This window comes from Streptomyces muensis (assembly GCF_021474425.1).
GTDB classification, from domain to species: domain Bacteria; phylum Actinomycetota; class Actinomycetes; order Streptomycetales; family Streptomycetaceae; genus Streptomyces; species Streptomyces muensis.
Map to the genome: position 1 here is coordinate 1 of NZ_JAKEIP010000023.1, position 57,671 is coordinate 57,671.

Genomic DNA, 57,671 nt, shown 5'->3' on the forward strand with positions numbered 1-57,671 from the left:
GGCGGGGCCGCGGGGAGCGCGGGGATCGACCTGCTCGGGCTCGACGAACCGGCCTGGATGCTCTACACGTCCGGCACCACCCACCGGCCCAAGGGTGTGCTGTCCACGCAGCGGGCCGCGCTGTGGTCCGTGGCCGCCTGCTACGCCCCGATCCTCGGCCTCTCGCCCGACGACCGGCTGCTCTGGCCGCTTCCGCTGTTCCACAGCTTCAGCCACTCGCTGGCCATCCTGGGTGTGACGGCCGTCGGCGCGAGCGCCCGCATCGCCGGTGACCTGCTGCCGCCCGGCGGTCTGCGCCAGGAACTGGCCACGGCGTACGAGGAGCTCGGCGGGCCGTTCACCCTGCTGGGCGGCGTGCCCACGACGTATCACCGGCTGCTCGACTCGCCCGGTGGGTCCTCACCGGCCCTGCGGATGTGCGTGGTGGCGGGTGCGCCGAGCGGTCCCGCGCTGCGCGCGGCCGTGGCGGACACGCTGGGCGCGCCGCTGCTCGACGCGTACGGCAGCACCGAGACCTGCGGAGTGATCGCGGTCAGTCCGCCCGAAGGACCCGGGGTCGACGGTTCCTGCGGACCGCCCATACCCGGCGTGGACATACGTGTCGTCGATCCGGGCAGCGGCGAGGACGTCCAGGACGGCGCCGAGGGCGAGGTCTGGGTGCGCTCTCCGGGTCTGATGACCGGGTACCACCGGCAACCCGAGGCGACGGCCGCCGCGCTGCGGGACGGCTGGTACCGCACCGGCGACCTGGGCCGCCGCGTGGAGCACGGCCATCTCCGGCTCACCGGCCGGGTCAGCGAACTGATCATCCGCGGCGGCGAGAACATCCACCCGGCGGAGATCGAGCAGGTCCTGGCCCGGTGTCCGGGCGTGGCCGACGCCGTGGTCGTGGGTGTGCCGCACGACGTGCTCGGCGAGGTCCCGGTCGCGTTCGTCGTGCCGGGCCCGGAGGGGATCGACGCGCGGCGGGTGCTCGCCGAGTGCCGTACTCGGCTGGCCGACTACAAGGTGCCGGCCGAGATACGCGAGATCGCCGCCGTCCCGCGCACCGCGTCCGGCAAGATCGTCCGGCACGAGGTGGTCGTCCCGGCTGCTCCGGTCGCCCCGGCCACTCCCGAGGCCGCCGGCCTGCGCGAGCGGCTCCTCGCCCTCTCGGTCGACGACCAGGAGCGCGCGCTGCGCGTGACGGTGCTGGCCGAGACGGCCGACGCCTGCCGGCCCACGGCGGGCGAACCGCCCGACGCGCAGAGCCCGTTCACCGATCTCGGCCTGACCTCCGTCGGCGCGGTCGAACTGGTCGACCGGCTCGGCGCGCTGACCGGCCTGACCCTGCCGGCGACGCTGGTCTTCGACCATCCGACACCGGCCGCGGTGGCCCGCCACCTGCGCGCCGCGCTCTTCGAGAGCGAGCCCGGGACACGCCCTCGGACGTACGGCGGACCGGACCGGTCGTCCGACGACGACGATCCGGTCGTCATCGTCGCCATGGGCTGCCGCTACCCGGGTGGCGTCAACTCCCCGGAAGACCTCTGGGAGTTGGTGGCGCAGGGCCGCGACGCCATCACGGAGTTCCCGACCGACCGGGGCTGGGACCTGGATGCCCTGTACGACCCCGATCCCGACCGGATCGGCACCACGTACACACGACACGGCGGATTCCTGCACCGGGCCGCGGAGTTCGACGCCGGACTGTTCGGGATCTCGCCGCGCGAGGCGCTCGCGATGGACCCGCAGCAGCGGCTGCTCCTGGAGACCTCCTGGGAGGTGTGGGAGCGGGCCGGGATCGACCAGGCGTCGCTGCGCGAGAGCGACACCGGTGTCTTCGTCGGCGTGATGTACGACGACTACGCCACCCGCCTGACCCGGCCCCACGAGCTGGAGGCGCATCTGGGCCTGGGCTCGACGGGCAGCGTGGCCTCCGGGCGGATCTCCTATGCGTACGGCCTGCGCGGCCCCGCCATCACGGTCGACACCGCCTGCTCGTCCTCGCTGGTGGCGCTGCACTGGGCGGCGCGGGCGCTGCGCTCGGGCGAGTGCTCGCTGGCGCTGGCCGGCGGGGTCACCGTGATGGCGACACCCCAGTCGTTCCTCGCCTTCAGCCGGCAGCGCGGGCTGTCGGCGGACGGGCGCTGCAAGTCCTTCTCGGCGGCGGCCGACGGCACGGCCTGGGGCGAGGGCGTGGGACTCGTCCTGCTGGAGCGGTTGTCCGACGCGCGGCGCGGCGGCCACCCGGTGCTGGCCGTGCTGCGCGGCTCGGCCGTCAACTCCGACGGCGCCTCCAACGGGCTCACCGCGCCCCATGGACCGGCCCAGCAGCGGCTCATCACCCAGGCGCTGGCGGACGCCGGGCTGCGCGCCGGTGACGTGGACGTGGTGGAGGCGCACGGCACCGGAACCCGGCTGGGCGACCCCGTGGAGGCGCAGGCCCTCCTGGCCACGTACGGGCAGGACCGGGCGGAGCCGCTCTGGCTCGGGTCGGTCAAGTCCAACCTCGGGCACACACAGGCGGCGGCCGGAGTCGCCGGCGTCATCAAGACCGTGCAGGCCATGCGGCACGGCGCCCTGCCCCGGACCCTGCACGCCGATCCGCCCACACCGCACGTCGACTGGTCCTCCGGCCGGGTGGAACTGCTGACCGAGCCCCGGCCCTGGCCGGCCACGGACCGTCCGCGGCGTGCGGGCGTCTCGGCCTTCGGGATAGGCGGGACCAACGCGCATGTGATCCTGGAGGAGGCGCCGAGGGCCGACACCGCGGTCGCGCCCCCGGACACGACCGCGACGCCGCCCGTTCCGTGGCTGCTCTCCGCCGCCGACGAGACCGCCCTGCGCGCCCAGGCCCGACGCCTCGCCGCCGAAGTGGCGCACGGGCAGGCCCTGTCGACGGCGTCGACCGCCGACATCGCCTGCGCGCTCGCGGTGTCGCGCTCCGCCCTCTCCCACCGGGCGAGCGTGCCGAGCGGTGACCGGACCCGGATGGCTGCCGCGCTGACCGCGCTCGCGCAGGGCAGCGACGCACCGGGCGTCGTCCGAGGGCTGGCGGACCCGGCGATCCGTACGGCCTTCCTGTTCACCGGACAAGGTGCCCAACGCCCCAGGATGGGCGCCGAACTGCGCTCCGCCTTCCCCGTCTTCGCCGAAGCGTTCGACGAAGTCTGCGGGCATCTGGACGACCGTCTGCCCCAGCCGCTGAGCGCGGTGCTGGCCGCCGAACCGGGCTCACCGGAAGCGGCCCTCCTGGACCGTACGGACTTCACGCAGGCCGGGCTGTGCGCCTTCGAGGTCGCGCTCTTCCGGCTGCTGGAGTCATGGGGAGTGCGAGCCGACCGCCTCGTGGGCCACTCCGTCGGCGAACTGGCCGCCGCGCAGGTCGCCGGCGTACTCGATCTCCCCGACGCGGCCACGCTCGTCGCCGCGCGCGGCAGGCTGATGCGGGCCCTGCCCGACGGCGGCGCGATGGCGTCGCTGGACGCGACCGAGGCCGAAGTCGTCACCGCACTCAAGGAGTTCGAGGGGCGAGTGGCCGTCGCCGCCGTCAACGGGCCGCGTTCTGTGGTGATCTCGGGCGAGCGGGACGCGGTGCTCGCGGTCGCCGCCGGCTTCGAGGAGCGTGGCCGAAGGGCCGTACGACTACGGGTGAGCCACGCCTTCCACTCGCCGCTGATGGACCCGATGCTCGACGAACTCCTGGGGGTTGCCCGGCAGTTGACGTTCCGGCCGCCGCGCATCCCCATCGTCTCCACCGTGACGGGCAGCCTCGCCGAGCCCGCCGAGCTGTGCAAGCCCGAGTACTGGACGCGGCACGCCCGGCAGCCCGTGCGCTTCGCCGACGCCGTGCGGCACCTCGCGGACGACGGGGTGTCCGCCTGCCTGGAACTCGGCCCCGGGCCCGCCCTCACCGCCGCGGCCACCGAGTGCCTGACCGGGCCGTCCACGAGCGGCGTCGTGCTCGCGGTGTCCACGCGAGGCGGCGCGTACGAACCGGAGACACTCCTGTCGGCCGTGGCCCGGCTGCATGTGGCCGGGGCCGCCGTCGACTGGCCGGCCGTGTACGCCGGGTCCGGCGCGCGGCGCGTGGATCTGCCGACGTACGCCTTCCAGCGGCAGCGGTACTGGCTGGACGCACCGGCCCCGGTGGCCGCGGACGCCGGTCCGCTGCTGGGCCCCGCGTTCCCGGTGCCGGACACCGAACGGACCGTGCTGACCGGGGTGTTGTCCCTCGCGGCGCACCCGTGGCTCGCCGACCACGTCGTCGCCGGGAGGGTGGTCGTACCGGCGACGGTGTTCGTGGAGATGGCCGTGCGGGCGGGCGACGAGGTGGGGTGCGGTGCGGTCGACGACCTCGTGATGCTGACGCCGCTGGCCCTGCACGGTTCCGCGAGCGTGCGGGTGCAGGTCTTGGTGGGTACGCGGGACGACGACTCGGGCCGACGGCCGGTCGACATCTACTCCCGGCCGGAGGAGGCCGACGAGGACACGCCGTGGACCCGCAACGTCACCGGTCGACTGGGGCTCGGGCGGGTGGCGGCGGAGAGCGAGCCGGAGCCGTGGCCGCCGCGGGACGCCGAGGCGGTGGACCTCACGGACGCGTACGCCGCGCTCGCCGATGCCGGGCTCGCCTACGGGCCCGCCTTCCAAGGGGTCGGCGCGCTCTGGCGGCGCGGCGACGACGTCTTCGCGGAGGTCCGGCTGCCCGCGTCGCACACCTCGCAGGCGGCCCGCTTCGGCCTCCACCCGGCGCTGTTCGACGCCGCGTCGCACGCGCCGCTCCTCGCGGGACCCGCTGACCCGAGCTCGCTGCGGGTGCCGTTCGAGTGGAGCGGTGTGAGCCTGTACGCCTCGGGTGCCACGGAGTTGCGGGTCAAGGTGACGCCGACGAGCGCGGACACGGTCTCACTGACGATGTCCGACCCGACCGGCCGGCTCGTGGCACGCGTGGACTCGCTGGCCACGCGGGAACTCCCGGCCGGTCGGACCGATGGGGCCGGCACAGGCGATATGGCCGGCAGCGCGACGGACGACATCGTACGAAGGGCGCTGCTGCGCCCTGACTGGATTGCTCTCGAACTTCCGGGAGGTGCCGATGACCGGGGCTGGGCGGTGCGCGGGCCGGACGAGCTGAACCTCGCCGGATTCCTGCCCGAGGCCGCGAACCCCGAATTCGTCGTGGTCACAGCTGTCACCGACGCTTCTGCCGCCACCGGCTCCGATCCGCTGTCCGCCGTGCACGAGCTGACCGGCAGTGTCCTCAGACTGCTCCAGGACTGGCAGGACGATCCGGGCACTGCGGGCGCACGGCTGGTCGTGGTGACACGGGACGCCACCGGGCCGGTGCCGGATCTGGCGGGTGCGGCGGTCTGGGGGCTGGTGCGTACGGCGCAGTCGGAGCTGCCCGGCCGGGTCGTCCTGGTGGATGTGGACGGGCGGCCCGAGTCGTCGCGGGTTCTTGCGTCGGCCGTCGCCACCGGTGAGCAGCAACTGCGGATACGGGACGGGCGGGTGACGGTCCCGCGACTGAGGCCGGTCGGCGACACGCCGGTCACCGGCGCCGCCTTCGCCGCGGAGAGCACGGTTCTGATCACCGGAGGCACCGGGGCGCTGGGCGCGGAACTGGCCCGTCACCTCGTCGTCGAACACGGCGTCCGGCATCTGCTGCTGACCGGCCGCCGCGGGCCGCAGGCGCCCGGGGCCCTGGAACTGCGCGGTGAGCTGGAGGAGTTGGGCGCTCGGGTCGGCATCGTGGCCTGTGACGCGGCCGACCGAGCCGCGCTGGCCGAGGTCGTCCGGGGCTGCGAGCCCCCGCTGGGCGCCGTGGTGCACGCCGCCGGAGTGCTCGACGACGGCGTGCTGGACTCGCTGACCCCCGAGCGGCTGGCGGCCGTGCTGCGGCCGAAGGCCGACGCGGCGTGGCATCTGCACGAACTGACCCGTGACATGGGCCTTACGGCGTTCGTCGTGTTCTCGTCCGTCTCGGGGCTGCTGGGCCGGGCGGGCCAGGGCAACTACGCGGCAGCGAACTCCTTCCTCGACGCCCTCGCCCACCGCCGCGCCGCCGAAGGACTGACCGTCCTGTCCCTGGCGTGGGGCCCGTGGGAGCACGTCGGCGGCATGGCGGCGGGACAGAACCAACAGCGCTCGCGGTCAGGGGAGTTGTTCGTGCCCCTGTCCACTCGGCAGGGGCTTGCCCTGTTCGACGCGGCGCTGCGTTCGACGACGCCGGTCGTGGCGCCGATCCGGCTGGACCGCGCCGCGTTGCGTTCCGGTGCCGGGCACCTGCCGGCGCCGTTGCGCGGGCTCGTCCGTCCCGGCCGGCCGACAGCCGCGGCGACGGCCTCCGGCTCCATGGGGTCTCCGGGGCGGACGACCGAGCCGGGGGAGTGGCGCGAGAGACTGGCCCGGACAGTGTCGGGTCAGCGGGAGGCGGCGCTCGTGGCGCTGCTGCGGGCCGACGTGGCCGCCGTGCTCGGCTACCCGGACGCCGACGCGCTCCCCGCCGGCAAGAGCCTCGCCGACCTGGGGTTCGACTCCCTCACCGCCGTACAGATCCGCAATCAGCTGAGTACGGGGCTGGGGCTGCGGCTGTCGGCGGCAGTCGTGTTCGAGCACCGCACGGCCGAGGAACTGGCCCGCCATCTGCTCGGCCTGCTGGACGACGAACCGGCCACCGCGGACGCCCCCGAATCCACCACGGAGGCGGAGCGGCCGACGTACACCCTCTCCTCGCTGTTCCGGACCGTCAGTGCCTCCGGGCAACCGGTGGCGGCGATGCACCTCCTCGTCACCGCGTCCTGGGCGCTGCCCACCTTCCCGGCCGCCCGGGGCCATGAGCACGCCCTGCCCCCGATCCGCCGCTCCCACGGCCGGCCCGGCGCCGGACGCCCGACGATCGTCTACTTCCCGGCCTACCACCCTTCGCTCACCTCGGACGGCGGAGAGTTCCCACAGTTCCACCGCGCCTTCCGGCACGACCCGGACGTCCTGGAAGTCCTGGAGTTCCCGCACCCGGGCATCGGTGCCGGCGCCGCCGTACCTGAGGACCGTGCCGCCTTGGCGCGCACCCAGGCCGAGAACGTGCTCCGGCACGTCGGGGGCGGGCCCTTCGTGGTCGTAGGACGGTCGGCGGGCGGCAATGTGGCGCATCTCGTGGCCCACGCGTTGGAGGGTATGGGTCGGGCGCCGACGGGCCTGGTGCTGCTGGACAGCTACCACATCACGCCCGACAACAGCGGCAAGGACTGGCTGTTGTCCCTGGCGGCCCCGCCGCCGCAGGACACCGGACGGCCCGTTCTCACCGGGGACGACGACACCGCCCTGGCCGCGATCGGCGCCTACAACCGGATCTTCCTGGACTGGCAGCCCGAGCCGCTCCGCACGCCCACCCTCCTGGTGCGCGCCATGCTGCCCACGCCCGCGATGGCGGCCGCCGCGGACGCCGACGACTGGCGGACGACCTGGCCGACGGAACACGACCTCGTGGACGTCCCCGGCGACCATCTGACGATGATGCGGGAACACGCGAAGACCACGGCGTCGGCGATCCGCACCTGGATCGGGACGCTCACGGAGGAGGTCTCGTGAGCCGCGCACGCCCTGATTAATCGGTTGCCGCCGTGACTCCGGCCCTGCTGCACTGCACAGGACCCGCCGTCACGCGAAGAGGAGCAGCAATGCGCACTGCGTCCATGTCCCTCCCGGAAGGAACGACCCCCCTCACCCAAGGACATGACGCTTCGTGCACGTGCTCAACCTCGGAATCCTCGCCCATGTGGACGCCGGCAAGACCAGCCTGACCGAACGCCTGCTGCACTCGGCAGGCGTGATCGACGAGGTCGGCAGCGTCGACGCCGGGAACACCCGGACCGACACCCTCGCGCTGGAGCGGCAGCGGGGCATCACCATCAAGTCCGCCGTCGTCTCCTTCGCCCTCGACGACGTGACGGTCAACCTCATCGACACCCCCGGCCACCCCGACTTCATCGCCGAGGTGGAACGGGTGCTCGGTGTGCTCGACGGGGCCGTGCTGGTCGTGTCGGCCGTCGAGGGCGTGCAGCCCCAGACGCGCGTCCTGATGCGCACACTGCAACGGCTGCGCATTCCCACGCTGGTCTTCGTCAACAAGATCGACCGACGCGGAGCGCGCCATGATGCCGTCCTGCGGGCCGTGTCCGAGCGGCTGACGGCGGCCGTCGTACCGATGGGGACGGCCGACGCCCTCGGCACCCGCGACGCGCGCTTCGTCCCCGGCCTCCCGCCGTCGGCACTCGACGTCCTCGCCGACCACGACGACGAACTGCTGACGGCCTACGTCGAGGACACCGTCTCCTACGACCGCCTCCGCGCCGCCCTCGCCGACCAGACCCGGCGGGCGCTGGTCCATCCCGTGTACTTCGGCTCCGCCGTCACGGGCGCCGGCGTCGACGCGCTGATCGGCGGCATCAGGGAACTGCTGCCCGCCGCGGCCGGCGACCCCGACGGGCCGGTCTCGGGCACCGTCTTCAAGGTGGAGCGGGGCCCGGCGGGGGAGAAGGTCGCGTACGCGCGGCTGTTCTCCGGGACACTGCGCGTCCGTGACCGGATCCCCTTCGGGGACGCCAAGCAGGCCGAGGCGGATCCGCCGCGGTTCGGCGGCGCCCCGCTGGGGCGCGGGGCCGTACCGACCGCGGCTCCGCCGCGTGGGCGCGAACAGCCACGAGGGCGCCGCACCCAACCGACTGCCCAACCCGGCCCCGCGGCGGAGCCGCATGCCGACACGGTCGGCGCAGCACCCGGCACCGAGGCGAGGATCACCGGGATCAGCGTGTTCGACCACGGCACGGACACCCGCGCCGACGCGCTCCCCGCGGGCCGGATCGCCAAGCTGTGGGGCCTGGCCGACATCAGGATCGGCGACGCGATCGGCGAACCCCGCAAGGCCCACGGGCACCACTTCGCCCCGCCCACCCTCGAAACCGTCGTCGTGCGGGCCGACGGCGCGGACCGGCGGGGCCTGCACCGCGCCCTCACCCTGCTCGCCGAACAGGACCCGCTGATCGGCCTGCGCCACGACGAGGTACGGCAGGAGACCTTCGTCTCCCTCTACGGCGAGGTGCAGAAGGAGGTCATCCAGGCCACCCTCGCCGACGAGTTCGGCCTGGATGCCACCTTCCGCGAGACGACACCGCTGTGCGTCGAACGCCCGGTCGGCTCGGGCGCGGCGGTCGAGTTCAAGGGGAAGGACGACAACCCCTTCCTCGCGACCGTCGGTCTGCGTGTCGACCCGGCGCCGGTCGGCTCCGGCGTGGACTTCCGCCTGGAGGTCGAGCTGGGCTCCATGCCGTACGCCTTCTTCAAGGCCGTCGAGGACACCGTCCGCGAGACCCTCGGCCAGGGCCTGCACGGCTGGCAGGTCCCCGACTGCACGGTCACCATGACCCACTCCGGCTACTCGCCCCGGCAGAGCCATGCCCACCAGGGCTTCGACAAGAGCATGTCCAGCACCGGCTACGACTTCCGCGGTCTGACCCCGCTGGTCCTGACCGAGGCCCTGCGCAGGGCGGGCACCGAGGTGCACGAGCCCATGCACCGCTTCCGTGTCGAGGCGCCGACCGACACCCTGGCCGCCTTGCTGCCGGTGCTGTCCCGGCTGCGCGCGGTGCCGCAGACCACGGAGACCCGCGGCGCGTCCTGCGTGCTGGAGGGCTCGGTGCCCGCGGCCCATGTGCACGAACTGGAGCAGCAGCTACCGGGGCTGACGCGCGGCGAGGGCGAGCTGGAGAGCGCCTTCGACCACTACGCGCCCGCCCCGCGCGGCACGGTCCCGGAGCGTCGGCGTACCGACCTCAATCCGCTGAACCGGAAGGAATACCTGTTGAACCTGACGCGCAGAGTGGGCAACTGAACTGGTTGAGAACGAACTTACTGATGAGTCAGGGGTGTTGACTGTGTCCTGATATCACCGGACTGTAGTGGACATGCCGAACATTCGGGCGCGTCTACTGGTTGCCCTGGTCGTCCTCTTCGGATCCCTGTCGGTGGCGGGCCCCACTCCCGCCACCGCCGCCACCCTCCCCGACTCCCTCTGGTTCGACGAAACGCCGCTCACCGTGCAGAACGGCCGCTTCGTCGACGGCAACGGCCGCGAGGTCGTACTGCGCGGCTACAACGTCTCCGGCGAGACGAAACTGAAGGAGAACAACGGTCTGCCCTTCGCGTCGACCGCCGACGCGAAGAAGTCCGCGACCGCCCTGCGCGCCCTCGGCGGCGGCAACTCGGTGCGGTTCCTGCTCTCCTGGGCCTACGCGGAACCCGTACGCGGCCAGGTCGACACCGCCTACCTCACGAAGGCCACCGACCAGATACGCGCCTTCCTGGACGCCGGGATCCGCGTGTACCCCGACTTCCACCAGGACCTCTACTCCCGCTGGCTGTTCGACCCCGACAGCTGGTACACCGGCGACGGCGCCCCCAAGTGGGCGGTCGACCTCGGGAACTACCCCGACGAATACTGCGGGATCTGCCCCTTCTGGGGCCAGAACATCACCTCCAACGAGGCCGTGAAGCAGTCCACGTACGACTTCTGGCACAACGAGTACGGCCTCCAGGACGCCTTCCTCGACACCGCCCAGAAGACGATGACGCACCTGAGGCAGAACCTCACCAGCGCCCAGTTCGCGGGCGTCGTCGGCTTCGACCCGTGGAACGAACCGCACGCCGGCACCTACGACTCCGGCCAGACCAGCCGGTCGTGGGAGAAGGACGTGCTGTGGCCCTTCTACGTCAAGTTCCGCGCCCGCATGGACGCGGCGGGCTGGCAGAGCAAGCCGGCCTTCGTCGAGCCCAACCTCTTCTGGAACGCCAACCTCGACTTCCAGAAGGAGGAGGGCGGACTCCTGGACGCGGGCACGCTCGGTCCGCGCTACGTCTTCAACACCCACTTCTACGACCAGAAGGCCATCTCCGGCGTCTTCATGTGGGGCAAGGCGGAGGACGGGCAGTACGTCGGCGACTTCGGGACCGTCCGCGACCGCGCCTCCGCCACCGGGACGGCCGCGATCATCAGCGAGTTCGGGCATCCGCTCGCCGGAAACGTCTCCGACAAGGCGCCGACGGTCTACAAGGCGATGTACCAGGCCCTCGACTCCCGGGTGAAGGGCGCGAGTTGGTGGTCGAACCCGAAGGGATCCGGCCCCGTCCTCTCCGGCTCCCAGTGGCAGTGGGACATCTACCACGGCCGCCACCACGAGCTGATGAACGACAACCCGGACAAGGTGCAGACCGACGGCGACGCCTGGAACGGCGAGGACCTGTCCGCCGTACGCCTCGACGACTCCGGTACGGCGACGCTGCGCCAGGACGCCCGGCTGCTGGACCGGATCTACCCGAGCGCCACCTCCGGTTCGACGGTCGCCTTCACCTACGAGGACCGCTCCCGGGACGGCTCGACGACCCTGACCTGGAACCCGGTGCCCAGCTCCCTGCCGAACGTGGCGCAGCTGGTCGGATCGGGCCAGTACGGGCTGCTGCTGTGGCGCTCGGGCAGCGGAACGGCACCGACCGAACTGCACCTCCCGGCCTCCTTCCCGACCGGCTCCACGACGGTCGTCTCCGACCTGGGCACGGCATACGCGCCACCGTCGTACACCTCGACCACCCCGGTCGGTGTCGCCGCCGAACCGGGCGGCACGGGCAGCCGCCGCCTGCTGCTCACCGACACCGACTCCGGGGTCCTGCACTACGCGCTGGTGACCAACCGGGCGAGCGCCCCCTCGGCCGCCCTGCTGAACGCGGCCAAGTCCGAACTCGCCGCGTGGGCCGCGCAGAACGCCGGATAGGCACCGCCGTTTGACCCTCCCCTTACGTCAGGCCGCACGCTGTACCCCGACGAAAGGGCAGGTGAATGAGCTACTCCGTGGGGCAGGTCTCGTCCTTCGCCGGGGTGACCGTGCGCACGCTGCACCACTACGACCGGGCGGGACTGCTCTCGCCCAGCGGTCGCAGCGGCGCCGGTTACCGGCTGTACGACGACACCGACCTGGCCCGGCTCCAGCAGATCCTCTTCTACCGCGAACTCGGCTTCTCCCTCGACGAGATCGCCGAGATCCTCAAGGACCCGCAGGCGAACGCCCTGGACCATCTCCAGGCCCGCCTGCGGCAGTTGAGCGAGGAGATCGGCCGACTCCAGCGGCTGGCCGAGGTGGCCGAGCAGGCGATCGAGGTCCGGCAGACGGGCGTCGAGCTGACACCCGAGGAGCGCTTCGAGGTCTTCGGCGAGATCACCTTCGACCTCTCCTACGCCACCGAGGCACAGCTCAAGTGGCAGGACTCACCGGGGCAGAAGGAGTCCATGGCGCGGGCCGCCGCCCACACCAAGGAGGACTGGCGCCGGCTCATGGGCGAGGCCGCCGCCTGGCGCGTGGAACTGCTCGCGGCCTTCGACGAGGGCGAGCCGGCCGACGGCGAGCGGGCGACGGACCTCGCCGAGGAACACCGGCTGCACATCGCCCGCTGGTTCACCACCTGCCCGCCCGACATGCACCGGCGCATCGCGGACGACTTCGCCACCGACCCACGCGCCTTCGCGCTCGTCGTCCCGCCCTCGCAGCAACGGCCCGGCCTCGCCGCCTATCTGCGCGAAGCCGTCCACGCGAACGCGGCCCGCCGGGCACAGCCTGAGGAGGACGGATGAGAATCCTGATCGCTGCCGCCGGATCACGCGGCGACGTCGCACCGTACACCGGCCTGGGGGCGGGCCTGCGCGAGGCCGGACACGATGTCACCCTCGCCACGACGGACGCCTTCGCGCCCCTCGTCCGCGAGGCGGGCCTGGAGTTCCGGAGCCTGCCCACGCGCCCGCAGGCTCCGGGGGCGGTCGAGAGCCGACGCGAACTGATGCGCACGGCGTCCGCGTTCGTCACCCAGCTCGGCCGGGGCTTCGCCGACGCGGTCGACCCGGGCACGGAACTGCTCCTGCTGTCCACGACCACCGCACCGCTCGGCCGGCACCTCGCCGAGGCCATGGGCATCCCGGCGATCGGCCTCTACCTCCAGCCCACCGCCCCGACCGGCGACTTCCCGCCCAACCTCATGGGCACCCGCTCCCTCGGCCGCCTCGGCAACCGCGCCGCCGGCCGCTTCGCGCTGCGGATGGCCGACCGCGTCTACACCGAGGCTGTCACCGACCTGCGACGGCGCCTCGACCTGCCCGCGTTGACCCCCGCCGAGATGCGCCGGCGACAGGAGCGCGCGAACCGGCCCGTCCTGCACGGCTTCAGCACGGCACTGGTGCCGCGCCCGTCGGATTGGCGTGAGGGACTCGACGTCGTCGGCACCTGGTGGCCGTACCTCGCCCCGGACCGTCGACTCCCCACCGAAGTGGAGGACTTCCTCGCGGCCGGGCCGCGCCCGGTGTTCATCGGCTTCGGCAGCATGGCCGCCGGGCACGGCGAGCGGCTCAGCGAGATCGCCGTCGGGGCGCTGCGCCGGGCCGGGTTGCGCGGCATCGTGCAGGCGGGGAGCGCCGGGCTCGCGGCCGATGGCGACGACGTCCTGACCACCGGTGACGTACCGCATGCGCTGCTCTTCCCGAGGGTGGCCGCGGTGGTGCACCACGCCGGGGCCGGCACCGCGGCAGCCGCTCTGCGCGCCGGGGCGCCCGCGATTCCGGTGCCGGTGACGGCGGACCAGCCGTTCTGGGCGGCACGGCTGGCGTCGATCGGGGCCGCGACCGCACCGATCCCCTTCGCGTCCCTCACCGCCGAGCGGCTCGCCGACGCGCTGGGTCGGGTCGTACGGCAGCAGGGGTACGCTCGCGCCGCCTCGGTCGCGGCGCGGCACATGGCGACCGAGGACGGCGTGGGGGCGGTACTGAAGGCGCTGGGCTGATCAAAGGGGTTGATCAGCCGTTCGACGGGCTGGTCCAGCCGGCCTCCACATGGCCCAGCCGGACCCGCTGCGGGTGGTCGCCGACCGGGACGGACACCTGCTTGCGGCCGGTGGCGAAGTCGATGGCCGTGACCTGGTCGGTGCCGCTCTCGGAGACCACGCAGGACTTGCCGTCACCGCTGACCGTGGCCCAGTAGGGCTTGGAGGCGGTGACGAGCGGGCCCTCCTGGAGGGTGGTGCGGTTGACGACGGTCGCGTAGTCGTCCATCGTGCCCGCGACACACAGCTTGCTGCCGTCGGGGCTCATCGAAAGGCCGTGGTGGCGCGAGTCGTTGACGAAGCTGGTGCGGTCGTCGCTGGTCGCCGGGTTCTTCGGCAGGGTCTTCGTGCGGGTGATCTTGTCGGTGGCGAGGTCGTACTCGAAGAAGCCGTTGAAGAACGACACCTGGAAGTACAGCTTCGACTCGTCCGGCGAGAACACGGCCGGCCGCACCGCGTCCGAGTAGTCCGACAGCCCGAGCGCGTCCAGCTTCGGGCGCATGTCGATGACCTTGACCTGCTGGTACGTGGTCGCGTCGACGACGGTGATGCGCCGGTCGCCCTTCGTCCAGTCCAGCCAGGGGGCGTCGGTCTGGGTGTTCACGTCGCCGATCGCCATGTTGTAGATGTACTTGCCGTCCTGCGTGAAGATGTTCTCGTGCGGCTTGTCGCCGGTCGTGAACTTCCCCAGTTCCTTGCCCGTCTCGATGTCCAGTACGTGCACGGTGTTCGAGGTCGACGCCGACACCGCGACCCGCTTGCCGTCGGGGGAGACCGCCATGTGGTCGGCGCGGTAACCGGACACCGGGAAGCGCCAGTTGACCTCGCCGGTGGCCAGGTCGAGGGACACCACGTCGGCGAAGCTCGGGCGCGAGACGACCACGGACTTCCCGTCCGGCGTGGAGTACATGTCGTCGACGAACTGGTCGTGGCCCTCACCGACGCTGTTGCGGATCGCCATGAAGTAGATCCACTTGATCGGATCGGCGTTGATCTCCGCCATCCGCTGGTCCTTGTCGGGGATGACATTGATCCGGCCGATCTTCCCGAAGTCCCCGGAGGACTTGATGACATCGGCGGTGCCGTCCCAGTTGTTGCCGACGAACATCACCTCGCGCAGCGCCGCCGCGGAGGCGTCGGCTGCGGTGGCGGTGGTCGCGGGGGCGGCGACGGTCAGGGCGAGGGCGGCGGCCACGGAGCACAGGTGCCTGGGACTGATGGCAGGCATGACTGCTCTCTTCCTCTGAGATGGGAGGGGGAGATCTGAACACGAGTGCTTTCAGAATCAACTTACTGAAAAGTAAGGAGGGGGTGCCCTTCTCCACAAGACTGCGTACACGACAAAATTGGCCGTCGGGTCGGCAAGGTGCTGGGAGGACAGCGTGACGGGCAGGATCAAGGCGCCCACCGGCCGCTACGGCGGCAAGTCGGCCGAGGAGCGACAGGCCGAGCGGCGGCGACGCTTCCTGGACGCCGCCCTCCAGCTCTTCGGCGACAGCCCCGGCTACCGGGGCACGACCGTCGCGGCACTGAGCGAGGCCGCGGGCCTGTCGACCCGTCAGTTCTACGAGGAGTTCCGCGCCCTGGAGGACGTCCTGGCGGCCCTCCACCTGGAGGTCAACGCGTGGGCCGAGGAAGCCGCCCTGACCGCCGTGGCCGAGGCGCAGCACCTCCCGCTCGCCGAACGGGCCACCGCGATCTTCCGCGCCTACGCCGCGAACGTCACCGCCGACCCGCGCCGCATCCGCATCACCTTCGTCGAGATCATCGGCGTGAGCCCACGGCTGGAGGAGCAGCGGCTCGCGCGCCGGGCCCGCTGGGTCGACCTCGTCTGTGCCGAGGTGGCGTCCGCCGTGGCGCGCGGGGAGGCGGCGCCGCGCGACTACCGGCTCGCCGTGACCGCGTTCATCGGCAGCGTCAACGGGCTGCTGCACGACTGGAGCGCCGGGTGGGTGGACGCCACCCTCGACGAGGTCGTCGACGAACTGGTCCGCATCCTCCTCGGCATCCTCCAGCCGACGGACGCCCGGCTCGCCGGCTCCTGACGCCGATCAGCCGGTGACGTCGCCGGCTCCCGCGGTTCAGCCGGCGAGCCGGTTCACCACGTCGAGGACGGGCGCGACCCCGTCCTCGGCCCGCAGTCCGTCGGCGATGTCGCGGGCGCGGCGGCCGTAGGACGGGTCGGTGGTCGCCCGCCGGACGGCGTCCGCCAGCGCGTAGGCCGTCAACTTCCGCAGCGGCACCGCGCGGGGCGCCACGCCGAGGGCGACCAGACGGTCGGCCCAGAAGCCCTCGTCGAACTGGATCGGCACGGGCACGGCCGGCACCCCGGCGCGCAGCCCGGCCGCCGTCGTGCCCGCGCCGCAGTGATGGATCACGGCGGCCATCCGCGGGAAGAGCACGGAGTGCGGCACCTCGTCGATGGTCAGTACGTCGTCCCCGGCGGCCTCCAGACCGCCCCAGCCCCGCTGGATCACCGTGCGCAGCCCGGCCCGGCGCAGGGCGCGCACGACCTCGCCGCTCAGCCGCGCGGGATCGGGCACGGTCGCGCTGCCCAGGCCCACGAAGACCGGCGGCGGGCCCGCGTCGAGGAACTCCCGCAGCTGAGACGGGAGTTGGGCCTCGCCGTCGTACGGCCACCAGTAACCCGTCACCTCCAGGTGCGGCGGCCAGTCGCGTGGCCTGGGCACCACCAGGGAGCTGTAACCGTGCAGCGCGCGGCGCTCGCGTGGGCTGCGGGACGTGCGCGGCAGCCCGAGGCGGGCCCGTGCGTCCGGTACCGCCGCCGAGAAGACCCGGTCGATGGCGAGGCGCACCACATGCCCCGCGGCCCGGTTGCCCACAGCGCCCCAGGAGCCACCCCCGAGCATCGGCGGCCCGAACTCGCGGGTGGGTGCGAGCGGTTGGAGAGGGACGTCGAGGCTCGGCAGTGACAGACCCTCGGCGATGGTGTGCCCCAGCGGGGCGGTGGAAGCCGCCAGGAGCAGCAGGTCGCTGTCCCGCGCCGCGGCCAGCATGTCGTCCGTCAGCTGTCCGGCCAGGGCCCGCGCCAGCCCCACCACGCGCACCAGCTTGCCCAGTCCGCTCGCACTGCGGTGCAGGCTCCGGCCGCGCGCGGACTCCAGTTCCGCCCGTGGGTCCAACGGCAGCGGATGGAAGCGGACACCGGATCCCGCGACCAGTCGCTCGAAGCAGCCGTGCGTGACCAGGGTGACCTCGTGACCGGCCCGGGACAGGGCGTGGCCGAGTCCGGTGTAGGGGGCGACATCGCCCCGGGAGCCCGCCGTCATGATCGCTACGCGCACGTCCGTCAGTATGGCGGCGCACGACGCGCCAAGGGAACGGCGCACGACGCGGAAGGAGAACGGCGCGCGCGACGGGGAAGGAGAACGGCGCGTGAGCGCGGGCGATTTCAACTCCGTCCCATCCGTTGACTTCCCCCTCTCGTGGCCCTACTTTCAGCGCCACCACGTTCGACCTTCCGACTGCCGTCCGAGATGTCGAACCTGCTGGGTGTCTCTCCCGCACTAAGACGCCGTTTCTGATGGTGAGTCTGTGTCGTTACTGGGGCATGGCAGGACTTGTAGAACGGCTGGTGCCGGAGGAGATGTGGGATCTGTTTCGACGGGTGGTGCCACCGACTGAGGTCGTCCGCCCGCAGGATGGAGGAAAGAGGCGAGCCGACGATCGCGAGGTCCTGGCCGGGATCATCTTCGTCGCTACCTCCGGCTGCACATGGCGGCAACTGCCACCGGTGTTCGGGCCGTGCTGGCAGACGGTCTACCGGCGCTTCGCCCAGTGGAGCCGCGCACGGGTCTGGGGCCGCCTCCACCGCGTGATCCTGGACGAGTTGGGAGCGCGTGGTGAGTTGGACTGGTCCCGCTGCGCGATCGACTCGGTGAGCATTCGCGCCGCAAAGGGGGGCTCCTGACGGGACCGAATCCGACCGATCGCGGCAAGAACGGATCGAAGATCCACCTGATCACGGACCGGAACGGACTACCGCTGTCCCTGGGTATCTCGGCCGCCAACCTTCACGACAGCCAGGCTCTGAAGCCACTGATCTGCGGTATTCCTCCGGTCCGCTCCCGCCGCGGCCCACGGCGACGCAAGCCCGACAAGCTCCACGCCGACAAGGGGTATGACTACGCCCACCTGCGGCGATGGCTTCGAGAGCGCAACATCACCCCTCGCATCGCCCGCAAAGGCACCGAATCGTCGAACCGGCTCGGCCGTCACCGCTGGGTGGTAGAGAGAACCGTGTCCTGGCTCGCCGGCTGTCGACGCCTGCACCGCCGCTACGAGCGCAAGCCCGAGCACTTCCTGGCTTTTGTGGGCGTCGCAGCAGCCCTCATCAGCCATCGCCGCCTGACACACTGAGGGGCGAGGTCAGTCAGCTGACGCAGTCAGAGGGTCCGGTCGGGACAACGTCTCGGACAACGGGAGCCCGTCCCTTGCGGCAACGATCCGACGCACCCGCAGTTCGGCTCTTGTCCGCGGGCGGTACTTGGGCTCCTTGCCACACCCGCAGGCCGATCGCCCCTCGTAGCGCAGCCCTTCCCCCAACACCGCAGCCGCCACAGACCACCCGCGAACATCACGCCTGGGCGGAGGGGCGAAGTCATGACCAGCGCAAATGAGGGGTCGAGCGCAGTTTGGGCACAGGTGCTCCCGCTGCGGATAGCCATGCCGCTTGAAGCTGACACGGCACGAGACGCACGCGTAGTGCAGCTTGTAGTAGGTCATGGCGTAGAAGCACACCGAGCCACCGTACCGAGCGGCCCCTCAGGCAGACCACCCGTTTCGAGTGGCCAACGGTCCACCATCAGAAACGGCGTCTAAGGAGCCGCATGTACCCCCCGCCCCGAACCCCACTCGTCCGCCGCTGCAGATCCGCCGTGGTGCGCCTCCTCGCTCTGGCGCTCACCGCCACGGCCGCGCTCCTGTTCGCCGGGGCCACCCCGGCGCAGGCAGTGACCAGCCGTCAGATAGCAGTGCCCACCGCCCCCATGGGCTGGGCGTCCTGGAACGCCTTCGCCGCGAAGGTCGACCACAACGTCATCAAGCGGCAGGTCGACGCGTTCGTGGCGGCGGGGATGCCCGAGGCGGGCTACGAGTACATCAACATCGACGAGGGCTGGTGGCAGGGCACCCGGGACGGCGCCGGCAACATCACCGTCGACGAGGCGGAGTGGCCGGGCGGCATGAAGGCCATCGCCGACTACATCCACAGCAAGGGACTCAAGGCCGGCATCTACACCGACGCCGGCAGGGACGGCTGCGGCTACTACTTCCCGACCGGCCGCCCCGCCGCACCGGGTTCGGGCAGCGAGGGCCACTACGAGCAGGACATGACGCAGTTCTCGAAGTGGGGCTTCGACTTCGTCAAGGTCGACTGGTGCGGCGGTGACGCCGAGGGCCTCGACCCGAAGACGACCTACCAGGCGATCAGCGAAGCCGTGGCCGCCGCGACCGCGACCACCGGTCGCCCGCTCGCCCTCTCCCTGTGCAACTGGGGCTACTCCAACCCCTGGAACTGGGCCCCGGGCATGGGCCCGATGTGGCGCACGAACACCGACATCTTCTTCCACGGCGGCACACCGTCCTACGGCAACGTCCTGACCGCCTTCGACCGCAACATCCACCCCACGGCCCAGCACACCGGCTCCTACAACGACCCCGACATGATGGTCGTCGGCATGAACGGCCTGACCGCCGCCCAGAGCCGCTCCCACATGAACCTGTGGGCGATCTCAGGCGCCCCGCTGCTCGCCGGCCTCGACCTGACCACCCTCACCCCGGAGACGACGAGCATCCTCACCAACCCCGAGGTCATCGCCGTCGACCAGGACCCGCGCGGCCTCCAGGGCGTCGAGGTCGCCGAGGACACCACCGGCCTCCAGGTGTACGGCAAGGTCCTGTCCGGCAGCGGCAACCGCGCCGTCGTCCTGCTGAACCGCACGTCGAGCACGCAGAACATGACCGTCCGCTGGTCCGACCTCGGCCTGACGAACGCCCCGGCGACCGTCCGTGACCTGTGGGCCCGCCAGAACGTCGCCACCACCGGCACCAGTTACACCACCGGCGTCCCGGCGAACGGCTCGGTGATCCTCACGGTCACCGGCGGCACCGAACAGTCCGCGAGCACCTACAGCGGCACGTCGAACTTCTCCGGCGTGGCCGCCGCGAGCGCCGGTCTGAAGACGGTCGAGGTCTCCTACACCAACAACACCTCCGCGGCCCGGACCGCCACCCTCACCGTCAACGGCCAGACCTCCACCAAGGTCTCCTTCCCGCCGACCGGTTCGAGCGCGGGCAACATCTCCGTCAACGTCTCCCTCGCCAAGGGCAGCACCAACACGATCGCCTTCTCCGGCGCCCCGACCCTCGACGGCATCGTCGTACGGCCGCTGCCCGGCAAGAACGGCACGCTGATCACCGGTACCGGATCCGGCCGTTGCGCCGACATCAACGACAACACCATCGCCAACGGCACCGACGCCCAGCTGTGGGACTGCACCGCTGGTCAGAACCAGGTCTGGCAGTACGACAGCACCCGCAAGGAACTCGTCGTCTACGGCAACAAGTGCCTCGACGCCTACAACCGTGGCACCACCAACGGCACCCGCGTCGTCATCTGGGACTGCAACGGCCAGAACAACCAGAAGTGGAACATCAACAGCGACGGCACCCTCACCAACGTCAACGCCGGGCTCTGCCTCGACGCATACGGCGCGGCCACGGCCAACGGCACGAAACTGGTGCTCTGGACGTGCAACGGCCAGAACAACCAGAAGTGGACGGTGAGCTAGCCCGGCCCTGGGCGAGACAAAGGACTCCGCCTCGAACCCCTTCGACGTCGTTCAGGAATTGGTCCGTGATGCTCACCGCGACGTCAACTCCCTTTCGGGCATTGGAGTGTGGTGCAGGTCGAATGCCGGGGACTCGGAGCGGATCCGGGGCAGGGTGAGGAAGTTGTGACGCGGGGGAGGGCAAGAGGTCGCCCATTCCAGGGAACGGCCGTATCCCCACGGGTCGTCGACCTCGACCTTCTTGCCGTATTTCGCGGTCTTCCAGACGTTGTAGGAGAACGGCAGGAGCGAGGCGCCGAGTACGAACGAGAAGACGGTCGAGAGGGTGTTGAGCGTCGTGAGTCCTTCCACGGCCAGATAGTCGGGAATGCGGCGCTGCATACCGTTCACACCCAGCCAGTGCTGGACCAGGAAGGTGCCGTGGAAGCCGACGAACAGCGTCCAGAACGTCATCTTGCCCAGGCGCTCGTCCAGCATCCTGCCCGTGAACTTCGGCCACCAGAAGTGGAATCCGGAGAACATCGCGAACACCACCGTGCCGAAGATGACGTAATGGAAGTGGGCCACCACGAAATAGGAATCGGAGACGTGGAAGTCCAGCGGCGGTGAGGCGAGCATGACTCCCGTGAGGCCGCCGAAGACGAAGGTGACGAGGAATCCCAGGGCCCAGAGCATCGGTGTCTCGAAGGACAACGAGCCCTTCCACATCGTTCCGATCCAGTTGAAGAACTTCACGCCCGTCGGCACGGCGATGAGGAACGTCATGAAGGCGAAGAACGGCAACAGCACACCGCCGGTGACATACATGTGGTGCGCCCACACCGTCACGGACAGACCCGCGATGGCGATGGTCGCCGCGATCAGACCCATGTAGCCGAACATCGGCTTGCGGGAGAAGACCGGGATGACCTCACTGATGATGCCGAAGAACGGCAGCGCGATGATGTACACCTCCGGATGGCCGAAGAACCAGAAGAGGTGCTGCCACAGCAGCGCCCCGCCGTTCGCCGCGTCGAAGATCTGCGCGCCGAACTTCCGGTCCGCCTCCAGCGCGAACAGCGCCGCCGCGAGGACCGGGAAGGCCAGCAGCACCAGCACACCGGTCAGCAGCACGTTCCAGGTGAAGATCGGCATGCGGAACATGGTCATGCCGGGCGCGCGCATGCAGATGATCGTGGTGATGAAGTTGACCGAACCGAGAATCGTGCCGAAGCCGGAGAACGCCAAGCCCATGATCCACATGTCGGCGCCCGCCCCGGGGCTGCGGACGGCATCGGACAGCGGGGCGTAGGCGAACCAGCCGAAGTCGGCCGCGCCGTCCGGGGTGAGGAAGCCGCCGACCGCGATGAGCGAGCCGAACAGGTAGAGCCAGTAGGCGAACATGTTCAGCCGGGGGAACGCCACGTCCGGCGCGCCGATCTGCAGCGGCATGATCCAGTTCGCGAAGCCGGCGAACAGCGGCGTCGCGAACATCAGCAGCATGATCGTGCCGTGCATCGTGAACGCCTGGTTGAACTGCTCGTTCGACATGATCTGCAGACCCGGCCGGGCGAGCTCGGCGCGCATGAACAGCGCCATCACGCCACCGAGGCAGAAGAACGCGAACGACGTGACCAAGTAGAGCGTTCCGATCGTCTTGTGATCCGTGGTGGTCAGCCACTGAACGGCTCGGGCGCCCCTGATGTCTCTGATCCTCTTCACGCCCCGCCTGTGTCCGCGGCCCACCCGGACGTCACACTCAAGAGACGCGACAAGAATCACGGAAACGGGTGTGACGATCCGGCGGGTGCCGGACACGAACGGAACATGAGCAACGACGAGATCTTCGCCGCTGCCTATCGCGAGCACTACTGGGCGGTCAGCCGCTATGTCGCGCGGCGACTGGACGGGCGCACGAGTGAGGTCGAGGAAGTGGTGGCGGAGGTGTTCACCGTCGCCTGGCGACGCCGTGCGGACCTGCCGACCGCCCCGCTGCCCTGGCTGTACGGCGTGGCACGCAACTGCCTGGCGAACGCGGTACGCGGCTACGGGCGCCGCCGGCGGCTGGTCGACCGGCTCGGCCACGACGAGAGCGCGCACGGCCGGCACATCGTGGACAGCCCGGACACCGAGGCGCCGGGCGCCTGGGTGCACGAGGCGCTGAACCGGCTGTCCCCGGCCGACCAGGAGGTACTGCGGCTGACGGCATGGGAGGAACTGGCCGTTGAGGAGGTCGCCGTGGCCCTCGGCTGCGGCAGGCGGGCCGCGGCCATGCGGCTGCACCGGGCCCGGCGCCGGCTCAGAGCCGAGATCGACCGTATGTGCCCGCCGACCGTGTCCAAGGAACGAAGCCATGGCTGACGAACTCGAACTGCTGCGCCACGCCAACCCCGTCCCGGTCGACGGCCCCCACTTCGGCGAAGGCCCCCTCGACCACCGAGCCGAACGGCACCTCGACCGCCTCCTGCGCGAACGCCCCACCGCGTCCGCGTCCACCGCGTCCAGCACATCCGAGCCCGCCCTGACCGCGTCCACCACGTCCGCGCCCTCCCCGCCGCGCCGCCGTACCCGGTCGGCCTGGGGCCTCGCGGCCACCGCCGTCGTCGCCGCGCTCGTGTCGGCGCTGCTGTTCACCGACCAGACGACCGCCCCCGCGGTCGCCGCACCCCGCCCGCTGCTCGTGCGGGCCGACTCCACCCCCGTACCCCTGAGCACCCTGGCCGAGCGGGCCCGGGCGGCCGCGGCCGGCGGGACGCCGAAGCTGCGCAAAGGCACGCACGTGCAGTCGTGGAGCCTGGGCATGAGCGACGACGAGCCGCCGATCACGCTTCCCGAGGAGCGCGTCGTGCGCTGGCACGCCGACGACAGCCACACGGAGATCGTCGTGGCGACCGACCCCCGTCACCCGGACCGACCGGTCCTCGGCGGCGAAGGGAAACTCGTCGAGGACGGCCACGTCCTCAGCAGGCAGACCTACCCGCCCAGTTGGAGCGACGCCCCGCCGCAGTCGCCGCCACCCACCGACGTCGCAGGTCTGCGCGCCTACCTCCAGGAGGCCGCGTACAGCAGGACGGCGCTGAACACCGGCGAACTCCTCGACACCGTCGCGACGCTGCTCGACACCTGGACCCTCGGCGCCCGCGAGTCGGCCACGCTCGCGCGGCTCCTCGCGGGCACCGAGGGGCTCAGGCCGCTCGGGCAGGTGACGGACCGGCTCGGACGGCGTGGACAGGCGTATGTGTACGAGGGGTCCGGCTCCCGCCGGATGCTGATCATGGACCTGGTCACCGGGGCCGTACTCGGGCTGGAGACCACCTTCAGGACGGCGGAGCCGGAGTACGGCGTCAAGGCCGGCGACGTGATGTCGTACAGGGCGTGGATGCGCTGACCCGGCGGCGTCACACGAGAAGCTCCGTGGGCGGCCCGCCGTCATCGCTCTCGCAGGCGTCGCCGGTCCTGTTCGTCCCAGGCGCGGGTGTCGCGCGGTGTCGCATAGGGCTCGTCGTCGGGCGGGTGGCCGCCGGCGATGGCGCGCTGGCGCACGGCCTCCGCGTCGAACTCCAGGCCGAGCAGGATGGCCAGGTTGCCGACCCACAGCCAGACCAGGAAGACGATCACGCCCGCCATGGTGCCGTAGGTCTTGTTGTAGGAGGCGAAGTTGGCGACGTAGAACGCGAAGCCGGCGGAGGCCACCAGCCAGATCACCAGGGCGAGGAAGCTGCCCGGAGTGATCCAGCGGAAGCCGCGCACCTTGGCGTTCGGGGTCGCCCAGTACAGGATCGCGATCATGGTGGTCACGAGCACGGCCAGGACCGGCCACTTGGCGATGCCCCAGACCGTCAGGGCCGTGTCGCCGATGCCCAGGGTGGAGCCGACCTGCCGGGCCAGGGAGCCGGTGAAGACGACGATCAGCGCGCTGAGCACGGCCAGCACCATGAGGGCGACGGTCACGCCGAGCCGGATCGGGAGGATCTTCCACGCCGGGCGTCCCTCCGGCATGTCGTAGACGGCGTTCGAGGTGCGGATGAAGGCCGCGACATAGCCGGAGGCCGACCACAGAGCGAGGACCAGGCCGACGACGGCCATGACGGAGCCCAACCCGTCGTTGCCCTGCAACTGCTCCACCGCGCGCGTGAGGATGTCGCGGGCCGAGCCGGGCGCGAGCTCGTTGATGTTCTCCAGGACCTTGTCGGTGGCCGACCTGCCGGCCAGACCGATCAGGGACACCAGCACCAGCAGCGCCGGGAACAGCGACAGCACGCTGTAGTAGGTCAGCGCCGCCGCGCGGTCGGTCAGCTCGTCGTCCTTGAACACCCGCAGGGTGCCCTTCAGCGCCGCGCCCCACGACCGCTTCGGCAACTCGGTCGGTGAGTCCGGCGCCCGCTGCTCCACCTGCGGATCCGGGCCGTAGCTCCGGGGCTCCGGATCGTGCGGCGTCTGCTGATCCCTGTGCCTGGATCTGAGTAGTCGGGTCATGGCCCCCGGGTATCCGGCCCTGCCCCGCTCAAGCGCGATCCGCGCGTGCGTCCGGGGCGGGCAGTGGAAAATCCGGCGACGGTTCCGATGCGGACTGTTACCGTCGAGCTCATGAAGGTCATCAGGCACAGTCACACCGCAGCCGCGCGAGCGCCCCGCTCCACGGCTGCCGACGCCTGACCCCACCCCTCCCGGCGGCCGGAAACGGACCGCCGGTGTACGTGCGCCTTCTCCCTCCCTCGCACCCCGTGCCGCGGCTCTTTCCGGTCCCCACGACCGAAGGAACCCCGATGGACACGACGCCGACCATGAAGAGCACGACGAGTACGACGAGCTCGATGGACACCGACCGGATCGTCCGCACCTTCACCGACTACTTCCGTGAGCGCGGACACGAACTCCTCACCGGCGACACCCTCCTGCCGCCACCCGCCGACCCCGTGCTCTTCACCACCTCGGGCATGCACCCCCTCACGCCCTACCTCGAAGGCCGCCCGCATCCACGGGGACGACGCCTGGCCGGCGTCCAGCGCTGTCTGCGCACCACCGACCTCGACGAGGTCGGCGACCGCACCCATCTGACCGTGTTCGAGATGCTCGGCTCCTGGTCCCTGGGCGACTACGGCCATACCCGGAGCCTGCGTTGGGGACATGAGCTGCTGCGCGACGGATTCGGCGTCCCACCGGAGCGGATGTACGCCACCGTCTTCGGCGGCGACGACCAGGTCGGCCCCGACGACGAGTCGTCGGACACCTGGCGCGAGTTGGGCGTGCCCGTGGAGCCGACCGGCGACGACAACTGGTGGTCCCACGCCCCCGTGGGCCTGTGCGGCCCCGACTCGGAGATCTTCGTATGGACCGGCGACCCCGGCACCCCGCCCCAGGGCAGCCCGACCACCGACCCACGCTGGGTGGAGGTGTGGAACCACGTGAGCATGCGCTACCGCCGCCTCGAGGACGGCAGCCTCCAGCCCCTCCGACAGCCCAACGTCGACACGGGCATGGGACTCGAACGCCTCGCCACGATCCTCCAGGGCCACGACTCCGTCTACGACAGCGACCTCTTCGAACCCTGGATGCGGCTCGTGCCACCGCTGTGGAACCTGGACGAGCCGTCGCTGCGCCTGGTCTGCGACCACCTGCGCTCCGCCGTCGCCGTGATCGGGGACGGCGTACGGCCGTCCAACACCGGACGCGGCTACGTCCTGCGCCGGCTGACCCGCCGCGCCCTCACCACGCTCTGGCGCGACGATCCCTCACGCACCCTGTCCGACCTGCCGGCCGAACTCCTCGGGCACACCCTGGACCGCTTCCGGCAACCCGGTGGGGCGGACCTGGTGCGCGAGGTGCTGCTGGACGAGGAGCGGCGGTTCGGCGGGCTCCTGGAGCGGGGGCGTCGCGTCCTGGGCAGGTCGCGGTTCGAGGGTCCGCTGAGCGAGGAGGACTACCGGTACCTCCATGACACCCATGGACTGCCCCGCGACCTCGTCATGACGCTCCGCACGCCCTGACGTCGGGAAGGTCCAGGTCGGCCACCCGCTGACCTGGACCTTCGCTGATTCCTACTCGTCCCACGCCTCGATCATGATCTGCCGGGAGATCTTGCCGTCGCGCAGCGTGATCATCGACTCGGACATGACGCGCACCCCGTCCGCGTACTCGCAGGACTCGCTGTAGGCCGCGCGGTCACCCTGGACCACGCATCCCTCCAGCTTGTGCGTCATGTCGCGGTTGTAGACGTCGGTGAGCATGTCGGCGATCTCGTCCCGGCCGTGCAGCACCTTCGGGTGGCTGGGCTGGGCGTTGCGGTTGACGACGCGTATCTCCGCGTCGTCCGTGTACAGCGACAGAAGTGTCTCGGGGGTGCGTCCTTCCACGGCCCGGCGCAGTGTGTCGGTGTCGAACGACGGGCGTGCAGCAGTGCCCATGGTGACCTCCTCCGAGGCCCGCGGCATGGACAGGGGGCGGCCGCGAGGGCCTCACCTTCGAGCGTCCTCCGCCGCGCCGGGGCAGGCAAGCGCAGCGCGAGCGCTGGGCCTGGTGGGTGAGTGCCGCCGGGCAGCCGTGTCCGGTGGCGGACGCCCGCGTTGCTGAGGACATGATCTCAACACGACGTATCGTCGCGGCCGTTGGTCTCGCCGCCGGTCTCACCGGCCTCACCGCGCCCGTGGCGCAGGCCGCCGAAGTGGACGCCCCGATCGCCGGCCGGATCGATCCGGTCGGCACGCTCGACACGCTCGCCGCGAGCGGCATCCCCGAGCGGCACAAGCACCGGGTCCCCCCGGTCTCCCAGCACCTGAGCCACCTCGACCAGGTCAAGGGCCTGAGTCGGCTCGGCTAGGTCGCTTCCCTCACTCCCTTGACCGTTTCCCTCCTCCAAGGGGCCGTCGGATCGATCCGGCGGCCCCTTGAACGTGTGCCGAGAGTGACGTGCCGTCTACCCGGCGCTGTGCAGGAAGTGGAAGCCGGGCCGGGGGTGCATCAGGAAGTCGTGGTGCGAGATGTTCCACGCGTACGCCCCCGCCAGCGCGAACAGCACCCGGTCCCCGGCCCTCAGCCCGGGCGCCGGGACCCGCCGGGCCAGGACGTCCTTCGGGGTGCACAGCTGCCCGGCCAGCGTGACCCGGTCACTCTCCGCGGCCGGGCGTGGCCAGGGGTGCGGCCAGGCGTCCACCGGCAGGACGGAACACGGCTGGTCGTGCCCCTTGGTCGCCGGGGTCCGCAGATGGTGCGTGCCGCCCCGTACGACGGCGAACTCCTCGCCGTGGCTGTGCTTCACATCCAGCACCTCGGTGGCGTACCAGCCGCAGTACGCCGTGAGCGCCCGCCCCGGTTCGATGCGCAGGGTCAGCTCCGGGTGCCGCTCGGTGAGCCGGGCGAGTCCCTCGCCGTAGGCCTTCCAGTCGAAGCGGCGCTCCGGGTCGCCGTAGTCGACGTGCATACCGCCGCCGACGTTCACCTCGCCGAGCCGGACCCCGAGGCCCGTCGCCCAGGCCACGACGGACTCGGCGACCGCCACCTGCGCCGGTGCTTCCAGTCCGCTGGCCAAGTGGGCGTGCACACCGCGCAGTTCGAGCTGCGGATACGTGCCGTCCGTCAGCGCCGCGATCACCGGCGCGGCCTGCTCCGGATCCATGCCGAACGGGGTCGGCCGGCCGCCCATCGCGAGCGAGCTGCCCGCCAACGAACCGTCGGCCACCGGCAGGTTGACGCGCGGCAGCACCGCAACCCGCCGCCCGGGCGCCACGCGCCGCGCCAGCTCGGCCAGCATCCGCAGCTCGTACCCGCTCTCCACGTGAAAACGCTCGGTGCCCGCTGCCAGCGCTGCCGTCACCTCCTCGGGCGTCTTGCCCGGACCGCCGAAAGCCAGCGGGCGTCCCGGCACCGCCCCGGCGACATGGGCGAGTTCGCCACCCGAGGAGACTTCGTAGCCGTCGACGTACGGGCCGAGCGCGGCGAGGATCTCCGGCTCCGGGTTGGCCTTGGCGGCGTAGTACAGCTCGACCCGCTCGGGCAGGGCGTCCCGGACGGCGGACGCGTGGTCGCGCAATGCGGCCAAGTCGTAGACGTACGCGGGCAGTTCGGTGGACGGCAGGGACCGGACCCGGTCGTGGACAGCGGGCGTCGGTCGGGTCATCGGGTGCCTCCGGTCGTGTCGCGCTGGATGTCCTCGGCGAGCGGTGACGGCAGCCGGACGTAGCCCGCCTCCCGGTCGGCCTTGCGCTCCCAGCGGGTGAGGAGGTTGGCCTTGGCGGGCAGCGGCACCCCGGCGAGCAGGGCGGCCAGCCGGGGCGGGCAGCCGAACCGCTCGGAGTACGCCCGCAGCGTGTCGCGGACCCGGCCCCACAGCGCGGCCTCCGCCCGCGGGTGCAGGTCGGCCAGCGCGGCCAGCATCTCGGCGACATGGTTGACCAGCAGGCAGTACACGACGCGGTCCCAGCCGCGCTGCGCGTCGTACGTCATGGGCCCCGCGACCTCGGGCGGCAGCGCGCCGAGGGTGTCCTGGTGGTGGTCGGGGACCAGCTTGGTGCCCTCCAGGTCGCGGAAGAGGACCTGGGCGGGCCGGCCGTCGCCGTCGACGCAGATCAGGACGTTCTGGAGGTGGGGTTCCAGGACCAGTCCGTGGTCGAAGTAGGCGGCCAGCACGGGCGGGAGCAGCAGGTCCAGATAGGCCGACCACCAGTCGAGGGCCGTCTGTTCGTCCGCCCCGGCGAGGAGATGGGAGAGGTGGGCGGGGCCGGTCGGGTACTCGTCGGCGACGGCCGCCGCCAGCAGGGGAGTGGTGCCCGGTGCCAGTCGCCGGGGGAGTCCCTCGCGGACGATGACGCCGAAGCCCTCCAGCAGCGCGCGGTCCGGTGTGCCGTCGGCGCCGGGGAGGGCGAGCGTGCGGTAGGCGGGCTCGCGGAGCATGTCGTTGCCGGGGAAGCGCTCGGCCAGGTCGGCGAGTGCCGGGGCCAGGACGCGGGTGAGGGCGACGGCGCCGGACAGCTCGTAACTGCTGTTCTTGCGCAGGCAGTTGGTGATCCGCACGTTCAGGCTGAACTTCAGGAACGTCTCCCCGTCGTACAGCGTGCGCACCGACGCGGTGGCGGAGAACGGCCGTCCGCCCGGCCCCAGGTCCAGGACGTCGCCGCGCTCCAGCGCGGCAGCGAGCAGCGGGTGCTCGCGGAGCGTCTCGTACTGCCAGGGGTGCGCGGGCAGCAGGCGGTAGCCGTCCGGGACGTCCGTGCGCTGCCGGTCCAGCGCGGCGACGGCCGCCGGGTCGGCGTACTCCTCGGCGATCAGCTCGGCGCGGACGGCGAGATGCCGCAGCGGGAAGGAGGCGGCGGACTCCGGGGCGTACGCGGACCAGGCGCGCGGGTCGCCCGTGCGGGCCTTCGGCGTGGGATGGAAGCGGTGGCCGAAGACAAGGGACTGCTCGGACCTCATGTAGGCGGACAGACGGTCGTCCGTGGGGCCGGCCGGCCGTGGGCCGGCGAGGGCCGTGTCGACGGCCTCGTGGCTGGAGGCGATCTGCTCCAGGAACTCCTCGTTGCGCACGCCGGTCCGCAGTGCCAGCTCGTCGTGGGTGTACTCGGCGAGGCGCCGCCAGTCCGCCGCGTGCCACGCGCCGTCCCGCTGTTCCTCCACCGGCCCGGTGAACCGGTGCGCGCCGAGCAGCGAGGTGCGGCGCAGCGCGACCCGCAGCAGGACCCCGCGGCGGGGCAGCCGCAGCAGCAGCCGGCCGTCCGTGACGACGGACTGGTGCTCGGGCGCCGACACCTCGCGCAGCAGACAGTTCAGGAGGGTGTGGGCCACCGCCTCGTCGGCGGTGGGCAGACCGGCGCGGGCGACGGGGGTACGGCCCTGCTCGTGGAGCGAGTCGGTCAGGGAGGGCATCAGTGGCTCCAGCGGGTGCGCAAGTGCAGTGTGGGGAGGAGGGCGGCGGTGACGGCGGCGGCCGCACCGCCGATCAGCACGGGTGCGGTCGGCCCGTAGCGGACGCTGCCTGCCGCCGCGGTCACGCCGGCGGCGACCGCGCCGGCCTTGGAGAAGAGCTCCAGGGACCCGAACATCCGGCCCGGCGAGCGGCCTTTGGCGCAGTCGGCGGCCAGCACCGACAGACAGACCAGGCCGAGCGTGAGACCCGCACCCAGCAGCAGCCGTACGGCGACCAGCGCGGGCAGCGAGTCGGCGATCCCGTGACCGGCGAGTCCGAGCGCGATACAGGCGAAGCCGAGCGCGAGCCCGGCCCGCGGACGGTCCCGGAAGACGGAGTGCACCGTCAGCGCGGACACCAGGTAGCACAGATGGGGCAGGGCGAAGAGGACGCCGGTCACGGTCGGCGAGGTCCCGGGGAGCCGGTCGTCGACCAGTTCGATCAGATACGGAAAGGAGATGACCGTGGAGAACACGAAGGTGAACTCCAGCGCGTACAGGCCTCTGAGCGACACCCGCGCAGGCGCCTCGGTCACGGCGGTCTCGGGCTCGCGCCGCGGCTGCCCGGCCGGCTGTCCGGCCGGAGTCGGTTCCGGCAGCGCGGCCAGCAGCAGGGCCGCCGTCAGCGGCAGTACGGCGAGCAGGGCGTACTGCCGGTGCGGCGACAGCCAGCCCGACAGCGAACCCACCACGATCGGCGCGGCGACCAGCGCGGCCCGTGCGCTGCCCTGCATCAGGGTGAGCGCCCTGGACAGGGCCGGACCCTCCAGGGCCGCGCCCAGATAGCCGTTGGACGCGGCGAACGTACCGCCGAGGATGCCCTGGAGGACCAGCGCCACCGTGAACGTGGCCAGCGAGTCGGCCCAGCCCGCCAGCAGGAAGGACACGGCCAGCCCCAACTGGGCGCGCAGCAGCAGCCGTTTACGGCCGAAGCGGTCCGCGAGCCGCCCCCACAGCGGTGCCCCGAGCGCACCGAACACCGTCGGCACGACATAGAGCACACCGGCCCACCGAGCCTCCCGGTCGCCCAGCCCCGGCAGGATCTCGGTGAGATACGGCGGCAGCCCGAGCGCGGCGAACGACGCCACGAAGTAGCAGCCCGCCACCGCGTGCACCTGCCCGCGCCCGAACCCCGACCTCGGGATCCGCAGTGCCTGCGCGCTCATGCCGAACTCCCCGGAGAAAGCAGATAGTTGGGTCCGCACGTGTAGTGCTTGTTGATGTCGGCGGCGCCCGACCGCTCCTTGGACAGCAGCGTCCCGGCCGACACCATCGCCTTCACCGGCAGCTCCGCCGCGTCCAGCACACGGGCGCGCAGCACGTCCGCCGCGTCGCCGCCGAGCCGGTCGACGGCCTGCGTCAGCCGGACCCGGACGAGATCCAGCAGCGCCCGCCGGTACCGGGGCAGCCCGAACGCGTAGGCGCCCGCACACAGATGCACGGTGATGGTGGTGAACACATCGGCGACCGGACCGTCGTCCGTACCGAGGATCCGCGTGTCGTCGAAGGCCCACGGCCCCGGCAGCCGGGCGTCCAGCCGCGCGGTGTTGACGCGCGGCCCGTCGTTGTCCTTGAACAGCAGCCGCAGACTGCCCGGCCGCAGTACCAGCGAGACGTTCTGCTGGTGCGACTCCAGGGCGATGCCATAGCCGAACAGGGTGGTCTGCCAGTCGAACAGCAGGGTGAGGGCCGCGTCCAGCAGGGCGAGCGGATCGCCGCCGTAGAAACGGTCGGCGAGCGTGTCGATCACCAGACGCCCGTCAGGCGCCTCGGCCGTCAGCGCCGCCAGCGGCACCACCGTGCAGTCCTCCAGCCCGGCCGGGTAGCGCCGGCACAGCACGGCCAGCAGCTCGTGCCCGGCATGGGCATAGGTCGTCTCGTCGGCGTGCAGGACCGTCTCCCGGAAGCGGGGCTCGCGGGCGATCACCGCTTCCAGCAGCCGCTGGCCCACGGCTCCGTCGACGAGCGTGCCGGGCTTGATGGTCCGCTTGTTGCGCAGCCCCAACGTCGCGGTGGCCAGCGGGAGTTTGAGGTGCACGGAAGGATCGGCGACGGTGGCCACGGTCCGCATGGACAGCGTCGGTACGACGTTCAGGCAGGCCCGGTCGGCCAGTACGGCCCCGCCGGGCAGGGCGTCGACGGTGAGCGGATGCACGGGCAGCGTCACATGCGTGTCCCGCAGACCGGTCAGGCCCAGCACGTCGGGTGTCGGCCAGAACTCCGGCAGCTTGCCCGCCAGGACGACCTCGTCCCGGGGCGCGGCGAGCCAGCGCAGCGCGAAGCGCTGGCCGAACTCCGGGGCGTACGCGCGCAGTTGATCCTCTTTCAGTCCCGAACGGCCACGTGCCGTCGGGTACACGGGGTGGTCGTGGCGGGCGGCGAGCGTGTCGTACGCCAGGCTGCCGCCGAGGCCGGGCTCGTCCGTGAGCCGGGCCATGACCTCCGCCTTGGTCGCCGCGTGCAGCCGCAGGGTCTCCAGCGTCTGACGGCACTCCTCGGCGAACGCGTCGAAGCCGCCCCGGTCCTCGGGATCGGCGAGCTCGCGCAGCGCGCCCAGCACACTCTCGTACGAGGTCAGCTCCGCGCCGTCCGACTCGCGTACGAGGACGGGCCGCCGGGCGGCGTACACGCACTGGAAGCCGTCCTCGGTGACCGGGAGCAGCAGGGCGTCCTCTCCCGTGGAGAGCCGCAGCCACGGACCGTCCTGCTCATGGACGGCAGTGCTCCGGGTGCGCAGGCCGACCACGTCCTCGCGCAGGAGGGCGCTCAGCACACGGGTGAGGAGTTCCGCCTCCGAGGTGTCCGTCGCGGTCACGGCTGGATCTCCCAGCGCCGTTCGGCGAGGAAGTCGGCCACCGCGCGGTCCACGGCCGGCTGGTCGGTGCCGGTGGCCCGCAGGACGCCGAGGTAGTCCCGGTTGGTGCGGTACAGCTCGTGCCGCTCACCCACCGCACGCAGCGGACGGTACGTGAGATGGACGCCGTCGACGTCCACTTCGGTGGCCGCGGGGGCGCCGACCAGGACGCCCGCGCGGTCGGCGCACGGGTACTCCAGACGGGCCGCGCCGTCCCTGCGGGCGCCCAGGTCGGCCGGGAGCGGCTCGCCGAGGTGGGTGCGCAGGATGTGCTCGAAGAGCGGGATCCGAAGCAGCCGGGCCAGCAGCAGGTCGCACTGGTCGCCGATGGCACGGTAGTTGACCTCGATGATCCGCGCCCGCCCCTCGTGCACCACGAACTCGGTGTGACACGCCCCGAACCCGACGCCCAGCGCGTCCAGCTGCTCCAGGACCTGCGCGACGACCGGCTCGGGGTGGGCGGGGACGAAGGTGAGGCGTTCCTCGATGAAGTACGGCGGCGGCGACAGCTCGGTGTGGAAGCCGCCCAGGACATGCCGGACCTGCCCGTCGCCGAGGGTCTCCAGGGTGAACAGGTCGCCTGGCAGGTACTCCTCGACGACCAGGACGGCGCCCGGACGGCGGCCCAGGATCTCCTTGGTGTGGGTCACCAGCTCCTCCGGGTCGTGCACGAGGACGACGTCCTCGCTGGCCACGCCCTCGCGCGGTTTGACGACACACGGGTACGGGGCATCGCCCGGCGCGACCGGTTCGGTCAGCTCGGCCGACCACACGGTGTCCACGCCGGCCGCGGCGAGCCGGCGCCGCATCTCGGCCTTGTCCTTGCAGCGCAGGGTGGCCCGCCAGTCCTTGCCGGGGAGTCCGAAGTAGGCGGCGGCCAGGGCGGCCTGGGTCTGGAGGTGGTCGCTGTTGGTGAAGACGGCGTCGGGCTCGTGGTGCGTCGAGACGCGGGTGATCACGGCCCGGAAGTCACGGACGTCGCACTCCAGGATCTCGACGTCAGGGTGGAAGCGGCGGTGGGCGTCGGGCTGGTCGGTGAGGACGGTGACGTCCACGCCCAGCCGGGCCGCCGCGGGCAGGAAGCCCTCGGTCACGGCGTCGGTCGGGTTGAGGGCGAGCAGGTACAGGCGCATGCCGGATGAGCAACTTCCGCTAGCGGGTGGGGGGGTTGAGGGGCGGACCGGGCCGGTCGAGCACGGCCCGCCCCTGAAGGGGAAGCGGCGGTTACTTCGCCGGGAGCTCCACGCCGGTGGCCTTCGCCACGTCCTTGAGCATCTCCTCGGCGGCCTGGACACCGATGCCGGACATCCACGTCTCGTCCGGGACCTCGAAGACCTTGCCGTCCTTCACGGCCGGGAGGTCCTTCCACACCGGGTTGGAGACGACCTGCTTCTTCTGGGTCTTGTCCTCGGCGTCGGCGGCGGTGACGAAGATCAGGTCGGCGTCGGCCTGGTCGATCTCCTCCGGGCTGACGTCCTTCATCGTGACCTCGGGGTCGTTCGAGATCTGCGACTTGGGCCGCTGGAAGCCGATGTCGTTCAGGACGACACCGCTGTAGGAGTTGGTCTGGTACAGACGGGTCGGACCGGCGATGAAGCGGACCACGGACACGGTCGGCATGGTGCCGCCGTCCTTCTTCTTGATCGCCTCACCGAGCGCCTTGGCCTGCGTCTCGTACTCCTTCAGCTTGTCCGCGGCCTCCTTCTCCAGACCCAGCGCCTCGGCGTGGACCTTCAGGTTCTCCTTCCAGACACCGCCGGTGGTCTCGGTGAAGACGGTCGGGGCGATGGCGCTGAGCTTGTCGTAGACCTTCTCGTGCCGGACCTTGGAGGACAGGATCAGATCGGGCTTGAGCGAGGCGATCTTCTCCAGGTTCGGCTCCAGCAGCGGACCGACGTCGACGGTGTCCTTCAACTCGCCGTCCAGGTACGTCGGGAAGCCGCCCGACGTCTTGAAGTGCGGGGCGACCGCGCCGACCGGGTCGATGCCGAGCAGGGTGACGTCGTCCAGCTCACCGGTGTCGAGCACGACGACCCGCTTCGGCTGGGACGGGATCTTCACGTCGCCCATCACGGTCTTCAGCGTCCGCGGGAAGGCGGAGCTGTCGCCGGCGGCCTTGGCCGTGTCGCTCTCGGTGGAGGAGGAGTCCTCGCTGCCGCAGGCGGCCAGGACGGCCGTACCGAGCACGACGGCGAGCAGCACGGCGATCAGCCGGCCGATTCCGCGCAGGGGAGATCGGTTGAACATGAGGGGTCTTTCTGTGAGTGGGGACGGATCAGGCGGTCGCGGCGGGAGTCCGCCGCACCGCGCTGCTCTTGGGGACGACCAGCGGGGTGCCGGTCTCCGGGTCGGGGATCACCCGGCAGTCCACGTCGAACACGGACTTCACCAGCTCCGCGTCGAGGATGTCGGCCGGGGCGCCGGCGGCGGCGAGACCGCCGTCCTTGAGGACCACCATGTGGTCCGCGTACCGGGCGGCCTGCCCGAGGTCGTGCAGCACCATCACCACGGTGCGGCCCGCCTCGGCGTGCAGCGCGGCCACCAGGTCGAGTACGTCGAGCTGGTGCCGCAGGTCGAGGAAGGTCGTGGGCTCGTCGAGCAGCAGCAGCTCGGTGTCCTGCGCCAACGCCAGTGCGATCCAGGCGCGTTGCCGCTGACCTCCGGAGAGCTGGTCGACCGGGTGGTCGCGCAGGGCAGCGGTACCGGTGCGCTCCAGGGCCTCGTCGACGGCCTTCTGGTCGGCGGTCGACCAGGGACTCAGCAGCCGCTGGTGCGGATACCGGCCCAGCCGCACCAGCGCCTCGACGGTGATCGCCTCCGGTGTCACCGGCTGCTGCGGCAGCAGACCCATCCGCAGCGCCAGCGCCCGCGCCGACATGCGGTGGATGTCGGCACCGTCGAGGGTGACACTGCCCGCGGCCGGCGCGAGCAGCCGGCTCAGGCCCCGCAACAGGGTCGACTTCCCACAGGCGTTGGGCCCGACGATCGCGGTGACGACCCCACCGGGAAGCGTCAGATCGAGCCCACCGACCACGAGGCGGTCGCCGTAGCGCAGATCGAGGCGCTGGGTGGAGAGCTGGTTGGGGTTGGCGGTCATGTGTGGTTCCTGGGGGCCGATGGGATGTTCTTGAGGTCGGGTGACGGAATCGCCCTCAAGGGGCGCGGGGAACTGCGCGACCAGCCACGACGGCGCCGCACTCGCCAGACCACCCCTCGTGGCACCCCGCAAGAGCGCATCCTCATCCCTGGCCCCTCTGAACAGGCGAGCTCTGCCGCAGCATCAACACCAACAGCCAGGGCGCGCCGAGCGTGGCAGTGACCGCCCCGACCGGCAGCCCCTCGACCGGCAACAGGTGCTGCACCACCAGGTCGGAGGCCAGCAACAGCACCGCCCCGGTGAGCCCGGCCAACCCCAGCGACGCGGCGGTCGGCGGCCCCGTGACGAACCGCACGATGTGCGGCACGGCGAGCGCCACGAACGTCACGGGACCGGCGAGCGAGGCGGCCAGCGAGGCCAACACGACGGCCAGGAGCAGCAGTTGCAGCCGCGCGGCGGACGTCCGCAGCCCCAACGCCCCCGCCGAGTCGTCCCCGAGGTCGAGCACAGCCAGCCGCCGGTGCATCACCAGTGCTGCGGCCAGCGCCAGCACCATCGCACCGCCGGCACCCCACACCTCGGTCCACGTCCGCCCGTACACGGAACCCGTGGTCCACTGCAACGCCGACCCGGCGAGCTCCGCGGGAAACCGCACGATCATCAGGTTCACCGCGGCCGCGAGCCCCGCCTGCACGGCGAGCCCGGTGAGCACCAGCCGGGTGACCGCGAGCCCCGAGCGCCAGGCGAACACGCCGAGCAGCAGGGCCGCGAGCAGCCCGCCGCCCAGCGCCCCCACGGGGATCAGCGCCTGCGAGGCACCGGCCGCGATCAGCGCGACCGCGCCCAGCGAGGCGCCGCCGGTCACGCCCATGACGTCGGGGGAGGCCAGCGGGTTGCGGAACAGACGCTGCAGCACGCATCCCGCCACGCCGAGCCCGGCACCGGCGACGATGGCCGCCACCGACCGCGGCGCCCGGAACTCCTGCACCACCAGCACGTCACCCGGATCGCCGAACCCGACCAGCGCTCGCAGCGCCGTAGCGGCCGGCATCGGCATCTCACCCGTCGTCAGGGACACGGTGAGCAGCACGAACAGCAGGGCGGCCCCGGTCGTGGCGAACAGCAGGACGCGGCGCCGGACGCGGGCCCGGGACGTGGACTTCGTCAGCACGGAGACGACGGCGGCGCTCATCGGGCCACCCGCCGGGCCAGCAGCGCAAGCAGCGGGGCGCCCAGGAACGCGGTCACGATGCCGACCTCCAGCTCCGAGGGCCGGATGACCATGCGGCCGAGCACATCCGCCGAGAGCAGCAGCAGCGGGCCGGCGATCAGACAGCCGGGGACCAGCAGCCGGTGGTCGCCGCCGAGCAGCGGCCGTACGAGATGGGGGGCGGCCAGGCCGATGAAGGCGATCGGGCCGGCCACCGCCACGGCCGATCCGGCGAGCAGGACGACCGCGACGCCGCCCGCGAGCCGGATGCGGGCCACCGGCACGCCGAGCGCCTGGGCCGAGTCGTCGCCGAGGGCAAGGGCGTTGAGGGCGGGGGAGACGGCCAGTGCGACGACCAGGCCGAGCAGCAGGGTCGGCAGGACCGGCCACAGGACGTCGAGGGTGCGCCCGGACAGCGATCCGGCCAGCCAGAAGCGGGCCTCGTCCAGGGTGCGCTGGTTCATCAGCATCACGGCCCACGTCCAGGACAGCAGCACGAGTTGGAGCACGGTGCCGCCGAGGGCCAGCCGTACGGGGTCGATGTCCCCGGCGCGGCGGGCCAGCGCCTGCGCGAACAGGGCGGCTGCGGCCGCGCCGGTGAACGCGAACCACACGTACTGGGCGGGGCTGTTGAGCCCCAGGGCGAAGATGGCGACGACGACCGCGAAACCGGCGCCCGCGTTGATGCCGAGCGTGGTCGGCGAGGCGAGGGGATTGCGGGTGATGCCCTGGGCGACGGCTCCGGCGACCCCGAGCGCGGCCCCGACCGCCAGCCCGATGACGGTGCGCGGCAGGCGCAGCCCGGTCACCACCAGGGCCTCGCGCCCGTGAACATCGCCGAGGAGCGCGTCCGCCACCGTGCCCAGGGGTACGGAGCGGGCGCCGAGCGCGAGGCTCAGCGCGGCGCAGAGCACCAGGGCGGCGAGGCCGGTGAGGAAGAGCGGTATGTGCCGGAGGGCACGGAAGGGCACACCGATGGGTGCGCCCCGTTGGGTCGCAGTCACAAGCCGTGAGCTTAGGTTAGGCTTGCTTTATGATTCAACTGCTGTGTGATCACTGTGATGAGCGCGATAGTCGATCACCGACGCCGAGCCCACCTGGCATTTTCGCTTGATCGCGAGTGTAAGGTAAGCCTTGCCTGTCTGGCTTTTCGTTGCAACCGCCCAGGAGCGCCGATGCCCGTGGCCCTCACGCCCCCGCCGCCCGGCGCCGTCGCGCGTACGCTCCGTCACGACTTCACACGGCTGACCGACCTCTGCGACGTGCTGGCCGTGCGGGTCGCCGCACCCGGTGGCGAGGAGACCGGAGCGGGCGTGTCGGCGGCGGAACTGGTGAAGGACGAGTCCGTGCTCGACGCGTTCGTGTCGGCGGAGGCGGCCCGGATTCACGATCGCTACGGGACCGTTCCGCGTCGTGACGTCGCCGCCTCCCGCGCGCTGCACGACTACGCCTGGTCCGTCGCGCTCCTCATGAGCGGGCCCTGGTACCTGGCGCGCCGCGTACCCCGGATCCGGCCCGAGGACCTGCGCCTCGACCTCGCCACGGCCGAGTTCACCCTGACCCCCGGCAGCGACCTCGCCTGCCTGCCCGACGACCCGGCGGCCACGCTCCCGGGTGTGCTGACGGCCCCTCACGAAGAGGCCCTGCGCGCCGAGTTGCGCGCCGCCGTCGCCGATCACATGGGTCCGCTCCTGGACGCGATCGGCCCCGTCGCACGACGCCGCTCACGCGCCCTGTGGGGCATGGTCGCCGACGACCTGGTCTCCGGCATCTGGTACCTCGGCCGAACACTGGGCCGCGAGGACGACGCCGTACGAGCCGCAACCGAACTGCTGCCGAAGAGCGTCGCCCCCTACCCGGGCGGCGCCGACTTCCGCCACCTGACGACCGCCGACGGCCACCGTCACGCGACCCGCACCCGCGCCGGCTGCTGCATGTACTACACGATCCGCCCGACCGAGGCCTGCTCCACCTGCCCCCGCACCTGCGACACGGAGCGACTGCGTCGACTGCGCGGCTGAAACGGCCTTGTCGGCAGCGCCCCGATAGGGGCGCGGGGAACTGCGCGACCAGCCACAACGCAGCCGCAGACGCCCCACAACCCAGCGTGGCACCATCCATAGGCGCCCCACCCGCCGCGGCAGCTCAGTCCGCAGCGCTCAGTCGGCCGTGGCCAGAAACTGAGTGGCCGCCAACTCCGCATACAACGGATCGGATGCCACGAGTTCCCGATGCGTACCCACCGCCCGCACCCGACCCGCGTCCATCACCACGATCCGGTCGGCCATCGTCACCGTCGACAGCCGATGCGCGACGACCAGCACCGTGGTCGTACGCGCGACATCGGCGACCGTGTCCCGCAGCGCCGCCTCGTTCACCGCGTCCAGCTGCGAGGTCGCCTCGTCGAGGAGCAGCAGCCGGGGCCGGCGCAGCAGCGCGCGGGCGATGGCGACACGCTGACGCTCCCCGCCGGACAGCTTGGTGCCGCGATGCCCGACGAGCGTGTCCAGACCGTCGGGCAGCCGCGCGACCAGGCCGTCGAGGCGGGTCGTCTTCAGCACGCGCGTCAGGGCGTCGTCGGCGGCGTCCGGGTTGCCGAGCAGCAGGTTGGCGCGCAGCGAACCCGACAGCACCGGGGCGTCCTGCTCCACATAGCCGATCGCGGACCGCAGCTGTGGCAGCTCCCAGTCCGCGAGGTCCCGGCCGTCGAGCGTGATGGTGCCGGCCTCGGGGTCGTAGAAGCGCTCGATGAGCGAGAAGACGGTGGTCTTTCCCGCGCCCGACGGGCCGACGAACGCGGTCATGCCCTGCGCCGGCACGGCGAACGTCACCCCGTGGTGGACGTACGGCAGATCGTCGGCGTACCGGAATCGGACGTCCTCGAAGGCCAGCGCGGCCGGCTCCGCCCCGTCGGCGGGCAACGACGCGGGCTCGGCGGCCGGTTCGGCGGGCAGCCGCAACGCCTCCTGGATCCTCGCGAGCGCCGCCGAGCCCGTCTGGTACTGCGTGATCGCGCCGACGACCTGCTGGATCGGGGACATCAGATAGAAGACGTAGAGCAGGAACGCGACCAGTGTGCCGACGTCGATCGCCCCGGTCGCCACCCGTGCCCCGCCCACCGCGAGCACCGTGATGAAGGCGATCTGCATGGCGAGCCCGGCGGTGTTGCCGGCCGCCGCCGACCACTTGGCGGCCCGCACGCTCTGCCGCCACGACTCCTCGGCCGCCTCGTGCAGCGTCCGCTCCTCCCGGTGCTCGGCACCCGACGCCTTCACCGTGCGCAGCGCGCCGAGGATCCGTTCCAGTGAGGCACCCATCACCCCGACCGCGTCCTGCGCCTGCCGGCTGGCCCGGTTGATACGCGGCACGATCACGCCGAGGATGGTGCCGGCGGCCAGGATCACACCGAGCGTGACCAGCAGCAGCACCGGATCCACCAGGCCCATCATGGCCACCGTCGCCACGAGGGTGAGCCCTCCGGTGCCCAGGCCCACGAGGGAGTCGGTCGTGACCTCGCGCAGCAGCGTCGTGTCCGAGGTGATGCGGGCCATCAGATCGCCGGGTTCGCTGCGGTCCACGGCGGTGATGCGCAGCCGCAGCAGATACGACGACAGGGCGCGCCGCGCGCCGAGCACCACCGACTCGGCGGTGCGCCGCAGCACGTACGAGCCCAGCGCGCCGAGCGCCGCGTTGGCCACGACCAGCCCGGACATGACCAGCAGTGCCCCGGTGATGGCCCGGTCGTGGGAGAGGTCGTCGATCAACTCCCGGGCCACCAGCGGCAGCAGCAGCCCGGTCGCGCCCGTGACCAGGGAGAGCACGGCACCCGCCAGCAGGGTCCACCGGTGCGGTCGGACGTAGCCGAGGAGCAGCCGCCAGGTGGGCGGGGCGGGTTCGGTCACTGCGATGCTCACGGGGCTCCTCCGAGAGGGTACGGAGCCTTCAGGCTACGTCGGCCGCCTCCCTCGGAGCCTGCCAGTTCCGTGCCACGGCGAGCGTCAGCGGTCGTTCGGCCCCCTCCGGCAGACAGTCGTCGAGCATGCGGGTCAGGACGTCACCCGGACCGAGCTCGACACAGACCGTCACACCGTCGCGGCGCAGCCGGCCGACGGCGTCCACGAAACTCACCGGCGCGGACATCGCCCGCGCCCAGAAGTCGCCGGAGGCCGCCTCGGCCCCGATCGGCTCGGCGGTGGTGTCGGAGATCAGGGGCAGCCGCGGGGGCCGCAGGTCGAGCCGCTCCAAGGCACGGCGGTAGTCGTCCAGCAGGGCGTCGAAGTGAGGGGAGTGGGGTGCCACGTCCAGACGGAGCACATGGGTGCGGCGACCACGGGCCGCCCACTCCTCGCAGATCCGCCGCACGGCCGCCCGGTCCCCCGACACGACCACCGACCGCGGGCCGTTGACCGCCGCGATCACCGCGCCCGGCCCCGGGTTCAGCTCCTCGGGCGAGGCCTCGACGGCCGCCATGGCCCCCGTCTTCGGCAGTGCGTCCGCCAGCCGGGCCAGCGCGCCGACCGCACGGCAGGCGTCCGGCAGCGAGAACACCCCGGCCGCGTGCGCGGCGGCCATGTGCCCGGCCGAGTACCCGAACAGCACGTCCGGGCTCACCCCCTGGCTCTCCAGCAGCCGGTACTGCGCGACCTGCACCGCGAAGAGCGCCGGATACCCGTACGCCACCCGGTCGAGCAGGGCGGCCGCGGGTGTTCCGGCCTCGGCGAACATCACGTCCCGCAGCGGCCGCTCGACATACGGGTCGAGCAGCGCGCACACCTCGTCCAGCGCCTCGGCGAACACCGGGGAGCAGCCGTACAGTTCGCGCCCCATGCCCGGCTGCTGCGACCCGGACGCCGAGAACAGGAACGCGACCCGCCCCCGGGGCACCGGCACGACGGCCGGCGCCTGCGCGGGCACCGGCGGCGTCCCCCTCAGCCGTGCCACGACCTCCGCGGCCGAGTCGCACACCACGATCCGCTCCAGATCCCCGGCGTGCAGAAACCCCTCGTCCCGCGCGTGCTCCAGGAAGGACAGCAACGGACGGTAGAAACCGGACGGGTCGAGCAGCAGACACGGCTTGCGATGGAGGCGCAACTGCGCCCAGGTCAGCACCTCCAGCAACTCCTCCGCCGTGCCCAGCCCACCCGGCAGCGCCACGAACGCGTCCCCCTCGGCGGCCATCCGCGCCTTGCGCTCATGCATGTCGGCGACCACCACGAGATCGGTGAGGCCCGTGTGGACGATCTCGTACGGCAGCATGCCGCGCGGCACGACACCGGTCACCGCGCCGCCGGCCTTCAGTGCCCCGTCCGCGACGGCCCCCATCAGCCCGGTGCGCGCACCGCCGTAGACCAGCCGGAGGCCTGCCCCGGCCAGTGCGCGGCCGAGTTCGGCGGCGGTGCGCGGGTGGCCGGGGTCGCGGCCGGGGGAGGCGCCGCAGAAGACGGTCACGGCCGTCACGGCGGTCAGGTCCACAGGCCGTACCCCCTGGTCAGGACGTGACGCGGGTCGTAGAGGTCCTTGGCGCGGACCAGTTCGGGCCAGCGGGGGCCGAAGTGGGTGCGCCAGTCGCCGGGCGACATGGGCAGCGCGCCGACCGGGTGGAGGACACCGCTCACGGACCTGGCCCGCTCGTACAGGGCCCGGTTGGCGGCGACCATACGGCGTACGACGTCCGGGGCGTCCGGTGGTGCCGTGCGCATCAGGGCGAGCAGGCAGAGGAGTTCGCCCTCGGGCCGGCGCAGCAGCGGGGCCCGCAGCGTGCGGGCCGAGAGCGGACGCAGCTGGACCGTGCCGCAGCAGCGCAGGCCCTGCTGGGCACGCTCGGCGAGCACGGCCGGGACGAAGCCGGCCGCTGCCGCCTCCGGCAGCAGCAGGGTGAGCCAGGGGTGCGGGCGGTCCCACTCGCCGGTGGCGCGCAGCAGACGTTCGTCGCGGTCCAGACGGTGCACGTACTCGGCGTACGACAGGTCCGCGATCTCCTCGGTGTCGTGGTCGTGGTCCAGGTCGCCGATCAGCAGCCCGTCGTCGGTGGGCGGTTCGCCGTCGTGCGGTACGACCGCCTCGATCATGTAGTGCCAGCCTCCGCCGAGCACCGGCCGCGCCTGGCCCGCGACATGGCTGAAGCGGCTGTCCCGGGCCAGGCGTCGCTGATCGGTGAGGTACGTGCCCGGAGTGTCGTGGTAGAGGCGGTAGCGGCGGACATGGGTCGGCGCGGGTACCAGGGCGAGGGTCGCGCGGACGATCAGGGCGCACTGGCCGAGGCCCGCCAGGACCGCGTGGAAGAGGTCCGCACGCCGGTCGGCGGCGCAGACCAGCCGTTCCCCGGTGCCGGTGACCACCTCCAACTCCCGCACCCGGTCCGCGACCAGGCCGTACCGATGGCTGGAGCCGCCGAAGCCACCCGTGCTCAGCAGCCCGCCGACGCTGCCGCCGAGGTGGTCCGGCAGCACCGGAGGCGTGAGCCCCTCGGCCAGCGCGGCCCGCACCACGTCGCGCCACAGCGCACCGGCCCCCGCGCTCAGCGTCCGCTCACCCGGAGCACAGCGCACCTCGTCGAGGGCGGACATGTCGACGACGTAGCCGCCGTGCGCCTGCCCCTGCCCGTACAGGGCCTGTCCGGCGCCGCGCGCGGAGACCGGCAGCCCGTGCCGGCCGGCGAAGGAGACGAGCTCGGCCACATCGGCCGCCGAGCGGGCGGTGACCACGCCGAGCGGAGAGGAAGCGACGATATGACCGAAATCCGTGGAGGCTGCCCTCACCCCTGATATGCCCCCGGGTGCGCCGCTCATGCCGCACGCTCCAGCATGGCGAAGTCGAATGCGGGGACCGTCGTGCCGTTCGCGAAAATCTCGGTGAACACGCGATGCTGGAGAATGCCGTGTTCGGCATGTCGTACGGCGATGAGTGCGGCCATCCGGTGCAGGACGTGTTCGGGTATTTCCCGTTCGCCGACGGTCTCCGCGTCAATTGAGTATTTGGCGCAGCATTCGAGCACGGCCTCGAACCCGTTGACGGACGCGGCCAGCCGTCGCTTCGCCGGATCCCGCCAGAGCGCGGCCAGCTCCTGGAGCAGGCCCGGACCGCAGACGCCCGGGGTGAGCATCGCCCGGGCCCGGTGGGTGAGGGCGGCGAGGTAGGTGGCGTACCCGGGAAGCGGCAGCAGACGCACCGTCAGCCGCCAGTCCAGCCGCGCCATACGCGCGCACAGCACCCGCAGCAGCGAGATCGAGCCACCCTCGACGATGACCAACCGGTGCTGGGCGGCAAGCAGTTGGACGAGTTCGACGAGTGCGTCGGCGGCCTGGTCCGCGGACAGGTCGCCGTCGGTGAACGTGCGGTCCCCGAGCCAGTGGCGGCGTACCCCCGGCACGTCCGCCCCGGCGCGGGCGCTGGTGGTGGCGAGGTCGGTGAAGCATTGCAGGCGGTCGGCGACGACGATCGGGGCGCCGGTGGCGCGGGCCAGGTCGGTGGCCGCCGCGCTCTTCCCGACTCCGGTCGGTCCAGCGATCAGATGAACCAACGGACGGACCGCGGGAGGCGTTTCGTACTCGACCATGGCGGGATGTCCCCTTCCGCTTTCGGCAACGGGAAAGACCACTGCCAAGTTACGCGGAACCGCGGGCGCGGACACCCCGGGAAATACCCGGACCGGGCAAAGAGAGGGCCACGTTCCTTTGTGCTTGTTAAAGATTCACTCACAGTGCGCTGGAGGTCGTAACTCCGGGGAATCCAGAGCCATATGAGTGACCGTCGAATTCGATTCTTAACGCATTCATGACGCGTCACGGGAACCCGCCCCGAGGAGAATCGCCATGCACCCCGACATGCTCCAGGCCCTCACCGAGTCGCTGCCCGCGGCCCGCCCCGACGGACTCGACGGACTCGACGGACCCGGCGGACCCGCCGGGCACGGCACCGGCACGGTCCTCGTCGGCTACGGCGCCGTGGAGGAGCTGGCACGCTTCGCCACCGACCCGCGCTGGACCGTCCATGTCCCGGGCCATCCCGACGAGGTGCGGCGCGCGATCCGGTCTGCCGTGGGGCGCGGCGAGCGGGCGTTCGTGCATCTGTCCGGCGACTCCAACGCCGAACCGCACGGCCTGTCCGAGGGCTTCGAACTCGTCCGGGAAGGTCTCGACGGCGTCGTCCTCGCCGTCGGCGCCACCCTCGACCCGGTCCTGCGCGCCACGGCCGGCCTCGATCTGGCCGTGCTCTACGCCGCCACCGTCCGGCCCTTCGACGAGGTCGGCCTGCGCACCGCCGTACTGGCCGCCGACCACGCCGACATCGTGCTCGTCGAGCCGGGACTGCCCGGCCTGTCGGCGCGGCACGTCGCCGAGACCCTCGTCCACGTACCGCACCGGCTGTTGCCGCTGGGCGGCGCGGACGGCCTGGACGAGGAGGTCATCGCCCGGGCCGTCCGGGACTTCCTCAGGTGACCGGTGCCTGACCGCGCCGCGCCAGAGCGGCCAGAGTCGCTTCGAGGTCGGCGGGGCGCGGGCGGTTGTGCGGCAGCTTGGCCAGCAGAGCGGCCATGCCGCAGGTGTTGCTGAGCGCCGAGAAGACCAGGCCGCCCGCGATACCGGCGGACAGCAACTGCCAGGCCGGGTGCAGGAGTCCGAGGCCGAGGCCGACCAGGACGATCGAGCCCGCGGTGAAACGGACCTGGCGCTCCATCGACCAGGTGGCGCGCGGGCTCGACGTCGGGCGGTGCAGCTCGTGCCCGCGCCGCGCCCAGCCCTGGGTGCCGCCCGTGAGGGTCATGGCCTGGATGCCGTGCCCGGCGAGGAGGCGGCAGGCGTTCTCCGAACGGGCCCCGGAGGCACACACCACCAGCAGCTGCCCGCCGGGGAGCCGGCGGAGTGCCGGCAGGGCGCTGTCGAGACGGTCCAGCGGGATGTTCAGCGCGCCGGGCAGATGACCGGCGGCGTACTCGCCCGGCGTGCGGACGTCGACGACGGTCAGGCCGGTTGAGTCGGTCGAACCGGTCGAGTCAGCCGTGTCGGTCAGGCGCGCGTGGGCCTCGTCGACGTCGACGGCGCGGGGGCCGTGGGGCTGTGTCAGGGGCGGTGTCATGGGAAATGGGATCCTTTCCGGAGTGGAGGTAAAATACCCCCAAGGGTATGTAGCGGGGTACGCAGGGGAGTGATCGTGGAGTTGCAGTTCGAGGGCGACGACCTCAAGTCGGTGCTGAACCGGCTGCGTCGGGCGCAGGGGCAGATCTCCGGAGTGATCAAGATGATCGAGGAGGGCCGCGACTGCGAGGACGTCGTCACTCAGCTCGCCGCCGCCTCCCGCGCCCTGGACCGGGCCGGCTTCGCGATCATCGCGACCGGGTTGCAGCAGTGCCTCACCGACGTCGACCAGGGCCGGCGCGACGGCGAGACGACGGCGCAGATGAAGGCACGGCTGGAGAAGCTGTTCCTGTCGCTCGCGTAGGGAGCCCGCACCGGGCGTCCCGTGTGCTCCCGGCCCTCATACGACGGCGTCGGCCAGCATGAACAGGGCCACCGCCAGCAGGACGTAGGCGAAGATCCGCTGAAGCGTGCCGCCGGAGACCTTCCCGGCGAGCCGCTTGCCGTCCCACGCCCCGAGCACCGCGGCCGCGGCGAACGGCCCGACCGCTGCCCAGTCGACGCTCACGGCCGAGCCGGCCCGGGCCGTGAGCGCCACCAGCGAGTTGACGGTGATCACCAGCAGACTGGTGCCGACGGCGGCCCGCATCCGCAGTCCCACCACGCTCACCAGCGCCGGTACGGCCAGGAACCCGCCGCCCACGCCCAGTACCCCGGTCACGGCACCGAGCCCTGCCCCGGCCCGGACGACCCGACCTGGACGTACGGGCACGTCCTCGTGCCGTACGGCGGCCGAAGGGCGGAGCATGCGCAGCGCGGCGACGGCGGCGGTCACCGCGAACGCCCCGGTGAGCACCGCCGCGGGCAGCCGCCCGGACACCGCTCCGCCGACCGCCGCCGGCAGCAGCCCCGCCGCCGCGAACAGCGCCCCGGCACGCCAGCGCACCGTGCCCGCACGGGCGTGCGCGCCCAGCGCGGTGAGGGAGGTGACGGCGACGACGACCAGACTCGCGGTGGCCGCAGCGGCGGGCGTGAAGCCGAGCAGGTACATCAGCGCCGGCACGGCCAGCACACTGCCGCCGCCGCCCAGCGCGCCGAGCGAGAGCCCCGTGACGCCACCGGCGAACAGGCCCAGGACGAGCGCGCTCACGCGGGGTCACTGGGGGTGGTACAGGACTCGGTCACCACCGGGAGCCCCGCCTGGGCCCAGGCCCGCATGCCGCCGATGACGTCCACCACGTCGGTGCCGCGCGCCGTGAGCAGCGCCGCCGCCTCCCGGGAGCGCTTGCCGGAGCGGCAGATCGCGACGACCGGGCGGCCCTGCGCGGTCCGCGGCAGCGTCTCACCGGCCGTCAGCGCGGAGAGCGGCGCGAGCACCGCGCCGGGCGCGTGCCCCGTGGCCCATTCGTCGGGCTCGCGGACGTCCACGAGGACGGCGTCGGCGTCCGCCCGTGCCCGGGCCTCGGCCGGGGTGACGCGGGCCATCGGGAGACCGGCGTCGTGCGCCGCGGCGAACCCGTCGTCGACGGCGACCACGTCACGTCCCGCCGCGTCCAGCAGCGAGGCGGCGATGGCCGCCCGCATCCCGCCGGCGCAGTGCACCCACACGGTGCCCTCCGGTATCTCCGCGAGCCGGTCGCGCAGTTGGTGCACCGGTATGTGCACCGAACCCCTGATGTGCCCGTCGGCGCGCTCGGAGTCCCGCCGCACGTCCAGGATCACCACGCCGTCCCGCGCGGCCAGTTCGGCGAAGGTGCCGCGTGGGAAGGAACGGGGCCGCTCGCCCGGGCGTGTCCAGTCGGCGGGGGAGCCGGTCGCCGCGGCGGCCGGCCGGTCGATGCCGACGCGGACGAGTTCCCGCTGGGCGGCGGCCAGCTGGGCCGGTGTCTCGGCGAGCAGGGTGACGGGCTTGCCCCACGGCAGCAGCCAGGCCAGATACGTCGCGAGCTGCCCCTCCGCCTCGAAGTTCAGCGACCCGGCGACATGCCCCTCCGCGAACGCCACCCGGTGGCGCAGATCCACCACCCACTCCCCGGCGGCCAGCCGCGCCGCGATCTCCTCGGCGTCGGCCGGTAGGGGCGGCGTGAGGTCCACGGGTGCCGGGCCCTCGGCGTTCACCGGGCCCATGTGGGTGTAGTACGCCGGGATGCCGTCGAGGCCGGCGAGCAGGTCGGCGACGAACGCGTCGACGTCCTTCACCAGGGCCTCGTTGACGGCCCGCTCACGTCCGATCGTCGTCGTCGCCCGGCCCGCCGCCTGCGTCGCGGAGCAGAAGCTGCCGAAGCCGTGCGTCGGCAGGACCGCCGTCTCGTCCGGCAGCTCGGCGGCCAGCCGGTGCGCGGAGTCGTACTGGGCCCGCGCCAGGTGATCCGTCAGCCGGGGTTCGACCAGGTCGGGCCGCCCCACCGTGCCGATCAGCAGCGAACCACCGGTGAAGGCGGCCACCGCCTGTCCCGCCTCCTCCAGCACGTACGAGGTGTGGTGCGGGGTGTGCCCGGGCGTGGCCAGGGCGCGCAGCACCAGGCCGTCGTCGATCTGAGCACGGTCCCCGTCCACGACCGGCACCCGCTCGTAGCCGACCCGCGCCCCGGCCGGCACGAGATAGGCGGCCCCGGTGAGACGGGCGAGCTCCAGGCCGCCGGTCACGTAGTCGTTGTGCACATGGGTCTCCACGACCCGCGTGATCCGCACGCCCCGCAGCGCGGCGGCCGTGATCACCCGGTCGATGTCCCTGGGCGGGTCGACCACCACGGCGCTGTGCGCACCGCCCGCCAGATAGCCGCGGTTGCCCAGCCCCGGCACGTCGATGGTGTCGACGAAGTACACGGCAGCACTCCTCTCCTGGTGAAGCCTGTGAGCTCCCCGGATCCGAAATTACCCCCGGGGGTATATTCACCACAGTAGCAGGGTACCCCCGGGGGTATTTTTCAAAGGTGGCCGGAAGCAGATGTGAAGGTCGTCGCCTCGTGCCTTTACCGATCAGTCACGTCTAGGGTCGGAAGAGGACGGAGAGCCGCCGAGGGAAGGGTTCAGCACCATGGCGCAGGAAGTACGGGGCGTGATCGCACCGGGCAAGGACGAGGCCGTGCGCGTGGAGACGATCGTCGTGCCGGACCCGGGGCCGGGCGAGGCCGTCGTACAGATCCAGGCCTGTGGGGTCTGCCACACCGACCTGCACTACAAGCAGGGCGGCATCAGCGACGACTTCCCCTTCCTGCTGGGGCACGAGGCGGCCGGCGTGGTCGAGTCCGTCGGCACCGGTGTCACGGACGTCGCGCCCGGTGACTTCGTGATCCTCAACTGGCGTGCGGTGTGCGGAAACTGCCGGGCCTGTCTGCGCGGGCGGCCCTGGTACTGCTTCGACACCCACAACGCGAAGCAGAAGATGACCCTGGCCGCCACCGGCCAGGAACTCTCACCCGCACTCGGTATCGGCGCCTTCGCGGAGAAGACGCTGGTCGCGGCCGGACAGTGCACCAAGGTCGACCCGGCGGTCACCCCGCAGGTGGCCGGGCTGCTGGGCTGCGGCGTGATGGCCGGCATCGGCGCCGCCATCAACACCGGGAACGTCGGCCGCGGCGACACGGTCGCGGTGATCGGCTGCGGCGGCGTCGGCGACGCGGCCATCGCCGGATCGAACCTGGCCGGAGCGGCGCGGATCATCGCCGTGGACATCGACGACCGCAAGCTGGACAAGGCCCGCACCATGGGCGCCACCCACACCGTCAACTCCCGTGAGACCGACCCCGTCGAGGCGATCCGCGAGCTGACCGGCGGTTTCGGCGCGGACGTGGTGATCGAGGCCGTGGGCCGCCCGGAGACGTACCAGCAGGCCTTCTACGCCCGCGACCTCGCCGGCACCGTCGTCCTCGTCGGCGTGCCCACCCCGCAGATGAAACTGGAGCTGCCGCTGCTGGACGTCTTCGGCCGCGGCGGCGCTCTGAAGTCCTCCTGGTACGGCGACTGCCTGCCCTCCCGGGACTTCCCGATGCTGATCGACCTGCATCTGCAGGGCCGCCTGGACCTGGAGGCCTTCGTGACCGAGACCATCCAGCTCGACGAGGTGGAGAAGGCGTTCGAGCGCATGCACCACGGCGACGTCCTGCGCTCGGTGGTGATGCTCTGATGGCCACCCGCATCGAACGCCTCGTCACCTCCGGGCAGTTCACCCTCGACGGCGGCACCTGGGACGTCGACAACAACGTGTGGCTCGTCGGCGACGACCACGAGGTCGTCGTCATCGACGCCGCCCATGACGCCGACGCCATCGCCGAGGCCGTCGGCGACCGGCGCCTGACCGCGATCGTGTGCACCCACGCCCACAACGACCACATCGACGCGGCCCCCGCCCTGGCCGACCGCACCGGCGCCACGATCTGGCTCCACCCCGACGACCTGCCCCTGTGGAAGCAGACCCACCCGGACCGCGACCCCGACGCCCATCTCGTGGACGGCCAGATCATCGAGGCCGCGGGCGCCGACCTCACCGTCCTGCACACCCCGGGCCACGCCCCCGGCGCGGTCTGCCTGCACGACCCGGGCCTCGGCGTCGTCTTCACCGGCGACACCCTCTTCCAGGGCGGCCCCGGCGCCACCGGCCGCTCCTACTCCCACTTCCCGACGATCATCGACTCCATCCGCACCCGCCTCCTCACCCTCCCGCCCGACACCAAGGCCCTCACCGGCCACGGCGACCCGACCACCATCGGCGCCGAGGCACCCCACCTCCAGGAGTGGCTCGACCGCGGCCACTGAGGCCGCCCGGGTGACCCGTCGGCGGGATCGGTAAAAGGCGACAGAAGATGTCCGGCTTACCCGGCACCCTCTAGAACGACAGCGCTCGCAGAGGGTCGGGAGGCCGGACATGTCACAGCCGCTCAGGAACAAGGTCGCACTCGTCGCCGGGGCGACACGGGGAGCCGGACGCGGCATCGCCACGGAACTCGGCGCGGCCGGGGCCACCGTCTATGTGACGGGACGCAGCACGCGCGCCCGCCGCTCGGAGTACGACCGCCCCGAGACGATCGAGGACACCGCCGACCTGGTCACCGAGGCGGGCGGCCACGGCATCGCCGTGCCCACCGACCACCTCGACCCGGCCCAGGTCCGCACCCTCGTCGACCGCATCGCCGACGAACAGGGCCGTCTGGACGTCCTCGTCAACGACGTCTGGGGCGGCGAGAAGCTGTTCGCCTGGGACAGCCCCGTCTGGGAGCACGACCTCGACAAGGGCCTACGGCTGCTCCGGCTCGCCGTCGAGACCCACGCCATCACCAGCCACCACGCCCTGCCCCTGCTCCTGCGCCGGCCGGGCGGACTGGTCGTCGAGATGACCGACGGCACGGCGGACTACAACAGCGTCAACTACCGGAACTCCTTCTTCTACGACCTCGCCAAGGCATCCGTCCTGCGCATGGCCTTCGCCCTCGGCCATGAACTCGGACCGCGCGGCGCGACCGCCGTCGCCCTGACGCCCGGCTGGCTGCGCTCGGAGATGATGCTCGACGGGTTCGGGGTACGCGAGGACAACTGGCGCGACGCCCTCGAACGCGTCCCGCACTTCGCCATCTCCGAGACCCCGCGCTACGTGGGCCGCGCCGTCGCCGCCCTCGCCGCCGACCCCGACGTGGCCCGCTGGAACGGCGAGTCCCTCTCCAGCGGGCAGCTCGCACAGGTCTACGGCTTCACGGACCTCGACGGCAGCCGCCCCGACGCCTGGCGCTACCTCGTCGAGGTCCAGGACGCGGGGAAGCCGGCCGACACCACGGGCTACCGCTGAGGCGGCACCGGGTCGGCGGGGCGGATCGGCCAGCGCGCGGAGTGGCCGGGCGGCAGGCCCAGGTCGTCGCGTACGGCGGTGTAGTAGGCGTCGCGTCCGGCGCGCTGGCGTTCCAGCAGGGCCTGCCAGGCCTGGGGATCCTCCCTGCTGTCGCGCACGAACCGCTCCATCTCCAGCGCCGTCAGGACCCAGGCCCGTGCCTTGTCCACCACAGCGGGGCTGCCCAGCATGATCAGCGCCTCACCCGCAGGGTCCCGGCCTGTCGTCGCGTCGGCCAGCAGCGGCTTGGCGTCTTCGAGGGTCAGCCGCTCCTCCCAACGCGCCGCCTGCTCCCGCCGGAACCTCGCCTGATCGCCCCGCACGACCACCACATACGAACCGAGCGCGCCGATCACGACGCCGATGAGTGCGGGGAGTTGCTGAATGAACACGGACATGGACGCACGCTATCTGCCCGGATGATCGTTCCGGCACTACGGTTCGGTCCATGACGGACACAGCGCGCTTCGCGGAGTACGGAGTCCTGATCACCGGTGCGGCCCGCGGCATCGGCGCCGCCACCGCACGCCGGTTCGCGCAGGAGGGGGCCCGCGTCCTGGTGACCGACCGAGACGGCCCCGAGGCCCAGCGGACCGCGGCGGGGCTCCGGGGGCACGGGCTCGCGGCGGAGGCGCTGGCCTGCGACGTCGCCGACCGCGACTCCGTCGAGGCGGCCGTCGCCCATGCCGTCGACACCTTCGGCTCCCTCGACGTCCTGGTCAACAGCGCCGCCTCCTGCACACCCGACACCCCGCTCTTCGAGGACGGCCCCGACGAGGCATGGGCCCGCGACCTCGACATCACCCTCACCGGCACCTACCGCTGCTGCCGCGCCGCCCTTCCGCACCTGGCCGCCACCGGCCACGGCGCCATCGTCAACATCGGCTCCGTCAACGGCCTCCAGGACTTCGGCAACCACGCCTACAGCGCCGCCAAGGCCGGCCTCGGCTCCCTCACCCGCACCCTCGCCGGGCACGCCGCCGCCCGCGGAGTCCGCGTGAACCTGGTGACGCCGGGCACGGTCCGCACCTCGGCCTGGGAGGGGCGGGAGGCGGAGCTCGACGCGATCCGTCCGCTGTACCCGCTGGGCCGGGTCGGTGAGCCCGAGGACATCGCGGCAGCGGTCGCCTTCCTGGCCTCCCGCGACGCGTCCTGGATCACCGGCACCACCCTCACCGTCGACGGCGGCCTCACCGCGGTCCACACCGGCTTCCGGGCAGCGGTCCGGCGCTCCGGCGAAAATTGATCACTCGGGCGAAATTTCACCGTTCGGTCACAGCCCGGCGACGGCCACAACCGATCCCCGCACACACGGGTCTACCTGGCAGAAGTCCACAGGACCACGCAAGGGAGAGGCCCGGCCATGGGGGACATACGCAGACGGCGCGCCGTCGCACTCGGCATCACGTCAGGACTCGTCGCACCGCTCGCGCTGACGCTCGGCGCCGCACCGGCGCAGGCGGCGCCGAGCTGTACGACCCAGACCGGGCCGTACCAGAAGAAGGTCGAGAAGTTCCTCGGCCGGCCCGTCGACGGCAAGCAGTCAAGCGCCGACTGCAAGGCCATCCAGGCCTTCCAGACCAAGCACGGCATCACCCCGAACGCCGGCTACGCGGGCCCGGTGACCTGGGGTGTGATGGACCTGATGCTGAAGCAGAAGGCCGTCGGCAAGAACCCCAACAAGGACGGCAAGTGCCCCGTCAACAAGGGCCGCATCGCCTGTGTGAACCTCACCCTCCAGCTGAGCTGGATCCAGGACGGCAAGAAGCTGGTCTACGGCCCGGTCCCGGTCCGCACCGGCCGCAACGGCTACGAGACGCGCACCGGTCTGAAGAAGATCTACTTCCGGAACATCGACCACGTGTCGAGCATCTACCACGTGCCGATGCCGTACTCCCAGTTCTTCGACGGCGGCCAGGCCTTCCACTCGGTCGGCGTCAGCATGTGGAACCCGCCGGGCTCGCACGGCTGCGTCAACATGACCAAGACCGACGCCAAGAAGTACTGGTCGCTGCTGAAGAACGGCGACGACGTCTACGTGTACGGCCGCAAGCCGGGCACCTGAGTCAGGACAGGCACCCTGCTCGCGGGTCGAGGTCGGGGAGACGTCACGCCTCGGGCGCGTCCCCGAAGTCCGGGATCTCCAGCCTGACCCCGCCCTGCCGCGCCGACTCGTGCGCGACGATGCCCGGCAGGGTGTAGCGGGCCGCCACCCACGCGTTCACGGACGGCAGGGTGCGGCTGTTGACCGCGGTCACGAAGTCGTCCACCAGGAAGTGGTGGCTGCCCTCGTGACCGTTGTGCAGGTTGTCGAACTCCCGGGGCAGCCGGGCCCGGTCGTGCACCGGCGCCGAGCCCGAGGTGAAGGCGGCCCGCAGATCGGGAGCGATGTGCTGGAGCGAGGGGTCGTCCGGGGACAGGGTCGGCTTGGGCTCCAGCAGCTCGCTGATGTCCTTGACGCCCTTCTTGTCCTGCCACAGGGCGACCGTGGCGAGCTGCTCCATGCTCGCCTCGGTGCCGAAGAAGCGGAAGCGTGACTCCCGTATGTGGGACGGGTAACCCACCCGCCGGAACTCGTTCGTACGGAACGAACCGCCGCCCGCGACCTCGAACAACGCCGTCGCGTTGGACACGTCGTTGCCGAACTGGCTGACGGACTTGTCGAAGACGCCGTCGCCGCGGTCGTCCACGACGCCGATCGCCGACACGCTCACCGCGTGCGTCCGCCACGCCCCCAGCACCCCGCCGACCGCGTGGGTCGGGTAGAGCAGCGGGGGATAGCTGGCGGTCGCCTTCCAGTTCTCGCCGCCGCTGTACTGGTACGCCTCGTAGAACCCCAGGTCCATGTCGTGGACGTAGTCGCCCTCGGCGTAGAACAGCCGCCCGAAGGCGCCCTCGGCGATCTGGTTGCGGGCGTGCACCGTCGCCGGGTTGTACTCGCTCGTCTCGCCCATCATGTAGGTCAGACCGGTCGCCTTGACCGTGTCGATGATCGCCGCGATCTCCTCCGTGGTGATCGCCATGGGGACCGCGGAGTAGACGTGCTTGCCGGCGTTCAGGCCCTGGACCACCAGCGGGCCGTGCGTCCAGCGCTGGGTGAAGATCGCGACCGCGTCGACGGCCTTCGACTCCAGCATCGCCTCGTACGAGGGGAAGGTGCCGGCCAGTCCCTGTGCGTCGGCGAGCTGCTCGGCCCGCTCGGGCAGCAGATCGGTGACGTACACGTCGCTGACACCGGGGTGGGCCTGGAACAGCGTGGCGAACTGGCCGGAGAACTGGCCGGCGCCGACGATGCCGAGGGAGAACGTCATGAAGTGTGTGCCTTTCACTGGCCGAGGATGAGGTTGATCTGGTCGTTGGTCTCGTCGAGGCTGCTCACGGGCTTTCCGTTGCCGTAGATGTCCTCCATCGCGGGCGCCATGAGCGCCGTCATGTCCGCGGAGTAGCCGGCGATCGGGTACGAGAAGGTCCTGAAGCGCTTCTTGTCGGCCACGGGTTCGGTGAACGCCGAGACGTCTAGGCCCTTCTTGTCGTACGCGGCGACCGCGGCCCTGGTCCCGGCCGGGGTGGCGGGGAAGACGACGCCGTACCTGCCGACGACGGTCTGGCACTCGTCGGAGGCCAGATAGGCCACCCACTTGCGGGCGCCCTCCTTGTTCTTGGAGGCCTTGGTGATCGAGTCGGCGAGACCGTTCATCATGGTGGCCCGTTTGCCGGTCGGGCCGACCGGTGTGAGCGCGGTCTTCATGTCCAGGCCCTTGAAGCCCGCGTAGGTGGAGATCATCCAGGCGCCGTCGAACGCGGCGGCGGCCTTCCCTGCGGCGACCTGGGTGTTGGCCTGGTTGGACTGGACGTTGTAGTCGGACAGCGGGGGCATGTAGCCCTTCTTCGCCAGGCCGAAGTACCACTGGATGACGGACTGGAAGGTCTTGCTGTCGTACTGGTACTTCGTGCCCCAGCGCGGCTTGTCCAGATAGCTCCACCCGGCGGAGGCCGCGAAGTTGCTCCACTGCGTCTGGCCGTCGCCGAAGCCGCCGCCGTTGCTGGCGAGGCCGTACACCTTGACGTTGTTCTTGTCGAAGCCGGGCTCGTCGCCGCGCCTGCCGTTGCGGTCGATCGTCAGATGGGCGACGGCCTTTTCGAAGGTGCCGCCGTCCTTCGGGTTCCACGCCAGGTTGTTCAGCTGATCGGCGGTCAGCCCGGCGTCCTTGGCCATCTTCTCGTTGTAGAAGAAGGCGACGGTGTCCCAGTCCTTGGGGGCGCCGTACCGGTGGCCGTCCTGGCCGATCCAGTTGGCGGCGAGCCCCGGCTGGTAGTCGGAGTCCTCGATGCCGAGGTCGTCGAGGGGCTCGAGGACCTTCAGGTCGGCGAACTGGCCGAAGTACTGGATGTGGTCGGTGAACACGTCCGGCTGGGTGCCCGCGATGAAGCCGGCCGTCAGCTTGGTCCAGTAGTCGCTCCAGCCCAACTGGGTGATCTTGACCTTGAGTCCGGGGTTCTCCTTCTCGAACCCCTTGGCGCAGGCCTGGTAGGCGGGCAGCTGGTTGGCGTCCCACAGCCAGTACGTCACCGTGTTCGCGGACGATCCGGCGGCGCCGCCGTTCGCGCAGCCGCTCACCAGGGACAGCGCCAGCGCTCCGGCGAGCGCGGTCAGCGTACGAAGTCGCATGCTCGTTCCCTCACTTGATCCCGGTGAAGCCGATGGAGCTGACGATGCGGCGGGCGAAGCACGCGAACAGCACCAGCATCGGCAGCGCGGCGATCAGCGTCGCCGCCATGAGCCCCGACCAGTCGACGCCGGTCGCCGGGGTCTGCGCCCGGAAGACCGCCAGCGCCACGGTCAGCACGCGCGAGCTGTCGCTGTAGGAGACCATCAGCGGCCAGAAGTAGTCGTTCCAGGCGGTGATGTACGTCAGTACGCCCAGCGTGATGATCGGCGTGGACGCCATCGGCAGCACGACCCGGAAGAAGATCCTGACCTTCCCGGCGCCGTCGAGGAGGGCGGCCTCCTCGACCTCGCCGGGGATGTTCATGAAG

At 71.7% G+C, this 57,671-nt stretch carries 45 protein-coding genes (1 of these 45 running past the window's edge); 20 read left to right on the forward strand and 25 right to left on the reverse strand.

Going from position 1 to position 57,671, the window contains the following annotated elements; all coding sequences use genetic code 11:
* The 5 genes from L0P92_RS09245 to L0P92_RS09265 all read left to right on the forward strand — a co-directional run.
* Positions 1-7,575 (forward strand): type I polyketide synthase (locus tag L0P92_RS09245; RefSeq protein WP_372497221.1); only part of this gene is annotated, 7,575 nt, incomplete at its 5' end.
* A gap of 154 nt (positions 7,576-7,729) precedes the next feature.
* Positions 7,730-9,874 carry an elongation factor G gene (locus tag L0P92_RS09250; RefSeq protein ID WP_234762037.1) on the forward strand — a complete coding sequence of 715 codons (2,145 nt, stop codon included), beginning with the start codon at positions 7,730-7,732 and terminating at the stop codon, positions 9,872-9,874.
* Positions 9,875-9,947: 73 nt separating this feature from the next.
* Complete coding sequence (locus L0P92_RS09255; RefSeq protein WP_234762038.1) at positions 9,948-11,807, forward strand: cellulase family glycosylhydrolase; 1,860 nt, start codon at positions 9,948-9,950, stop codon at positions 11,805-11,807.
* A 65-nt stretch (positions 11,808-11,872) separates the two neighbouring features.
* Positions 11,873-12,661, forward strand: a complete 789-nt coding sequence (locus tag L0P92_RS09260) for a MerR family transcriptional regulator (protein ID WP_234762039.1) — start codon at positions 11,873-11,875, stop codon at positions 12,659-12,661.
* A complete protein-coding gene (locus tag L0P92_RS09265; RefSeq protein ID WP_234762040.1) occupies positions 12,658-13,857 on the forward strand; it encodes a glycosyltransferase in 1,200 nt (399 codons plus the stop codon). Before L0P92_RS09260 ends, L0P92_RS09265 begins: the two co-directional genes overlap by 4 nt.
* Before the next feature lie 13 nt (positions 13,858-13,870).
* Here L0P92_RS09265 and L0P92_RS09270 read toward each other — a convergent pair whose 3' ends face one another.
* Positions 13,871-15,124 carry a YncE family protein gene (locus L0P92_RS09270; protein WP_234762041.1) on the reverse strand — a complete coding sequence of 418 codons (1,254 nt, stop codon included), beginning with the start codon at positions 15,122-15,124 and terminating at the stop codon, positions 13,871-13,873.
* Positions 15,125-15,278: 154 nt separating this feature from the next.
* On the opposite strand from L0P92_RS09270, the gene L0P92_RS09275 reads away from it, so the two are divergent.
* Positions 15,279-15,941, forward strand: a complete 663-nt coding sequence (locus L0P92_RS09275; protein ID WP_234762042.1) for a TetR/AcrR family transcriptional regulator — start codon at positions 15,279-15,281, stop codon at positions 15,939-15,941.
* A 36-nt stretch (positions 15,942-15,977) separates the two neighbouring features.
* On the opposite strand, the gene L0P92_RS09280 is transcribed toward L0P92_RS09275, so the two are convergent.
* A complete protein-coding gene (locus L0P92_RS09280; RefSeq protein WP_234762084.1) occupies positions 15,978-17,186 on the reverse strand; it encodes a glycosyltransferase in 1,209 nt (402 codons plus the stop codon).
* 281 nt (positions 17,187-17,467) lie between these two features.
* Here L0P92_RS09280 and L0P92_RS09285 point away from each other — a divergent pair.
* Both L0P92_RS09285 and L0P92_RS09290 read left to right on the forward strand, forming a co-directional pair.
* A protein-coding gene (locus L0P92_RS09285; protein WP_234762043.1) for an IS5 family transposase occupies positions 17,468-18,276 on the forward strand; the annotation gives its coding sequence in 2 pieces (ribosomal slippage) (positions 17,468-17,815 and positions 17,818-18,276; 807 coding nt in all).
* A gap of 470 nt (positions 18,277-18,746) precedes the next feature.
* Entirely contained in the window at positions 18,747-20,708 is a 1,962-nt protein-coding gene (locus L0P92_RS09290) for an RICIN domain-containing protein (RefSeq protein ID WP_234762044.1), read from the forward strand.
* Positions 20,709-20,780: 72 nt separating this feature from the next.
* On the opposite strand, the gene ctaD is transcribed toward L0P92_RS09290, so the two are convergent.
* Positions 20,781-22,409, reverse strand: a complete 1,629-nt coding sequence (gene ctaD / locus L0P92_RS09295; protein ID WP_234762045.1) for an aa3-type cytochrome oxidase subunit I — start codon at positions 22,407-22,409, stop codon at positions 20,781-20,783.
* A gap of 105 nt (positions 22,410-22,514) precedes the next feature.
* On the opposite strand from ctaD, the gene L0P92_RS09300 reads away from it, so the two are divergent.
* Both L0P92_RS09300 and L0P92_RS09305 read left to right on the forward strand, forming a co-directional pair.
* Positions 22,515-23,048, forward strand: coding sequence for an RNA polymerase sigma factor (locus L0P92_RS09300; RefSeq protein ID WP_234762046.1), 534 nt, complete (start codon positions 22,515-22,517; stop codon positions 23,046-23,048).
* On the forward strand, positions 23,041-24,075 hold the full coding sequence (locus L0P92_RS09305; protein WP_234762047.1) for a CU044_5270 family protein: 1,035 nt from the start codon (positions 23,041-23,043) through the stop codon (positions 24,073-24,075). The genes L0P92_RS09300 and L0P92_RS09305 overlap by 8 nt, the downstream gene beginning before the upstream one ends.
* Positions 24,076-24,116: 41 nt before the next feature.
* On the opposite strand, the gene L0P92_RS09310 is transcribed toward L0P92_RS09305, so the two are convergent.
* Positions 24,117-25,163, reverse strand: coding sequence for a YihY/virulence factor BrkB family protein (locus L0P92_RS09310; RefSeq protein WP_234762048.1), 1,047 nt, complete (start codon positions 25,161-25,163; stop codon positions 24,117-24,119).
* 338 nt (positions 25,164-25,501) lie between these two features.
* Between L0P92_RS09310 and L0P92_RS09315 the strand changes: the two genes are divergently transcribed.
* On the forward strand, positions 25,502-26,674 hold the full coding sequence (locus L0P92_RS09315; RefSeq protein WP_234762085.1) for an alanine--tRNA ligase-related protein: 1,173 nt from the start codon (positions 25,502-25,504) through the stop codon (positions 26,672-26,674).
* Positions 26,675-26,725: 51 nt separating this feature from the next.
* Here L0P92_RS09315 and L0P92_RS09320 read toward each other — a convergent pair whose 3' ends face one another.
* Positions 26,726-27,091: a nuclear transport factor 2 family protein gene (locus tag L0P92_RS09320; protein WP_234762049.1), complete on the reverse strand. Its 366-nt coding sequence runs from the start codon at positions 27,089-27,091 to the stop codon at positions 26,726-26,728.
* Positions 27,092-27,261: 170 nt separating this feature from the next.
* On the opposite strand from L0P92_RS09320, the gene L0P92_RS09325 reads away from it, so the two are divergent.
* Positions 27,262-27,504, forward strand: coding sequence for a hypothetical protein (locus L0P92_RS09325; RefSeq protein ID WP_234762050.1), 243 nt, complete (start codon positions 27,262-27,264; stop codon positions 27,502-27,504).
* 96 nt (positions 27,505-27,600) lie between these two features.
* On the opposite strand, the gene L0P92_RS09330 is transcribed toward L0P92_RS09325, so the two are convergent.
* From L0P92_RS09330 to L0P92_RS09370, 9 genes are all read right to left on the reverse strand, one after another.
* Positions 27,601-28,800: a type III PLP-dependent enzyme gene (locus L0P92_RS09330; protein ID WP_234762051.1), complete on the reverse strand. Its 1,200-nt coding sequence runs from the start codon at positions 28,798-28,800 to the stop codon at positions 27,601-27,603.
* Positions 28,797-30,542 (reverse strand): IucA/IucC family protein, encoded by a 1,746-nt coding sequence (locus L0P92_RS09335; RefSeq protein WP_234762052.1) that lies wholly within the window; start codon positions 30,540-30,542, stop codon positions 28,797-28,799. The genes L0P92_RS09330 and L0P92_RS09335 overlap by 4 nt, the downstream gene beginning before the upstream one ends.
* Positions 30,542-31,747, reverse strand: coding sequence for an MFS transporter (locus L0P92_RS09340; protein WP_234762053.1), 1,206 nt, complete (start codon positions 31,745-31,747; stop codon positions 30,542-30,544). The genes L0P92_RS09335 and L0P92_RS09340 overlap by 1 nt, the downstream gene beginning before the upstream one ends.
* Positions 31,744-33,396, reverse strand: coding sequence for an IucA/IucC family protein (locus L0P92_RS09345; RefSeq protein ID WP_234762054.1), 1,653 nt, complete (start codon positions 33,394-33,396; stop codon positions 31,744-31,746). Before L0P92_RS09345 ends, L0P92_RS09340 begins: the two co-directional genes overlap by 4 nt.
* Positions 33,393-34,568, reverse strand: coding sequence for an ATP-grasp domain-containing protein (locus L0P92_RS09350; RefSeq protein ID WP_234762055.1), 1,176 nt, complete (start codon positions 34,566-34,568; stop codon positions 33,393-33,395). Before L0P92_RS09350 ends, L0P92_RS09345 begins: the two co-directional genes overlap by 4 nt.
* 91 nt (positions 34,569-34,659) lie before the next feature.
* Complete coding sequence (locus L0P92_RS09355; protein ID WP_234762056.1) at positions 34,660-35,682, reverse strand: ABC transporter substrate-binding protein; 1,023 nt, start codon at positions 35,680-35,682, stop codon at positions 34,660-34,662.
* Positions 35,683-35,710: 28 nt separating this feature from the next.
* Positions 35,711-36,532, reverse strand: a complete 822-nt coding sequence (locus tag L0P92_RS09360; protein ID WP_234762057.1) for an ABC transporter ATP-binding protein — start codon at positions 36,530-36,532, stop codon at positions 35,711-35,713.
* A gap of 142 nt (positions 36,533-36,674) precedes the next feature.
* Complete coding sequence (locus L0P92_RS09365; RefSeq protein ID WP_234762058.1) at positions 36,675-37,724, reverse strand: FecCD family ABC transporter permease; 1,050 nt, start codon at positions 37,722-37,724, stop codon at positions 36,675-36,677.
* Positions 37,721-38,713 carry a FecCD family ABC transporter permease gene (locus L0P92_RS09370; protein WP_234762086.1) on the reverse strand — a complete coding sequence of 331 codons (993 nt, stop codon included), beginning with the start codon at positions 38,711-38,713 and terminating at the stop codon, positions 37,721-37,723. The genes L0P92_RS09365 and L0P92_RS09370 overlap by 4 nt, the downstream gene beginning before the upstream one ends.
* Positions 38,714-38,917: 204 nt before the next feature.
* Between L0P92_RS09370 and L0P92_RS09375 the strand changes: the two genes are divergently transcribed.
* A complete protein-coding gene (locus tag L0P92_RS09375) occupies positions 38,918-39,763 on the forward strand; it encodes a (2Fe-2S)-binding protein (RefSeq protein ID WP_234762059.1) in 846 nt (281 codons plus the stop codon).
* Positions 39,764-39,901: 138 nt separating this feature from the next.
* On the opposite strand, the gene L0P92_RS09380 is transcribed toward L0P92_RS09375, so the two are convergent.
* From L0P92_RS09380 to L0P92_RS09395, 4 genes are read right to left on the reverse strand one after another with little or no spacing between them, the layout of a single operon-like run.
* Complete coding sequence (locus L0P92_RS09380; protein WP_234762060.1) at positions 39,902-41,656, reverse strand: ABC transporter ATP-binding protein; 1,755 nt, start codon at positions 41,654-41,656, stop codon at positions 39,902-39,904.
* 28 nt (positions 41,657-41,684) lie between these two features.
* On the reverse strand, positions 41,685-43,214 hold the full coding sequence (locus L0P92_RS09385) for a TIGR00730 family Rossman fold protein (RefSeq protein WP_234762061.1): 1,530 nt from the start codon (positions 43,212-43,214) through the stop codon (positions 41,685-41,687).
* A complete protein-coding gene (locus L0P92_RS09390; protein WP_234762062.1) occupies positions 43,205-44,500 on the reverse strand; it encodes an FAD-binding protein in 1,296 nt (431 codons plus the stop codon). Before L0P92_RS09390 ends, L0P92_RS09385 begins: the two co-directional genes overlap by 10 nt.
* 26 nt (positions 44,501-44,526) lie before the next feature.
* Positions 44,527-45,297 carry an isopentenyl transferase family protein gene (locus tag L0P92_RS09395; protein ID WP_234762063.1) on the reverse strand — a complete coding sequence of 257 codons (771 nt, stop codon included), beginning with the start codon at positions 45,295-45,297 and terminating at the stop codon, positions 44,527-44,529.
* Positions 45,298-45,553: 256 nt separating this feature from the next.
* On the opposite strand from L0P92_RS09395, the gene L0P92_RS09400 reads away from it, so the two are divergent.
* Positions 45,554-46,180 carry a transketolase gene (locus L0P92_RS09400; RefSeq protein WP_234762064.1) on the forward strand — a complete coding sequence of 209 codons (627 nt, stop codon included), beginning with the start codon at positions 45,554-45,556 and terminating at the stop codon, positions 46,178-46,180.
* Here the strand turns inward: L0P92_RS09400 and L0P92_RS09405 are convergent.
* The gene (locus L0P92_RS09405; protein ID WP_234762065.1) at positions 46,173-46,817 is read right to left on the reverse strand and encodes a rhodanese-like domain-containing protein; all 645 of its coding nucleotides are present in this window, start codon (positions 46,815-46,817) and stop codon (positions 46,173-46,175) included. The two genes, L0P92_RS09400 and L0P92_RS09405, sit on opposite strands and share 8 nt — an antisense overlap.
* Positions 46,818-46,892: 75 nt before the next feature.
* Between L0P92_RS09405 and L0P92_RS09410 the strand changes: the two genes are divergently transcribed.
* The gene (locus L0P92_RS09410; RefSeq protein WP_234762066.1) at positions 46,893-47,180 is read left to right on the forward strand and encodes a metal-sensitive transcriptional regulator; all 288 of its coding nucleotides are present in this window, start codon (positions 46,893-46,895) and stop codon (positions 47,178-47,180) included.
* 36 nt (positions 47,181-47,216) lie between these two features.
* Here L0P92_RS09410 and L0P92_RS09415 read toward each other — a convergent pair whose 3' ends face one another.
* Positions 47,217-47,966, reverse strand: a complete 750-nt coding sequence (locus L0P92_RS09415) for a sulfite exporter TauE/SafE family protein (RefSeq protein WP_234762067.1) — start codon at positions 47,964-47,966, stop codon at positions 47,217-47,219.
* Entirely contained in the window at positions 47,963-49,642 is a 1,680-nt protein-coding gene (locus tag L0P92_RS09420) for a rhodanese-like domain-containing protein (protein ID WP_234762068.1), read from the reverse strand. The genes L0P92_RS09415 and L0P92_RS09420 overlap by 4 nt, the downstream gene beginning before the upstream one ends.
* Positions 49,643-49,853: 211 nt before the next feature.
* Between L0P92_RS09420 and L0P92_RS09425 the strand changes: the two genes are divergently transcribed.
* From L0P92_RS09425 to L0P92_RS09435, 3 genes are all read left to right on the forward strand, one after another.
* The gene (locus tag L0P92_RS09425; RefSeq protein WP_234762069.1) at positions 49,854-50,942 is read left to right on the forward strand and encodes an S-(hydroxymethyl)mycothiol dehydrogenase; all 1,089 of its coding nucleotides are present in this window, start codon (positions 49,854-49,856) and stop codon (positions 50,940-50,942) included.
* Positions 50,942-51,571: an MBL fold metallo-hydrolase gene (locus L0P92_RS09430; protein ID WP_234762070.1), complete on the forward strand. Its 630-nt coding sequence runs from the start codon at positions 50,942-50,944 to the stop codon at positions 51,569-51,571. The genes L0P92_RS09425 and L0P92_RS09430 overlap by 1 nt, the downstream gene beginning before the upstream one ends.
* A gap of 109 nt (positions 51,572-51,680) precedes the next feature.
* On the forward strand, positions 51,681-52,595 hold the full coding sequence (locus tag L0P92_RS09435) for an SDR family oxidoreductase (RefSeq protein ID WP_234762071.1): 915 nt from the start codon (positions 51,681-51,683) through the stop codon (positions 52,593-52,595).
* Here L0P92_RS09435 and L0P92_RS09440 read toward each other — a convergent pair.
* A complete protein-coding gene (locus tag L0P92_RS09440) occupies positions 52,586-53,032 on the reverse strand; it encodes a hypothetical protein (protein ID WP_234762072.1) in 447 nt (148 codons plus the stop codon). The two genes, L0P92_RS09435 and L0P92_RS09440, sit on opposite strands and share 10 nt — an antisense overlap.
* Before the next feature lie 50 nt (positions 53,033-53,082).
* Between L0P92_RS09440 and L0P92_RS09445 the strand changes: the two genes are divergently transcribed.
* Positions 53,083-53,880, forward strand: coding sequence for an SDR family NAD(P)-dependent oxidoreductase (locus tag L0P92_RS09445; protein WP_234762073.1), 798 nt, complete (start codon positions 53,083-53,085; stop codon positions 53,878-53,880).
* Between the two features lie 117 nt (positions 53,881-53,997).
* Positions 53,998-54,699, forward strand: a complete 702-nt coding sequence (locus L0P92_RS09450) for a L,D-transpeptidase family protein (protein ID WP_234762074.1) — start codon at positions 53,998-54,000, stop codon at positions 54,697-54,699.
* Positions 54,700-54,742: 43 nt separating this feature from the next.
* Here L0P92_RS09450 and L0P92_RS09455 read toward each other — a convergent pair whose 3' ends face one another.
* The 3 genes in view from L0P92_RS09455 to L0P92_RS09465 are tightly spaced (at most 14 nt apart) and all read right to left on the reverse strand, a layout consistent with a single transcriptional unit that may run on beyond the window.
* Entirely contained in the window at positions 54,743-55,945 is a 1,203-nt protein-coding gene (locus tag L0P92_RS09455) for a Gfo/Idh/MocA family protein (RefSeq protein ID WP_234762075.1), read from the reverse strand.
* A gap of 14 nt (positions 55,946-55,959) precedes the next feature.
* Positions 55,960-57,303 carry an ABC transporter substrate-binding protein gene (locus tag L0P92_RS09460; protein ID WP_234762076.1) on the reverse strand — a complete coding sequence of 448 codons (1,344 nt, stop codon included), beginning with the start codon at positions 57,301-57,303 and terminating at the stop codon, positions 55,960-55,962.
* Positions 57,304-57,313: 10 nt separating this feature from the next.
* On the reverse strand, positions 57,314-57,671 hold the 3' portion of the coding sequence (locus L0P92_RS09465; RefSeq protein ID WP_234762077.1) for a carbohydrate ABC transporter permease. 569 nt of this gene lie beyond the right edge of the window; the window shows 358 of its 927 coding nt (coding positions 570-927); its start codon lies off the right edge, out of view — the gene reads right to left on this strand; its stop codon occupies positions 57,314-57,316.

Coding starts and splice junctions, on each gene's coding strand:
- L0P92_RS09255 (WP_234762038.1), top strand. CDS start 9,948: ATGCCGAACATTCGGGCGCGTCTACTGGTTGCCCTGGTCGTCCTCTTC.
- L0P92_RS09260 (WP_234762039.1), top strand. CDS start 11,873: ATGAGCTACTCCGTGGGGCAGGTCTCGTCCTTCGCCGGGGTGACCGTG.
- L0P92_RS09265 (WP_234762040.1), top strand. CDS start 12,658: ATGAGAATCCTGATCGCTGCCGCCGGATCACGCGGCGACGTCGCACCG.
- L0P92_RS09270 (WP_234762041.1), bottom strand. CDS start 15,124: ATGCCTGCCATCAGTCCCAGGCACCTGTGCTCCGTGGCCGCCGCCCTC.
- L0P92_RS09280 (WP_234762084.1), bottom strand. CDS start 17,186: ATGACGGCGGGCTCCCGGGGCGATGTCGCCCCCTACACCGGACTCGGC.
- L0P92_RS09290 (WP_234762044.1), top strand. CDS start 18,747: ATGTACCCCCCGCCCCGAACCCCACTCGTCCGCCGCTGCAGATCCGCC.
- L0P92_RS09300 (WP_234762046.1), top strand. CDS start 22,515: ATGAGCAACGACGAGATCTTCGCCGCTGCCTATCGCGAGCACTACTGG.
- L0P92_RS09305 (WP_234762047.1), top strand. CDS start 23,041: ATGGCTGACGAACTCGAACTGCTGCGCCACGCCAACCCCGTCCCGGTC.
- L0P92_RS09310 (WP_234762048.1), bottom strand. CDS start 25,163: ATGACCCGACTACTCAGATCCAGGCACAGGGATCAGCAGACGCCGCAC.
- L0P92_RS09315 (WP_234762085.1), top strand. CDS start 25,502: ATGGACACCGACCGGATCGTCCGCACCTTCACCGACTACTTCCGTGAG.
- L0P92_RS09320 (WP_234762049.1), bottom strand. CDS start 27,091: ATGGGCACTGCTGCACGCCCGTCGTTCGACACCGACACACTGCGCCGG.
- L0P92_RS09325 (WP_234762050.1), top strand. CDS start 27,262: ATGATCTCAACACGACGTATCGTCGCGGCCGTTGGTCTCGCCGCCGGT.
- L0P92_RS09330 (WP_234762051.1), bottom strand. CDS start 28,800: ATGACCCGACCGACGCCCGCTGTCCACGACCGGGTCCGGTCCCTGCCG.
- L0P92_RS09335 (WP_234762052.1), bottom strand. CDS start 30,542: ATGCCCTCCCTGACCGACTCGCTCCACGAGCAGGGCCGTACCCCCGTC.
- L0P92_RS09340 (WP_234762053.1), bottom strand. CDS start 31,747: ATGAGCGCGCAGGCACTGCGGATCCCGAGGTCGGGGTTCGGGCGCGGG.
- L0P92_RS09350 (WP_234762055.1), bottom strand. CDS start 34,568: ATGCGCCTGTACCTGCTCGCCCTCAACCCGACCGACGCCGTGACCGAG.
- L0P92_RS09355 (WP_234762056.1), bottom strand. CDS start 35,682: ATGTTCAACCGATCTCCCCTGCGCGGAATCGGCCGGCTGATCGCCGTG.
- L0P92_RS09360 (WP_234762057.1), bottom strand. CDS start 36,532: ATGACCGCCAACCCCAACCAGCTCTCCACCCAGCGCCTCGATCTGCGC.
- L0P92_RS09365 (WP_234762058.1), bottom strand. CDS start 37,724: ATGAGCGCCGCCGTCGTCTCCGTGCTGACGAAGTCCACGTCCCGGGCC.
- L0P92_RS09375 (WP_234762059.1), top strand. CDS start 38,918: ATGCCCGTGGCCCTCACGCCCCCGCCGCCCGGCGCCGTCGCGCGTACG.
- L0P92_RS09395 (WP_234762063.1), bottom strand. CDS start 45,297: ATGGTCGAGTACGAAACGCCTCCCGCGGTCCGTCCGTTGGTTCATCTG.
- L0P92_RS09400 (WP_234762064.1), top strand. CDS start 45,554: ATGCACCCCGACATGCTCCAGGCCCTCACCGAGTCGCTGCCCGCGGCC.
- L0P92_RS09405 (WP_234762065.1), bottom strand. CDS start 46,817: ATGACACCGCCCCTGACACAGCCCCACGGCCCCCGCGCCGTCGACGTC.
- L0P92_RS09425 (WP_234762069.1), top strand. CDS start 49,854: ATGGCGCAGGAAGTACGGGGCGTGATCGCACCGGGCAAGGACGAGGCC.
- L0P92_RS09430 (WP_234762070.1), top strand. CDS start 50,942: ATGGCCACCCGCATCGAACGCCTCGTCACCTCCGGGCAGTTCACCCTC.
- L0P92_RS09435 (WP_234762071.1), top strand. CDS start 51,681: ATGTCACAGCCGCTCAGGAACAAGGTCGCACTCGTCGCCGGGGCGACA.
- L0P92_RS09440 (WP_234762072.1), bottom strand. CDS start 53,032: ATGTCCGTGTTCATTCAGCAACTCCCCGCACTCATCGGCGTCGTGATC.
- L0P92_RS09445 (WP_234762073.1), top strand. CDS start 53,083: ATGACGGACACAGCGCGCTTCGCGGAGTACGGAGTCCTGATCACCGGT.
- L0P92_RS09450 (WP_234762074.1), top strand. CDS start 53,998: ATGGGGGACATACGCAGACGGCGCGCCGTCGCACTCGGCATCACGTCA.
- L0P92_RS09455 (WP_234762075.1), bottom strand. CDS start 55,945: ATGACGTTCTCCCTCGGCATCGTCGGCGCCGGCCAGTTCTCCGGCCAG.
- L0P92_RS09460 (WP_234762076.1), bottom strand. CDS start 57,303: ATGCGACTTCGTACGCTGACCGCGCTCGCCGGAGCGCTGGCGCTGTCC.